Genomic DNA, 57,671 nt, shown 5'->3' with positions numbered 1-57,671 from the left:
CGAACAGTTCGGCCTGACATTGCAGCGGATCGGCTGGCCGCGCGCCATTGGCCGACCCGGTGAGGGCAAGCCGGTGTCCCCTCTGCACTGATGGACTTGGCGTCAACGGGATGGGGAGGCAGTCAACAGCATCCGCAACCCGGATGATGGTGGTCATGGGTGCGCACCGGCGGCGGGCCGGAGGTGCCGACTTCGGTCAGAACGGTCCGAAGCGCCCAGAGGATCATGTCCACATCCTCGGCTTCGATGGTCAGGGGCGGTCGAATCTTGAGGATGTTGTCCCTGGGCCCCTCGCTGCCGATCAGGATGCGGTAGTCGCGCATCCGGTTCTTGACGAAGTGGCAGATGTCGGTGGCTTCCGATCCGTCCGCGTTCACGAGCTCGACGCCGACGAACAGACCCATTCCGCGCACGTCGCCCACGCAGGCAAAGTCGCGTTCCAGGGCCCGCAGCCCGTCCAACAGGCGGTCGCCCATCCGGCGCGCGTTATCCTGCAATCCTTCGTCATCGACGATATCCAGTACCTCCTTCCCGATCCGGCACGACAAAGTCGAACCGCCGAAAGTCGAAAAGAACTCGATGCCGTTGTCAAAGCTATCGGCAATCACCCGTGTCGTGACGACCACGCCCAGGGGATGGCCGTTTCCGATGGGCTTGCCCAATACAACGATATCCGGCCGGGCTTCCTGATACTCGAACCCGAAGTAGTAGTGCCCCAGACGCCCGAGCCCGGTCTGCACCTCGTCGGCGATACAGACACCTCCGGCTGCCCGGATCTTTTCATAGACGGCGGGCAGGTACCCCTTGGGCGGGATGATCTGGCCGCCGACCGAAGGGAAGGTTTCGGCAATGAACCCGGCCACCCCATGCCCTCTTTCTCGCAGGTTGGCGATCGCCGCATCCGCAAGTGCGGCGAATTTCATCGCCCGGTCCGGATCGTCGCGCCTGAACCGGCCGCGATAGTCATCCGCGACATCGACCAGTTCCACCCAATCGGCCTGACCCGTCCCGCCCGGCTTTTTGAACTTGTAGGCGGAAATGTCGATCGCGCCGGTGGTGTTGCCGTGATAGCCGTGATCCGGCGTCACCATGCCCTTGGCACCGGTGTGGGCACGGGCCAGACGCAAGGCCAATTCGTTGGCTTCGGTGCCTGAATTGACGAAGAAACAGACGTCCAGATTGTCCGGCATCTTTGACAGAATCTTTTCGGCAAAGGCCGTCTGGGCCGGATGCAGGTAGCGGGTGTTGGAATTCAGCCGCTTCAACTGATCTGCCGTCACGGCCTGAATGCGCGGATGCGCATGGCCCACATGCGGAACGTTGTTGTAGGCGTCGAGATAGGGCCGCCCCCATTCGTCGAACAGATGATGCCGCCATCCGCGCACCGGCATGACCGGTTCGTCATAGGTCAGCGACAGGTTGCCGCCGAAATGCCTCTGCCGTGCGGCCAGAACCGCGGCCTTGTCGGTGGGGCGATAGAACACCTTGTCCTCGGGCAAGTTGAGCAGAGCCGCGGGGTTGGGGCAGACCGCGTGCCACAGGTCCAGATCGTCCGGATCGGCGACGCCGGGCCAATCCGTCTCCATGCCGTCCTTGGTCAGGGCGAGTTGGAAATGCACATGCGGCGCCCAGCCGCCATTCTGGCTGGCATCGCCCAGCCTGGCAAAGGCGAACCCCTGCGCCACCGGATCGCCCGGTTTCAATCGGTCGCAGATCTCGGGATCGAGGTGGCCGTAGAGCGTATAGAACGGATCGCCCTCGGGCGTGGCATGCTGCAGGATCACGACCCCGCCATAGTCCAGATGATTGTCGCGGTTCTCGACTGCCTCGACGCGGCCGCTGAGCGGTGCATAAAGCGTGCTGCCGGCCGGGGCAAAGACATCCACAGCGATATGGACCGTGCGGCGATCGCTTGCCTTCCAGGGCCCGTTGCGAAAGCCCGGTTCGGTGTAGATCAGGCGCGGCTCGTTGTAGAAACCCAGCCAGGGACCGTCCCCGAACTCCTCTCCCACACGGGCGGCCTCGTCCGGCGGCAGGTGGAACGGATCTCTCGGCCAGAGTGCGTTTTCCACTGACAGCGAACCCATCGGGGCATCTGTCAGCGATGTTCCGAGAAGGTCGGCAAAATCGCCCCGATGTGTGTCGAGATAGGTTCGCACACGCTCCGCCCCGTCGCTGACCGGAAGACCGCACGCAATACGCAGGCGCGCGGGAACCAGATCGCCGTTGATCGCCTCGTTTTCCAGAAACCGCCAGGCCGGGGCCTGGCTGATCGTCACATACCGGTCGTCGGGGCTTTCGGCGGCCATCAAGGTCGAGTTCACCACAGACACCGCCAGCCGCATCCTCAGCAGCGGCCAGATCAGATCCACCTCTTCCGCGCTCAAAGGATTGGCGGCGTGATACCCGCGCACCAGCGCCGCCAATGCCCGCTCGGGCCGGGGATGGTCCAGAACGACATACGCCCCCGCTATGGCGAGTTCGCATACTTTCGGAGCGGCGCACATGTCTCCGAAATCGATCAATCCCGAGATGCGTCGCGTTTCCGTCAGACCGCCTTCGACCAGGATGTTGTAGTCATTGGCATCGTTGTGGATGGCTTGGCTCGGCAGCGCCGCAAGCCGGTCGGAAACCGACGCGTAGGCGTCAATCACGTCCTGCAGAATTTTCCGGCGCGGTGGTTCCGGTATCGCTTCCAACTCCTCCGCGATCCAATCGGCGCGGGTCAGATCCCATTTGAACCCCGCGCGGTTCAGTCCTTCGTGTCGGAAGCTTTCGAGCGCCCGGTCCGTGGCCCCGAGAACGCGGCCGAGTTTCAGGATCAGGTCTTGGGATTTCGGTGCGGTCCTGGCCCAGGACGTGCCCGGCAACCTGCCCAACAGCCAGACCAGGCGCGGAGCCCCGCCTGGATCCGGGATTTCGGGCAAGATACCGCCCTCCAACGTCGGCACCACGGGCGGCAAAGGCAGGCCCGGTGCCGTATCCGCAAGGTGCCGGAGCGCGCGGATCTGAAGATCCACCAGGTCCGCGTCGCAGCCCGCACGCATCACCTTCAGGACATGGTCCTGGCCATTCGCGCCTTCGGCCAGAAAATTCAGGTCGAACTCCCCATCCAGGGCGGTGAGCCGGGCCGAGATGCCCCATTGCTGCCGCAGAGCATCCGTCCAGAACGCCAGTTCGTCACCCATCGCCACGCCCGTCTCTCCTTCAGACCGCCTGCTTGTGTTTCGAGATACCTCGCGCCAAAGGCGGTACAAGGGGCCGACACCCGATCGCGCGGGCGATCAATCCAGCGCCCGCAACCGTTTGATCAGCGAGGAAGTATCCCAGCGCCCGCCGCCCAGCCTTTGCACATCCTTGTAGAACTGGTCCACCAGAGCTGTCACCGGCAACGACGCGCCGATCTCGTTCGCCGCATCCAGGCATATTCCGAGATCCTTGCGCATCCAATCCACGGCAAAACCATAGTCGAAATGATCGTCCAGCATGGTTTCGTGGCGGTTCACCATCTGCCAACTGCCGGCCGCGCCCTGGCTGATGACCTCGACCACCGCGCGCCCGTCGAGACCGGCCTTTTCCGCGAAATGCAGCGCCTCGCTCAGCGCCTGCACGAGCCCGGCAATGGCGATCTGATTGCACATCTTGGTCATCTGGCCGGCGCCGCTGTCACCGATGCGCCGGCAGATCTTGGAATAGACCTGCATCACAGGCTCGGCCCTGTCATAGGCCGCCTGATCGCCGCCGCACATGATCGACAGCACGCCGTTCTCGGCCCCGGCCTGCCCGCCCGAGATCGGCGCGTCCACAAAGGCGATGCCTCGTTCCTTGCCGGCCGAATACAGTTCACGCGTGACCTTGTCGGACACCGTCGTGTGATCGACGAAAATCGCCCCTTCGGACATGCCCGAGAACGCACCCTCGGCCCCCGTACAGACCATGCGCAGATCGTCGTCGTTGCCGACGCAGGCCATGACGAACTCCGCGCCTTGGGCCGCGTCGGCGGGTGTCCGCACCATGGCTCCGCCATGCTCGGCGACCCAGGCTTCGGCCTTGGAAGCGGTGCGGTTGTAGACCGTGACATCGTGGCCAGCGGCCTGCAGGTGGCCGGCCATGGGATAACCCATGACTCCCAGACCAAGAAACGCGACTTTAGCCATCTGGCGATCCTCCCGGCTTCCCCGTCTTCCTGCACAATGCCGGGCGACCGGGGTGTTTGGCAGAGACAAAGCAAAGCTGACGGCAAAGGGCAACCCCGTGCATGTCCCCCTGGTCTGGCCCGGATCAGGGGCGCGGATCGTCGAGCCTGGTGTCGAATCGGCGCGGCATGAGCCCGGCCTGGAACCATTCGATCATGGACAGGATCGAATAGACCGGCAGGCCCGTGCGTGCGCGGATTTCGGCGGCGTAGGGAACCATGTTGGTGCATTCCAGCACGATGGCGCCCGCGTCCGGTTCATGCGCAATGATCTCATCCGCCGCGTCCAGCATGTCTTGCCGGCAGGCGTCGAAGTCTATCTCGGGCGCATCTCCCAGGATGTCGCGGGTAAAGGCGCGGCCGGCATCGGTGCCATAGATGGGGGTGCCGCCCGGTACACCGGCAGCGGTCAGATGCGCATCGGTCAAGGTGGCTTTCGAGATCGTGAGGATCACGGCCTTTCGACCGGGTGGAAGCATGGCCTGCACCATCGGCACCTGCATGAGCGAGGATGTCGCGACCGGCACCCCTAGGGCCGCGCGCAACTCTTCCTGCACCAGCGCCAGAAAGCCGCAATTGGTGGTGATGCCGTCGGCTCCGGTCGCCACCAGATCCTTTCCGGCCTCGATGAAGGCGTCCAGCAGTTCCTTTGGGTCGCCCCGCACCACCTTGTCCGGCGATGCGCCCCGCACCACGCGGTAGTGCACCGGGAACGGCCAGGTCGTCGCGTTGCCCATGTCACCGGGTATGCGGGGAAAGCGGGTTTCGAGCATGAGGATGCCGACTGCAGCGCCATAGACCGTTTTTCCACCGTTTTGTACCGACATGGGAACCTCAAAATTCCGGAACGTACAACTGGGCATAGGCATCGCGCACGGCCTGCGTTGCCCCTTCGCGGCGCCGTTCGACATGAGCCCGCATCTGGGCCGCGGCTTCGTCAGCGTTCCGACCGGCGATGGCGTCCAGAATGCGGCGATGGGCCGTGACAAAGGTCTTGCTGTCCGCCGCCGTCTCGCGCAGCCGCCGCAGATCCATCAGGCGGAGGAAGCGAATGCGGTCGTTGAGGTTTGCCAGCATCCGGCACAATTCGGCGTTGCCGGAAAGCTCGCACAAGCGGCGGTGAAAACGTTCATCCATCGCCAGCAGCGTTTCCGGGTCGGAGTCGGGTGCATAATTCGGTTCGACTTCGTCCAGTTCGCGGATCACGTCCGAAATTGCGCCATCCGAAGCGCGCGCGCAGGCCAGGCGCACCGCCTCGACCTCCACCGCGACGCGCGCTTCATAAAGGTCCATGACCAGTTCGGGCGACAGCGACCGGCAAAAAAAGCCGCGGCCGGACTGAAAGGTGAGAAACCCTTCGGCAACCAGGCGGTTGAGCGCCTCGCGGATCGGAGTGCGCGAGGCGTCGAGTTCGGCCGCAAGCGCGCTTTCGTTGATCCGGGCGTCCGGCTTGAAGGCGAAGTCCGCCGCCATGCGCCGCAGCGCCTCGTACAGCCGGTCCACATTGCTTTCTGATTTGCTCATCTTCCGCACCTCTTCGGTTGGGAGACTAGAACGGGATTGACATGTGCGCAAGATGTCATGCAGAACTGTATACAATTTTGAACGCAGTATGACGGAGCTTCACGATGAGCAATCAGATGAACGGCGCCGAGGCGATGGTGCGCATGCTCGAGGCGCAGGGGGTGCGGCACATCTTCGGTCTGTGCGGCGACACCACCCTGCCGTTCTATGACGCGATGCTGCGGCTGGATCATGACATCACCCACGTGCTGACCCGCGACGAACGCTGTGCGACATACATGGCCGATGGATATTCCCGAGTCACGGGGCGGGTGGGCGTAGCCGAGGGACCATCCGGCGGCGGCGCGACCTATATCCTGCCGGGATTGATCGAGGCGTCGGAAAGCTCCTATGCCGTTCTGGGCATCACTACCGACATCTCGGTGGCTTCCTACGGGAAGTACCCGCTGACCGAGGTCAACCAAGAGGCGCTGATGGCGCCGCTGACCAAGTGGAACACGGTGATCAAGCGGGCCGACCACATCCCGCGCATGGTTCGGGCGGCCTTCCGGGCGATGACCACGGGCTGTCCCGGCTCGGCCCATATCGGGCTGCCCTATGACGTGCAGTATGACACGGTGGACGCTGCGGATATCTGGGCCGACCGCGCCACAGCGACCTATCCAGCCTATCCACAAGCCCCGGTGCCGGGTGCGGCCGAAGCGGCGGTCGAGGCGATCCTGTCGGCAAAAAACCCGCTGATCGTTTGCGGCGGCGGCGTGGTGATCGCCGGTGCGTGGGACGAACTGGACCGGCTGGCGACCCGGCTGGACATTCCTGTGGCCACCTCGATCTCGGGGCAGGGGGCGCTGGCGGAAACGCACCCGAACTGCCTGGGGGTCGTCGGGTCGAACGGCGGCACAGACGAGACATGGGAAATGATGGAGGCCGCCGATCTGGTGGTGTTCATGGGGTGCCGTGCCGGATCCACGACCACCGCGCGGTGGGAGGCGCCCAAGCCAGGCACACGCATCGTGCATTTCGACAATGACCCGATGGTGATGAATGCAAACTACCAGACCGAAGTGGCCGTCGTCGGCGATCTGCGCCTGGCGCTTGCCGAGGTCAACGCGGTCTTGGATGCGCGCGGGCAGGGGGGCGACACCTTCGGCGGTGCCGCGGCGATCGCCGAGAAGAAACGGTGCAAGTTCGAGACTTTCGGGAAACTGGCGCGGTCCTCGCAGGCCCCGATCCGGCCCGAACGGGTGATTGCGGCGTTGATGCAGGTCTTGCCCGAGGACGCGACCGTGGTTTCCGATCCCGGCACCAGCTGCCCGTATTTCTCGGCCTATTACCAGTTGCCGAAACCGGGGCGCTATTTCATCACCAACCGGGCGCATGGGGCGCTGGGCTATTCCCTGTCGGCGGCGCTGGGCGCGTGGTTCGGGCGGCCGTCCTCCAAGACCGTGGCGCTGATGGGGGACGGGTCTTTCGGGTTCACCTGCGGCGAATTGGAAACCGTCTGCCGCGCCCGTGCGCCGATCACATTCGTCGTGTTCTCCAACTCGAACTTCGGCTGGATCAAGGCCAGCCAGTTCGCCGACAAGGAGGCACGCTATTACAACGTCGATTTCGGCAGCACCGATCAGGCCGCCGTGGCCGCGGCTTATGGCGTGAAGTCGTGGCGGGTTGAGAATCCCGACGATCTGGAGAAGGTGCTGGCCGAGGCGGTGGCCCATGACGGACCGACGCTGGTAGACGTGGTCTGCCAGCCGCTGGAGGAATGCAACGCCCCGGTTCGGCGCTGGATGGGGTGAGACGCGCCCGGAAATCGGACAGGTTGACCGATTTCAGCGCCGAGCGTGCGGAGCCCCGGGGACAAGGCGCGCCCGGAAATGGGTTCGGTGCGCGATCGCAAGAGCCCACTTGAAAAGAGCGCCCCGAAGGGCGCTCTTCTAGTTTGTCACGCGAAAGCTTTGCCTTCGGCCACGTGCTGTCTCAGGATCTCCGGGGGCTCGAAGCGCGGTCCGTATTTGGCCGCCAGTTCCTCGCAGCGTTGCATGAACCGCTCGGGGCCGTAGGTGTTGACGAACTGGATGTAGCCGCCCGTGTGCACCGGCGCGCCGATGCCCAGGATCGAGCCCACGTTGCCGTCGGCGACCGATCTCAGAACGCCCTCCTGCAAGCAGCGCAGGCTTTCAAGAACGGCACGGAACAGGATGCGGTCCTGAATGTCCTCGTCGCTGATGCGGGCGTCTTCCTTGCGCCACGCGGCAAGGCCGGGCCAGATTGTCTTGCCCTCTTCGGTGTAGTCGTAGAACCCCTTGCCGGTGGCGCGGCCGTGGCGGCCGTGCTGGCTGATCATCTCGGCCAGCATGGCGCGGGCGGCGGGGTTCTGCTCCTGCTCGGGGTCCAGAAGGCCCATCTCGACCTGCGTGTTGTAGATGTCGGTCACCAGCTTGATCTGCACCTCGTCGAGCAGCGACAGCATCCCCGTCGGCATGCCCGTCAGGCGCGACAGGTTGTCGACGCGCACCGGGTCGTGCCCCTCGGCCACCAGTTCCACCGCCTCGATGATCTTGGTGCCGATCGTGCGCGAGGTGTAGAAGCCGGTGCTGTCGCCCACGATGATCGGGGTCTTGCGGATCTGGCGGGCGAAATCGAAGGCGCGGGCCAGGGTCTCGTCCGAGGTCTTTTCGCCCGCGATGATCTCCAGAAGCGGCATCTTGTCCACCGGCGAAAAGAAGTGCAGGCCGACGAAGTTCTCGGGTTTCGCCGATCCGGTCGCCAGCCGGGTGATCGGCAGGGTCGAGGTGTTCGAGCCCCAGATGCCGTTCTCGGCCAGCAACGCCTCGTGCTCGGCCAGCACCGCGTCCTTGACGTCGATCTTTTCGAACACGGCCTCGATGATCAGGTCACAGCCTTTCAGGTCGTCGGACTTGTCGGTGGGCGTGATCAGGTCCAGAACCGCGTCGCGCTGATCGGGTGACATGCGGCCCTGCTTGACGCGCTTGTCGAGCAGCTTGGCGGTATAGCCCTTGCCGCGTTCGGCGGCCTCCAGGCTCATGTCCTTCAGAACCACCGGGATACCGGCCATCGCGGCCGAATAGGCGATGCCCTGTCCCATCATGCCGGCGCCCAGAACGCCCAGGCGTTCGACCCTTGACGGAGCGATGCCCTTGGGACGGCTGGCCCCGCCATTGACCTTGTTCATGCCGAAGAACAGGGTTTCGATCATGTTCTTGGTGGTCGCCAGCGGCGACAGCGACACGAATTTCCGGCTTTCATAGCGTTGCGCCGTGTCGAAATCGACCTTGCCCGCCGCCTCGGTCATGATGTCGAGGATCTTGACCGGCGCGGGCATCAGGCCGCGGGTCTTCTTGAAGAGCATCGCCGCCGCGCCCGCGATGCGGGTCATGTTCTTGGGAGAGGTCGAGGGTCCGCCCGGGATCTTGTAGCCCTTGGTGTCCCAGGGCTGGGTCACGGCAGCCTCGTCCCCCTGCACCGACAGGATCCATTCCCTGGCGCGGGCCAGCAGCCGGTCGGCGGGCACGACCTCGTGGATCAGCCCGGCCTTCAGCGCCTTGTCGGGCGAGACCTGACGGCCTTCGAGCAGGAAGGGCATCGCCGCCTCCAGTCCCAGCAGCCATGTCAGGCGCACCACGCCGCCGCCGCCGGGCAGCAGGCCAAGGGTCACTTCGGGCAGGCCGATCTTGGTTTTGGGATTGTCGGCCGCGATCCGGTGGTTGCAGGCCAGGCAGATTTCGTATCCGCCGCCCAGCGCCGCGCCGTTGATGGCCGCGACCACCGGAACCGGCAGTTTCTCCTGCCTGCGCATCACGGCCTTGGTGGCCTCGACCGAGTTGAACAGGTCTTCGACCTGGTCCGGCTCGATGCTCTTGAGCATGTTCAGGTCGCCGCCGGCAAAGAACGTGTCCTTGGCCGAGGTCCAGATCACGCCCTTGAGGTCTGTCTCGGCCTCGATCCGGTCCATGGTGTCGGAAAACAGCGGCCAGAACTGCGCGTTCATGGCGTTCACCGGGCCGTCCATGTCCATCGTGATCGTGACGATGCCGTCGGCGTCCTTTTCGTAGGCAAACTCACCCATGTCCGGCCTCCCTCACAGACGTTCGATCAGGGTCGAGATGCCCATGCCCCCGCCCACGCAGAGCGAGATCATGGCGCGCCTGGCGTTGCGGCGTTCCAATTCGTCCAGAACGGTGGACACCAGCATCCCGCCCGTGGCCCCCAGCGGGTGGCCCATGGCGATGGCGCCGCCGTTGACGTTGGTGATCTCGTGGTCGATGCCCAGATCCTTCATGTAGCGCAGCGCGACCGAGGCGAAGGCCTCGTTGATTTCCCAGATGTCGATGTCCGAGACCTTGAGACCGGCCTTGTCCAGGCATTTCCTGGCGGCAGGGCCGGGGCCTGCCAGCATGATCACCGGATCGGTCGAAATCACGGTGGCCGAAACGATCCGCGCGCGCGGTTCCAGCCCCAGATCCTTGCCGGACTTCTCCGAGCCGATCATCACGGCGGATGCGCCATCGACGATGCCCGACGAGTTGCCCGGGGTGTGGACGTGGTTGATCCGGCTCACCTGCGGGTATTTCGCCAGCGCCATGTCGTCATATCCGAACGCGCCCATCTGCGCGAAGGACGGGTTGAGCGCGCCCAGCTTCTGCATGTCGGTATCGGGTTTGATGTAGTCGTCGCGCTCGAGGATGGTGATGCCGTTCTCGTCCTTGACCGGCACCACCGAGCGGTCGAACCGGCCGCTGTCGCGGGCATGGGCTGCGCGTTTCTGGCTTTCCATCGCGAAGGCGTCCACATCCTCGCGGCTGTAGCCGTCGAGGGTGGCGATCAGGTCGGCGCCGATGCCCTGGGGGGCCGAGTTCTGGTCGATGACGAAGTCAGGATCGGTGAACATCGCGCCGCCCTGAGACAGCATCGGAATGCGGCTCATGGATTCGACGCCGCCCGCGACCACCAGATCCTCCTGATCCGAGCCGACCTTGGCGGCGGCCATGTTCACCGCTTCGAGCCCCGAGGCGCAGAACCGGTCAAGCTGCACCCCCGGCACCGCCTCGTCCCAGTGGGCGGCCTGCACGGCGGCCTTGGCGACGCAGGCGCCCTGATCGCCGACCGGCGCGGTGCAGCCGAGGATCACGTCGCCCACCTGCGCGGTGTCCAGATCGTGCCGCGACTGCAACTCGCGCAGCAGTCCGGTCGCCAGTTGAATGGGCTTCACCTCGTGCAGGGTGCCGTCCGCCTTGCCGCGTGAACGCGGTGTGCGCAGGGCGTCGAAGATGTATGCAGGGGTCGCCATCGTCTCTCCTCCCGAACCGACTGCCGGGAAGGTAGAGGCGAGCCGCCTCCCAAGACAACACCGCAGTTGCGACACTCGGCGCGTGACGTGGCGTAGCGGCGGCCCGCAGCGGTCCGACCGTCACGCGAGCGGTGCGGACAACAGCGGTTTGTCGTTCTTCAGGTGACGCGCGATCAACCGTTTCTGGAGCCTGCCGGGCGGAATGAGTCTGGCAGGCTCGGGCGCGTGGCCTGGGTCGGCGAGACCCGGGAATATCGCAAGGATCTCCTCTCGCGCCTCCGGGCTGACCGCCCCGAGCGCCTCGGGGCCGGTGAACAGGCTTTCCGTCGGCGCGCCTTCGGCAAAGAGGATCTCGTGCCGATCGAACAGCAGGTGAAAATACTCGACCCGATCCGCCGAAGCGTCGATCATCACGCCGGGCAGGGTCGTCAGCTTGATGGCGGGAACAAGCACCTGCGCGGCGCCGAACATCCGTTCGGCAATCCGGGATTGGACCAGTATCCGATGCTGGCGCGACACCCTGAGGTCGTTGCTTGGCAGCCCTGCGCCCAAGGCGCCGGCAACGATGTGAACGGGCCGCAATTTCGGATTCGCCGCCAAGTCACCTGCGCCGAACCTGCGGCTTCCGATCCAACGCAGGGGCCGCAGCCCGCCATCCTGCGTCACGATCATGTCGCCGGCGGTCAAGGTTTCCACCGGCTTTTCTCCGAGCGCGGTCCGGATCAGCGTGCCGCGCGTCAGGCACGGCGTATTGGGAAGATCGGCCGGATCCAGATCGTCCGCACCCTGATCCTTGTTCGAGGTGGTGAAGGTGACGCCGACCTCGGGGATCTCGGACATCGCGAAGAGGCGCAGGCCATTGTCCAGCTCGATCCGCCAGACCTCGATGACCTGCCCGTTCGTGCCGGTATAGGTGGCGGTCCATTCGACGTAGCAGGCATCCGTCGCGACCGGGTTTCCCAGCGAATCCGTGACGGTCGCGATCTGGTTTGCGTCGTCAGGGGTTTCGTTGGCAACCGTATCGCCGTCGATCAGGTTGTCATCGTCGTCGATCGAGACGTTCAGAAACTGGCCCGGATCGTCATCCGCCAACACGAACGGATCGTTGCCGCCGCCGGGCCGGTCGCTGAAGGCGGTGATCGGGATGGCCTTGAAGGTGGCGATGACGGCCATGGTATCCGCTGTTGGTCACATGGAGGCTTGCGATGGCCTACAGTTACGCGAAACCGCCCGATCTTGTCACGCATCAACCCGATGAAGCCGGGACGAGTGTGTCATTGCCCCGCCAGCCCCATCTGCCGAACCGCCAGGTCGCGCATGATTTCTTCGGAACCGCCCCCGATCGCCATCACCTTGACCTCGCGCCAGACCCGTTCCACCGGATTGCCGGTCAGATAGCCCGCGCCGCCGAAGATCTGCATCGCCTCGGACGCCACGAATTCAAGTGCCTTGGTCGCCTGGACCTTGGCCTTGGCGATCTCGGCCGCCGGCATCAGGCCCTGGTTGATGGCCCAGCAGATGCGTTCCAGATAGGCCTCGATCATGTCGATCCGGGCGGACATGTCCGCAAACTTGTGCGCGATGACCTGGTGTTCGATCAGGCGCTGGCCAAAGGTCTTTCTGGTGCGCGCCCAGTCCAGTGCCGCGTCGTGACACAGCCGCATCATGCCGAGGCTGCCCGCGACCATCGCCAGACGTTCGAAGTTGAAATTGTTCATGATCGCGATGAAACCCTTGTTCTCCGGCCCGATCAGGGCGCTTTCCGGCACCTCGCAATCGTCGAAATGGAGCATGGCCTGTTCCGAACAGTGCCAGCCCATCTTGCCGCCCAGAGGAGTGCGCGTGAAACCGGGGGTTTCGGCCTCGATCAGAAACAGCGATATGCCGGCGATCCCCGGCCCGCCGGTGCGGGCGCCGACCACGAACCACTGGGAGTCCATGCCGCCCGTGATGTAGGCCTTGGCGCCGTTCAGAACCCATCCCTTGGTCGTGCGGTCCGCCTTGGTGGTCAGATTCGCCACGTCCGAGCCGCCGCCCGGCTCGGTGATCGCCAGCGACGAGTTCATCCGGCCCGCAACGATTTCCGGCAGGATTCTGCGCTTGAAGCCCTCGTCGGCGAATTTGACGATGGGTCCGAGCGAGATCATGCGCCCGCCGACAGCGGCGGCCACGCCGGACGCGCCGCAGCCAAAGGCAAGTTCGGCGTAGTCGGCGCGCATGAACGCGTCGTCAAAGCCCAGCCCACCGTATTCCTCGGGTATGCCGAAGCCAAAGACGCCCAGTTCTCCCAGCTTCTGGTGCAACTCCCACGGCACCGCGCGCCGAGCCTCCCAATCCTCGATATGCGGTTTCACTTCGCTGTCGAAGAACCGGGAGAGATTGTCGCGATAGGCCGCGCGCTCGGGCGTCATGAAGGGGGAAGGGCAGGTCATGTCGTCTCCTTCTGCGCCGGTCCGAACCGTCGCCGGGCGGATGTTCCGTGGCGTCGCTTGCCGGTCAAACCCGTTGACCGGTGATGTGCATGGCGGCAACCTAAAAACAGAACGGGTGATCTGTAAAGTGCAGGCCCGGGGAATGGACGTGGAACGTCACGTGACCGGAAATCGGGCAGGCGTTCCGGACGAGGAGGCCGCAATGGAATTCGTCAGCCGGATTGATCGGGACAGCGAGGCCTTTGCCCGGAACCGCGCCGACATGCTGCAGCTTGTCGACCGGCTGCGCGCGCTGGAGGCCCGCCCCGCGGCCATGTCCGAGCAGCGGCGCGCGCGGATGGAGGCGCGTGGACAGCTCACGCCACGCGACCGTCTGGCCGCCTTGCTGGACCCCGGAATGCCGTTTCTTCAGCTGCATGGGCTGGCCAGGTATCTCGTGGACAGCGACGACCCGGAAACATCGGTCCCCGGCGCCTCGGTGATCATCGGAATCGGGTTCGTCTCAGGCGTCCGGTGCATGATCGTGGTCGATGACAGCGGCATCAAGGCGGGCGCGATGGTCGAGATGTCGGGCGCGGCTTTCCTGTCGGCGCAGGAGATCGCGTTGCGGCAGAAGCTGCCCTTCGTGCACCTGGTGGAAAGCGCGGGCGCAAACCTCATGGAGTACCGCGTGGAGTTGTGGGCCAATGGCGGCAAGCTGTTCCGCAACCTCGCACGGCTCTCGGCGGCCGGCTTGCCGAATGTGGCGGTGCTGCACGGGCCTTCGACGGCGGGCGGGGCCTATATGCCGGGTCTCGCGGACTACGTGATCGGGGTGAAAAAGAACGGCATGGCGGCGCTGGCGGGGGCGGCGCTGGTGCATGCGGCGACCGGAGAAAAGGCGAATGACCGCGATCTCGGCGGGTCGGAAATGCATGCCGAAACCAGCGGTCTGGTCGAATACCTTGCCGAGGACGACGCGCACGGGATCGAGATCGCACGCGACGTGATAGCGCGGCTGGACTGGAACAAGTCGCTGCCGCGCCGGCCTGCTCGGGCCGTGGCGGACCCGATTCACGAAACCGAAGACCTCGCGGGTCTCGTGCCGATTGACTATCGGATCCCCTATGACGTGCGCGAGGTGGTGTCGCGGATCGTCGATGGATCGGATTTCGAGGATTTCAAACCGCTCTACGGCGCTTCGACCGTTTGCGTGCAGGCCGCGATCACCGGCATCGCGGTCGGGATCATCGGAAACAACGGCCCCATCGATCCGGCCGGCGCGACCAAGGCGGCGCAGTTCATCCAGCTGTGCGGACAGGCGGACCTCCCGCTGATCTTTCTCAACAACACGACCGGGTACATGGTCGGTACGCAGTACGAGCAGGCCGGCATGATCAAGCACGGGGCCAAGATGATCCAGGCCGTGACCTCGGTCGATGTGCCGCGCATCACGCTCTATATCGGGGCGAGCTTCGGGGCCGGGAACTATGGCATGTCCGGCTATGCCTACGAGCCGGACTTTCTGTTCGCCTGGCCCAACGCCACAACCGGCGTCATGGGAGGCGAGCAGGCGGCCGGAACCATGGCCATGGTGGCGCGGGCCGGAGCAAAGCGGAAGGGCGAGGAGATCGACGAGGACCGGCTGGCGCGGCAGAGCGCCCTGATCGCCGCGCATTTCGACCGGCAGGCCGGGGCCTTCTACACATCGGGCCGATGCCTCGATCATGGCGTGATCGACCCGCGCGATACGCGGCGCGTATTGGGCTTTTGCCTGCAAACCTGTCTTGAGGGCCGGCTGCGAAAGGTCAAACCCGGCTCCTACGGCGTGGCGAGATTCTGATGTTGCCGCAATCCGATCACCTCGTGCTTGAGCGAGACGGGCACTGGCTGACGGTCTGGTTCAACGAGCCCGAGCGTCGAAATCCCCTGACCTCCGGGCGAGTCGAGGCCTTGATCCGCCTGTGCCAAGCCCTGCGGGACAGCGATCTTCGCGGAGTCATCTTTCGGGGACAAGGCGGTGTTTTCTGCGCCGGTGGCGATCTGGACGCGTTCCGCAAGGTGATCTCCGAGGGCGCAGACCCCGCCGCCGTCATCGAACTCAGCCTGCAGGCCGCCGATCTGTTCGACGCGGTGTCTGAACTGCCGCAATTCACGGTCATGGCCGTCGAAGGGACCGCGATGGCCGGTGGGCTCGGACTGGCCTGTTGCGGCGACTACGTGATTGCCGATCAGCAGGCGCGGTTTGTGCTGAGCGAGGTTCGCCTCGGGCTGACTCCGGCGCAGATCGCGCCTTTGGTCCTGAGCCGTCTGGGGCCAGGACCGGGACGCCGATTGATGCTGACCGGGGAAACCCTGAACGCGATGGCGGCGCAGGACATCGGTCTGGCCGATGAAGTGGTTCCAAGCGGTGCAATGGGCGATGCCCTGGCGGAGTTGCGACGGAAAATGGCGGGCGTCGCGCCGAAGGCGCTGGCGGCGATCAAGCGTCAGATTGCGGCCGTGCCAGACCAGTCCCGCGCGCAACAACGGCAGGCGGCGGCGGAGAGTTTCGCTGTGGTCCTTCAGTCAGAAGAGGCCCGCGAAGGCGTCGCGTCCTTTCTGGGCCGGCGAAAACCCAAATGGGCGGAGATCTGACGATGGCGTTCAACTCGATCCTGATTGCCAACCGGGGCGAAATCGCCGCTCGGATCATTCGCACGGCGCGTGATCAGGGGCTGCGCACGGTTGCGGTTCACACGACTGCGGACGCCAAGTCTCCGCATGTCGCGCTCGCGGATGAATCGGTCTGGATCGGGGAAGGCCCGGTCGCCGACAGCTATCTGAATGCGGAACGGCTGTTGGGTGCGGCCGAACGGACCGGTGCGCAGGCGATCCATCCCGGCTATGGGTTTCTGTCCGAAAATGCCGCGTTTGCCGATGCGGTCGCCAAGGCGGGACTGACGTTCATCGGGCCGGAACCGGAAGCGATCCGCGCCATGGGCAACAAGACCGAGGCAAAGCGTCTGATGATCGCTGCCGGCGTCCCTTGCGTGCCGGGATACGCTGGCGAGGATCAGTCCGACCAAGCGATGATGCGGGCCGCCGATGAGATCGGCTTTCCGCTGATGGTCAAGGCCGCGGCAGGCGGTGGCGGGCGGGGGATGCGCCTGGTTCAATCCCCCTCGGACCTGGCCAGGGCGCTGGAACTGGCGCGTTCCGAGGCCGGGAATGCGTTCGGCTCGGGTGAGTTGATCCTCGAAAAGGCGATCGTCCGGCCGCGGCATGTCGAAGTCCAGGTCTTTGCCGACAACCATGGCAATATCATTCATCTGGGCGAACGGGACTGTTCCGTTCAGCGCCGCCATCAGAAGGTGGTGGAAGAAGCGCCCTGCCCGGTCATGACGCCGGATCTTCGCGCCCGGATGGGCTCGGCCGCGGTCGAGGCGGCGCGCGCAGTGCAGTATCGCGGTGCGGGCACCGTTGAATTTCTGCTCGATGCGTCGGGGGCATTCTACTTTCTGGAGATGAACACACGGTTGCAGGTCGAACATCCCGTCACGGAAATGATCACCGGGCTGGATCTCGTGGCGATGCAGATCGCCGTTGCGCAGGGTGCGCCTTTGCCGCTGTCGCAGGACGATCTGCGCCTTGACGGGCACGCCATCGAAGTCCGTCTGTATGCCGAAGATCCGGCCAACGGCTATCTGCCCGCGACGGGGCCGGTGGATTTGTGGCGGCCGGCTTCGGGTGTGGGACTCCGGGTGGATGCGGGGATCGCGGAAGGTCAGGAGATCTCACCGTTCTATGACCCGATGCTGGCCAAGATCATCGCACACGGCCCAACGCGGGAGGTCGCGCGAGCGCGGCTGTTGCGCGCGGTCGGGGAAACGGTCCTGCTTGGAACGGTGACGAACAGCGCCTTTCTTGCCGGTATTCTCGATCACCCTGAATTCGCGGCGGGCGAGGCCACGACCGACATGCTGGATCGGGCCTATCCGGACGGTTTCAAAGGCGCGATGCCGGCATCCGACCATGTGGCGCTGGCGACTGCGATTCTGATGCAGGCGGATCGCGCGGCGGCGTTGTCGAAATCCGGGCCATTGCCCAAGGACCAGCTTGGGTGGTCCAGCGCACCGCTGCCGCCCCGCCGGCTCACCATCCTGCATGGGGATGCGCGCTCTGCCGTTTCCGTTCTTGCCACGCGTCACGGATGGCGGGTGCGGACGGAGGAGGCCGAGCACGACATCGCGTTGGAAATGTCCGGCGCAACCGTCAGGGCCGACATGGACGGGGCGAGAGTCGATGCGGTGGCGCATGTCGCGGGCGACCGGGTGCAGCTTGCGATCGGTGCGGACCGTTTCACGTTTCGCCGGCTGCGGGCCGGTCGGCAAGACCGGCGCGAGGACCAGAGCGGCATCGTTGCCGCTCCGATGCCCGGTCTCGTCGTGTCGGTGGCCAAGGCGCCGGGCGATTCTGTCACGAAGGGCGACGTGCTCGCCGTTCTGGAGGCGATGAAGATGCAGCATCAGATGACCGCGCCCGTGACCGGTGTCGTCAAGGCTGTACATGTATCAAAGGGTTCCCAGGTGACTTCCGGCGCCTTGATGGTGGAAATCGAAGAGGAGCAGGCCGATGCGCTCTGACCTCTGCCGCCAACTGGGCATCGAGTTTCCGCTTTTCGCCTTCAGCCACTGCCGCGATGTCGTGGCCGCGGTCAGCCGGGCGGGTGGCATGGGCGTGTTCGGAGCCGTGATGTACACGCCCGAACAGCTGAGGACGGAACTGGAGTGGATCGACGCGCATTGCGGAGGAAAGCCCTATGGGGTCGATCTGATCGTGCCGACTTCGATCCAACGACAGCAGAGCGAGCCTTCCGACGCGCAACTCCTGTCCAGCCTTCCGAAGGCGCATCTGGACTTCGTGGAAGCGGTGCTGGCCAGCAAGGGGGTGACGGCCGGGGATCTGGATGACCGACGCAAGGCGCTTCTGCACTTCTCGCACAATCTGAACAGCGCCGGGGCGGAGGAGATGCTGGACGTGGCGTTGTCCTTTCCTGTCCGGCTTATCGCGAACGCGCTGGGCACGCCGCCGCAGCTCATGCTGGACCGCGCCCGCAAGGCAGGTGTGCCGGTGGCGGCGCTGGTCGGGTCGAAGAAACATGCCGAGCGGCAGATCGCCGCCGGGGTGGACATTCTGGTGGCCGCCGGTGGCGAGGCCGGCGGGCATTGCGGCGAGGTTTCGACGATGGTGCTGGTGCCCGAGGTGGTCTCGGTCGCGGGCGATACCCCGGTTCTTGCGGCGGGCGGCATCGTTACGGGCCGCCAGATGGCCGCGGCGATGGCGATGGGCGCCGCGGGGGCCTGGTGCGGATCGGTCTGGCTGACCACCGCCGAGGGCGAACCCAGCCAACGGATCAAGGACAAGATGCTGGCGGCGTCGTCTTCGGACACGGTCCGGTCCCGGTCGCGCACCGGAAAGACCTCGCGCCAGTTGCGGTCCGACTGGACCGAAGCGTGGGACCGACAAGGCCCGGACCCACTGCCGATGCCGTTCCAGTCCCTGATCGCCGAACCCGCGCTCGCCAAGATCGAGAAACTGGCCGAGAGTGGGCACGAAGGTGCGGCCGAATTGGCGACATACTGGGTCGGGCAGGGTGTCGGGCTGATGAACCGCATGACCTCGGCGGGTGCGGTCGTGCAGGAGTTCAAGCAGGACTATCTGGCCGCCGTCGAACGATTGGCGGCGACATTGGAGGAGTGAGGATGCAACAGGCAAGGGACTTTCTGGAGGAAAGCGAGGCGCTTCACCAGGTGCTGGCGGATGTGAAGGGCGCGGCCTGGGACACGGTCACGCAGTTCAAGGGCTGGACGCTCAATGACGTGCTTGTGCACCTGCATTTCTGGAACCAGATGGCGGAACTGTCTCTGGAGGACGAGGCGGCCTTCCAAGCCCGCGTGGCCCAGGCTTTTGCTGGCATCCAGTCCAACGGTTTTCGCGCGACCGAAAATGCGATGATCTCGGAGCGGGGCGACGACCTGCGCGCGGCCTGGCGCGAGCTGTTTGTCGCGATGGGCGCGCGATGGGCAACGCTCGACCCCAAGCGCCGCGTGAAATGGGTGGGGCCGGACATGTCGGTGCGCTCCTCGATCACCGCGCGGCAGATGGAGACCTGGGCGCATGGGCAGGAAGTGTTCGACATCCTCGGGGTGGAACGGCAGGAGACGGACCGGATCCGGAACATCGTGGTGCTGGGCGTGAACACGTTCGGCTGGTCCTTCAAGGTGCATGGTCGTGCAGTTCCCGAAGCGATGCCGCGTTTGGAACTGACCGCACCGTCTGGTGCCACCTGGGTCCATGGTGAGCCGGGCGACAACCGGATCACTGGTTCGGCCGTGGAATTCGCACAGGTGGTGACGCAGACCCGCAATATCGCCGATACCCGGCTGCAGGTCGAAGGCCCGATTTCCGAAGAATGGATGTCCATCGCCCAGTGCTTTGCCGGCGGACCGGAAACGCCGCCGGCCAAGGGCGAGCGCCACAGACTCGCCGGCTGAAATCAAAGGACGTTGCGTTGCACCGCGGCGACGCCGCGTCATGCCGATTGGATTGAAACGGCGGCCACTGTAGCCTGCGGGCAAGTTGCAATCGGAGAAACGGACATGTCCCTTTTCACCACGACCGCATCCTGGGTCACGGACGAGCATCGCATGTTTGCCGAAATGGCAGGCCGCTTCATGGATGACGAGCTTGTTCCGAACATCGAGAACTGGGTCGACAACGGAGTCGTCGATCGCGGCTTCTGGCGCAAGGCCGGGGAAACCGGGCTCATGGCCGGTTCGATCCCCGAGGAATATGGCGGCGTCGGTGGCGGGATGGGGTTCGACTCGGTCACCATCTACGAACAGACCTCGCGCGGGGATGCGGGGTGGGGCTATGGCATCCAGTCGATCGTGACGCATTACATCACCGCCTATGGCAGCGAGGACCAGAAACGGAATTGGCTGCCCAAGCTGGCCTCGGGAGAAATGGTCGGCGCGATTGCCATGACCGAGCCGGGCACCGGATCGGACCTGCAGGCGGTGCGTACCACTGCCGAAAAGGACGGTAACTCCTACCGCATCAACGGCTCGAAGATCTTCATCACCAATGGACAGACCGCCGACCTGGTGATCGTGGTGGCCAAGACCGACAAATCCCAGGGTGCCAAGGGCGTCTCGCTGATCGCGGTCGAGACCGAGGGGGCCGAGGGCTTCCGCCGCGGACGCAACCTCAAGAAGCTGGGCATGAAGGCCAATGACACGGCCGAGCTGTTCTTCGAGGACGTCAAGGTGCCGATGACCAACCTGCTTGGCCCGGAAGAGGGGCAGGGCTTCTACCAGCTGATGAAGCAACTGCCGTGGGAACGCCTGACCATCGGCATCATGGCGCTGGGCGCGATCGACTTCGCCATCGCCGAGACGGTGAAATACGTGCAGGAGCGCAAGGCGTTCGGCCAGCGGGTGATGGATTTCCAGAACACCCGGTTCAAGCTGGCCGAGTGCAAGACCAAGGCCGAGGTGCTGCGCAGTTTCGTCAATGACTGCATCGCCAAGCTCGAGGCCGGGCAGCTGGACGCGGCCACCGCCTCGATGGTGAAATACTGGGGTTCCGAGGTGCAGAACGAGATCATGCACGAATGCCTGCAGTTGTTCGGCGGCTATGGCTTCATGATGGAATACCCGATCGCGCGGCTCTATGCCGATGCGCGGGTGCAGATGATCTATGGCGGCACCAACGAGGTGATGAAGGAACTGATCGCGCGGTCGCTGGACGTCTGACCGGGCGCTCCCGCCCGTCGTCAACGGCCCTTGCGGGCCGTCTCCTCCGGTTGGGCCCGGCCGCGCCCGAGCGGGGCTCGGGCGCGGCGGAGGCGCAATATGTCGTGCTGTTGCCGGATGTCCACCGGCCTGCCAGACTGATCGGTGTGGCATGACCGCCACCCGGAAGGAGGCCCCGTGACCGCATCGAACAAGGACCGGATCCGCGCATTGCTGAAAAGCATAGAAACCGGCGACCCGGCACCGGTCGCGGTGGTCAACGAGGCGAAATACATCCAGCACAACCCGCAGACCCACGAGGGCAGCGAGGGGCTGGTTGTTCTGTTTCAGCGTCTGTCCCGGACCTCTCCGCGGGTGAACGTGGTGCGGGCCTTCGAGGACGGGGAGTTCGTGTTCGCTCACACGGAATATGATTTCTCGCGCCGCAACATCGGGTTCGAGCTGTTCCGCTTTGAAGATGGTCGTGCGGTCGAGCATTGGGACAACATCCAGCCGCGGCAGCGGCCCAACCTGTCCGGGCATAGCATGGTGGACGGACCCACCGAGGCCAGCGATCTTGAGGGGACCGAGGCCAACCGGGCCTTGGTTCGCGCGTTTGTCGAGCGTGTCCTGGTGGGTGGCGATCTGGACGAACTGGAGGAGTTCCTGGATGTCGGATCCTTCACCGAACACAATCCGCGACTGAGCGACGACGTCACTCTGTTGCGGGCGGCGCTGGCAGAGACTCGCGACGGTGCGCGCCGGATCGATTATCTTCGCCTGCACCGCGTGCTGGCACAGGGTGATTTCGTTCTGACCCAGTGCGAAGGCGAGTTCGACGGCGATCCCAGCGCCTTTTACGATCTGTTCCGCGTTGCGGGTGGCAAGATCGTCGAACACTGGGACACGACCGAAAAGATCGCACCGAAGAGCGAATGGAAGAACGACAACGGCAAGTTCTGAGCGGCGGAAGGCTCAGGCCGGTGGCGCCGTCAACTGCCCCTCCAGCCACGCGCGGAACGAGACCAGCGGGGCGGGTTCCGTGCGGTCCTTCGGCCAGACAAGGTAGTAGTCGCCCAGGCTGACCGGCGGGGCGGCGCAGGCCGGAACCAACCGGCCGGCCTCCAACTCGGCCGCGATCAGATAGCTTGGCAGCAACGCCACCCCCAAACCATGGATCGTGGCCTGGATCATGGTCGAGAACTGGTCGAACAGCATACCCTTGATGCCTTCGGCGGGTACGTCTTGCGCGGCGAACCAGCGCTCCCAGGCGTCGGGGCGGGTATCCAGATGCAGCAGCGGCGCCTCGCGCAGCCAATCAATGTCTCGGGCTTTGGCTGGCAGCAGGGCTGGCGCGCAGACCGGCAGAACCTCTTCACGCATGATCCGCAGATAGTTCACCCCGGTCCACTCGCGCTGGCCGAAATGAATGGCCGCATCGAAGGGTTCGGTGCCGAAGTCGAAAGGCTTGAGTCGTGTGCTGAGGTTCATCGTCACTTCGGGGTGGCGCTGCGCGAAATCCTGCAGCCGGGGCGCCAGCCAGTGCATACCGAAGGCGGGCAGGATCGACAGATGCAAAGATCCGCCGGAAGGGTTGGCCTTCAGCTTCAGCGACGCCTGCGCCAGTTGCTGCAGCGCCGCGCGGGCGGCTTCCACGTATTCCTTGCCGGCGGGTGTGAGCTGCAGGCGCATCTGGCTGCGCTGGATCAGCTCGACGCCCAGCTGTTCCTCGACAGCCTTCAATTGGCGGCTGACCGCGCTTTGGGTCAGCGACAGCTCCTCGGCTGCTGCCGAGGCGCTTCCCAGGCGGTCCACGGCTTCGAGCGCGAGCAGGGAGGAGATTGAAGGTAAAAATCGGCGTGGCGCCAGCATATGACCTTTCCTCATATCTTGTGGAGGGAATATCACTGGCATTTTTTCTGCGCCAGATGGAAAAGGGCGAAAACGGCTGCGGGCGTGTGGTGGGTATAATATGACTATTCAGAACAGTTTGAGCGAATTCCGGAGGGCAGGGCGACTCGACGGGATCGAGTTGTCCGAGATCGTCCAGATCTCGGAACGTGCCGCGCAGTTGCGGGCACAGGGCGTGGACGTGATCGCGCTCAGCACCGGCGAGCCCGACTTTCCCACGCCGCCGCATGTGGTCGAGGCCGCGCACAGGGCGGCGCTGGAGGGTCAGACCCGATACACCGCCACGGCGGGAACCCCGGCTCTGCGCGCGGCCATCGCGGTACAGGCCGAGGTCGAGCCTGCGCAGGTCATCGTTTCGACCGGGGCCAAGCAGGTGCTGGCCGGCGCGTTCCTCGCGACGCTCGATCCGGGCGACGAGGTCATCACCACAGCGCCCTTCTGGACCAGCTATGCCGACATGGTGAAACTGGCAGGCGGCGTGCCCATCGTGCTGGATTGCCCGCGCGAACAGAGCTTCAAGCTGACGCCCGAACAGCTTGAGGCCGCGATCACCCCGCGCACCCGCTGGCTGCTGCTGAACACCCCGTCGAACCCGACCGGGGCGGTCTACACCGAGGCAGAACTGCAGGCGCTGGGCGACGTGCTGGAGCGGCACCCGCAGGTCTGGGTGATCTCGGACGAGATCTATCAGCACCTGTCCTATGTGCCCTTCACTCCGTTCGGTCAGGCGGTTCCGGCGCTGGCAGGCCGCACCCTGACGGTGAACGGCGTGTCCAAGGCCTATTCGATGACCGGCTGGCGCATCGGCTGGGGCATCGGCCCCGCGCCGCTGATCAAGGCGATGGCGGCGGTGCAGGGGCAGATCACCTCGGGCGCCTGTTCCATCGCGCAGGCGGCGGCGCTGGCCGCGCTGACCGGCCCGCAAGACCTGCTGGCCGAGCGTCGCGAGGCCATGCGCGGGCGCCGTGATCTGGTTGTGGCGGGCCTGAACGCGGCCGGATTGGACTGCGCAGTGCCCCACGGCGCCTTCTACGTCTTTCCGGAGACGCCCGCCGCGATGCCGTCGGACGCGGAATTCTGCCGTCACCTGCTGGATCATGCGGGCGTTGCGGTGGTGCCGGGGCGGGCCTTTGGCATGCCGGGGCATTTTCGGCTTTCCTTCGCCTATGACACCGATAGCCTGACCGAAGGCTTGCGCCGGATCGCCGACGCAACCGCCAAGATTTGACCTGACCGGGGAAACCAGATGGACCGCGCCCAGATCGTTCACGAAAACTTCCTGACCCGCGTCGCCAATCGCGACCTGCCCGCAGGCGCGCCTCCGCGCCCGGGCCTCAGCGCGCCCGAGGCAGTGTCGCTGTTCCGCGCGCAGGTGCTCAGCCGCGCGCTGGACCGCACCAGCCGCGCGATGCAGAAGGCGGGGCAGGGGTTCTACACTATCGGCTCGTCGGGGCACGAAGGCATGGCCGCCGTGGCTCATGCCCTGCGCCCGACCGACATCGCCTTTCTGCACTACCGCGACGCGGCGTTTCAGATCGCCCGGGCCGAACAGGTGCCTGGTCAGCAGATCGCCTGGGACATGCTGCTGAGCTTTGCCTGCTCCAAAGAAGACCCGACTTCGGGCGGGCGGCACAAGGTGCTGGGCTCCAAGGCGCTGATGATCCCGCCGCAGACCTCGACCATCGCCAGCCACCTGCCCAAGGCGGTGGGCGCGGCCTATGGCCTGGGCGCGGCACGGCGTCACGACCCCGAGCACCGGCAACTGCCCGAGGATGGCATCGCCATGTGTTCCTTCGGGGATGCGTCCGCGAACCACTCCACCGCGCAGGGGGCGATCAACACCGCCGGATGGACCAGCGTGCAGTCGATCCCGCTGCCGCTGCTGTTCGTGTGCGAGGACAACGGCATCGGCATCTCGGTCAAGACGCCCAAGGGCTGGATTCAGGCCTCGATGGAGCATCGCCCGGGCATCAGGTATTTCCAGGCCAACGGGCTGGACATCTATCAAACCTTCGCGGTGGCGCAGCAGGCGGCCGAATACGTCCGCACCCGGCGCAAACCGGCCTTCTTGCACCTGAAAACCGTGCGCCTTTACGGCCATGCGGGGGCGGATGTGCCCACCACCTATCTCAGCCGCGCCGAAGTCGAGGCCGACGAGGCCAATGACCCGCTGCTGCATTCGGTGCGTCTGCTGGATCAGGCCGGGGCGCTGTCGCCCGGTCAGGCGCTGAAGATCTATGAACAGACCTGCGCCCGCACAGACCGCATCGCGGCCGAGGCCGCCACGCGCCCGCATCTGGCGAACGCCGCCGAAGTCGCGGCCAGCCTGATCCCGCCCAAGCGCCCCTGCAAACCCACCAACGGCCCCAGCGCCGAGGACCGCGCGGCCGCCTTCGGCAGCGACCTGCGCGCGATGGACGACCCGCAGCCGATGGCGCGTCTGATCAACTGGGCGCTGACCGACCTGATGCTGGAACATGGCGAGCTCGTCTGCATGGGTGAGGACGTGGGCCGCAAGGGCGGCGTCTATGGCGTGACGCAGAAGCTGCAGGCGCGCTTCGGCCCCGACCGGGTGATCGACACGCTGCTGGACGAACAGTCCATCCTTGGCCTTGCCATCGGCATGGCCCACAACGGCTTTGTCCCGATCCCCGAGATCCAGTTCCTTGCCTATCTGCACAATGCCGAGGACCAGATCCGGGGCGAGGCCGCCACGCTGCCCTTCTTCTCGAACGGGCAGTTCACCAACCCGATGGTCGTGCGGATCGCAGGGCTGGGGTACCAGAAGGGCTTTGGCGGCCATTTCCACAATGACAACTCGCTGGCCGTGCTGCGCGACATTCCGGGCGTCATCATCGCCTGCCCCTCGACCGGGGCGGATGCGGCGCGGATGCTGCGCGAATGCGTGCGGCTTGCGCGCGAGGAACAGCGGGTGGTGGTGTTCCTCGAGCCCATCGCGCTCTACCCGATGCGCGACCTGCTCGAGGCGCAAGACGGTGCGTGGATGACCCGCTATCCCGCCCCCGGTGAACGGATCGCGCTGGGCGAGGTGGGCGTGCATGGCGACGGCACCGATCTGGCGATCGTGACCTATGGCAATGGCCACTACCTGTCGAAACAGGCGCTGCCCGAGTTGCAGGCCGCCGGGTTGAGTACCCGCATCATCGACCTGCGCTGGCTGGCGCCGCTGCCGGAACAGGCGCTGCTGGACGTCACCAAGAACTGCAAGCACGTCCTGATCGTCGATGAATGCCGCCGCACCGGCAGCCAGTCCGAGGCGCTGATGACGCTTTTTGCCGAACGGACCGATCTGCCCACCGCCCGCGTGGTGGCCGAGGATTGCTTCATCGCCACCGGCCCCGCCTACGCCGCGCCGCTGCCCTCGCGCGAGGGGATCGTGGCCGCCGCCCTGACCCTGACCGGAGCCAAGAAATGACCCGCACCGCCGTCGTGATCTGCCCCGGCCGGGGCACCTACAACAAGCCCGAGTTGGGCTATCTGCACCGCCACCACGCGGGCCGCATGGATCTGTTCCGCGAATTCGACGCCATCCGCGCCGAAACGGACCAAGAGGCGGTGACAGCGCTGGACGGTGCGTCGCGCTTCTCGGTTGCCAAGTATTCCCGCGGCGACGTGGCCTCGCCCCTGATCTATGCCGCGTCGCTGGCCGATGCGCAGGCGCGGGCCGGGGATATCGAGGTGGTGGCTGTCACCGGAAACTCGATGGGCTGGTATATCGCGCTGGCCGCCTCGGGGGCGCTGTCGCCGGAAAACGGGTTCCGGGTAGTCAACACCATGGGCACGCTGATGCAGACCCACCTGATCGGCGGGCAGCTGGTCTATCCCTTCACCGGCGACGACTGGCGCGACGACCCGGCCCGCAAGGCCGAGCTTCTGGCCGAGGTGGCGCGTATCGACGCCCTGCCGGAGCATGACCTCGCCCTGTCGATCGACCTGGGCGGGATGCTGGTACTGGCCGGCAACGAGGCCGGGCTGAGGGCGTTCGAGGCCGCGCAGCCCGTGGTGCAGGAGCGGTTCCCGATGCGGCTGGCCAATCACGCGGCCTTTCACACCTCCCTTCAGGCCCCCGTGGCGCAGGAGGGCCGCCGCCAACTGCCTGCTACGCTGTTCACCCAGCCCGATCTGCCGATGATCGACGGGCGCGGCAAGATCTGGTGGCCGGGGGCCACCGACACGGGCGCGCTGTGGGATTACACGCTGGGCCATCAGGTGATCGAGACCTACGACTTCACCCGCGCGGTGCAGACTGCCGCCCGCGAATTCGCGCCCGACCTGTTCATCGTGACCGGCCCGGGTGCCACGCTGGGCGGTGCGGTGGCGCAGTCGCTGGTGCTGGCCAACTGGCGCGGCATGTCCGACAAGGAGAGCTTTCAGGCCCTGCAGGCCCAGGACCCCTTCCTGATCGCGCTGGGGCGCGAGGATCAAAGACATCTTGCCATCGGCTGAGCCCTCGGGAAATCTGCGCGCGCATTCAAGGACATCCCGCCCATGACCACCGACCCGGAAATCAGCCTGTGGACCAAGACCAGCCGCGAGCGGGTGGATGCCCCGCCCCTGACCGGGTCTGCCACGGTGGACCTTGCCGTGATCGGCGGCGGTTATACGGGCTGTTCGGCGGCGCTGCACGCGGCGCAGGCGGGGGCCTCGGTCTGCCTGCTCGAGGCGTTTGAGGTCGGCCATGGCGGGTCGGGCCGCAATGTCGGGCTGGCCAATGCCGGGCTGTGGCTGCCTCCGGACGAGATCCGCGCCCATCTGGGCCGCGAGGCCGGCGACCGCCTGATCGCCCTGCTGGCGCAGGCCCCGGCCGAGGTGTTCCGGCTGATCCACGACCACGCCATCGGTTGCGAGCCGGTGCAGGCCGGAACCCTGCACCTGGCTCATTCGCCCATGGGGCTTCGCGACCTGCAGACCCGCCACCAACAACTGTCGGCCGATGGCGCTCCGGTCGAGCTGTTGTCCGCGCAGGAAACCGCCCGGCGCACCGGCAGCACCGCCTTTCACGGCGCCATTTTCGACCCGCGCGCCGGAACGATCCAGCCGCTGGCCTATGTGCAGGGTCTCGCCCGCGCGGCGCAGAAGGCCGGGGCTGCGATCCACGCCAACAGCCCGGTGCAGGCCCTGCACCACGATGGCGACGTCTGGCATCTGGGCACTCCGCAGGGTTCGGTGCGCGCCAAGGCGCTGATCCAGGCCACCAACGCCTATCACGCGGGGCTGCCCGACACCCGACAGGCCTATGTGCCGGTCTACTACTTTCAATACGCCACCGACCCGCTGCCCGAGGCCATCCGCGCCACCCTGCTGCCGGGGGGCGAGGGGTGCTGGGATACCGGGCTGATCATGACCTCGTTCCGCATGGATCAGACCGGGCGACTGGTGATCGGGGCGATGGGCGATCTGGGCCACGCGGGCAGTTTCGCCCATCGCGGCTGGATCACGCGGAAACTGGGGCAGATCTTCCCTGCGCTGGCCGAACAACCGCTGAAGGACGGCTGGCACGGGCGCATCGCCATGACCTCGGACCATATCCCGAAGCTGGTGCAGATCGGGCCGAACGCGCTGTCGGCGCATGGCTATTCCGGGCGCGGGATCGGGCCGGGCACGGTGTTCGGCCGTATGATGGCCGACAGCCTGCTGTCGGGCGACCCCGCCCGCCTGCCGCTGCCGCCGGTGCAGGCCCATAGCGAAAGCTGGACAGGCCTGCGCCGCGCCTTCTTTGAAACCGGCGCGGCGCTGACGCATCTGGTCAAGGCGCGGGTCTGACCGGTCAGACCGAGCGGGTGATGCCGCCATCCACCCGGATGTTCTGCCCGGTGACATACCCGCCGCCTTCGGAGGCCAGGAACGCGATGACCGAGGCGATCTCGTCATAGCTGCGCCCGTAGCGGCCCATGGGGATTTTGGCCTTGAACTCTTCCTTTTCCGGCAGGCTGTCGATGAAGCCGGGCAGGACGTTGTTCATGCGGATGTTCTCGGCGGCATACCTGTCGGCGAACAGCTTGGTGAACGCCGCCAGCCCGGCCCGGAACACGCCCGAGGTCGGAAAGACCGGGTCCGGCTCGAAGGCCGCGAAGGTCGAGATGTTGATGATCGACCCGCCGCCCTGCGCCTGCATGATCGGTGTGACCAGCCGGGTGGGGCGTACGGCGTTCAGGAAATAGACCTCCATCCCCTGATGCCAGTCCTCGTCGGTCAGCTCCAGCACCGGTGCGCGGGGGCCGTGGCCGGCCGAGTTCACCAGCACGTCGATCCGCCCCCAATGCGCCATCGCCGCATCCACCAGCCTCTGCAGGTCGTCATTCGACTGGTTCGAGCCGGTCACGCCCACGCCGCCCAGCTCGGCCGCCAGCGCCTCGCCCTTGCCGGACGAGGACAGGATGCCCACCTGGAACCCGTCCGCCGCCAGCCGCCGCGCCGCGTCCGCGCCCATGCCGCTGCCGCCGGCGGTGATCAGAGCCACTTTGTTGGTCATCGCGAGCCTCCCTGCAAACTGACCCAGTCAGATTTGATCGGAAAGAACACCGTGATCAATCGGAATTCGGAAGCACCGTGTCGCTCGGTACGGCAGCGGCAATCGCCGCGATCCGCCCGCGCAGCCAGCGATGGGCGGGATCGTTGGCGAACCGCTGGTGCCAGACCATGTAGATCGACACCGGCTGACAATCGAAGGGCAAGGGCGCACAGTCCAGCGCCGCCAAAGGCCCTTGTTTCATCAGCGCCGTGTCGGTCGAGATCAGGTCGCTGCCCTTCACGAAGGCCGGGATCGCGTCGAAATGCGGCAGGGTCACGGTAGGCGGGCGGATCTGGCTCTGATCCACGCCGCGCATCACCGCCCGTGCGTTGCGCCCATCGGGAAACCGCACCTCGACATGGTCCGAGGCGCAATAGGCGGCCCAGTCGGCGGGCGGGTCGCGCCGCTCGGCATCGTAGAACACCATCAGGGGGCTGCTCACCAGCCGCTTCTGAAGGATGTCGGGGCCGTCCGGGGGCAGCGGAGTCAGCATCAACTGGCACCGGTCGCTGCGCAGCAGGTCCGGGTGCGGCACTCCCGACGGGATGAACTCGAACCGCAACCGTACGCCTTCGGCCCGCGCCGCGCGCAGCAGGTCGGGAAAGATCAACTCGCGCGGCATGTCGTTGGCCGCGATGCGGATGTTCATGTCCTCGGACAGCGGGTCGAACGGGCGCTCCTCGGTCAGCGCACGCAGCCCATCAAGGACGGCCTGAACCGGGTCTTTCAGCGACAGGGCGCGTTCGGTCGGAGTCAGCCCCTGACCCGCGCGCACGAACAGCGGGTCGCCCAGCACCTGCCGCAGCTTGGCCAGCGTGTGGCTGATGGCCGATTGCGTGACGCCCAGCCGGTCGGCGGCCTTCGAGACCGAGTTTTCCTCGAGGATCGTCAGGAAGGTGCGCAGAACCTTGCCGTCCAGATCGGTGAAATCGATTTTCTTCATACCGTTTATGATCTGCCATGAATGGTATTGCTGTTCATGCCGCGCTAGGGGAAGCTTGGCAACAGGAGGCACGCGATGGGCATCCGCTTTTTCTCGGACAGGAACCGGCCCGTTCACATGGGCCCTTACCCGCTCGAGCGGCTGCGGCGGCAGGATGCGCTGCCCGATCTGGCGGCGCTGGCGCCGATGCCGGAGCTGAGTTTCGACCGCCCCGAGCAGCCGCACAGCATCGTCAACGCGATGGGTGAGTTTCAGGCGATGCTGGACACCATCCGCGATGGCTTCGTCAATCCGGCCCGAGCCGAGATGCCCCCGGACCCGGTCGAACGGGCCAACCACCTGAAGGCGTTCGGCTATTTCAACGATGCCTCGATGATGGGCTGCGGACCTCTGCCGTCGCAGGCGCTGCTGGATCAGCCCCGGCGCAACCCCGATATCGACCGCCTGGCCCATGCGCTGCAGACCCGGCAGACGAAGACCCTCGCCTCGGGGATCGACGTGATCATGGCCGATTTGCGCGACAGCGTGGCCGCCCAGCCGGGGCCGATCACCGCCCACCGCCATGCCATCGTGTTCCTGTACGAACATCACCGTGACCCTGACCCGGCCGAGCCCGGCGCCGAATGGATCATGGATGCGCAGGACCACCGCGCCTGCCTGCTGGCCACCGAAAACGCGGTGGTGATCGCCAACTACATCCGGCTTCTGGGGTTCGATGCGCGGGCGCATTCGGTGATGTCCTCGGACGTGGACCTGCCGCGCCTTGCTGCCGCCGCCGGGCTGGTCTGGGCCGAGGATGGCACCGCCGTGGCCCCCTGGCTGGGGCGTCGGTTCGGTCTGGCCGCCGTGACCACCGAGATGGAAATCGCCCATGATCGCCCGCTGGCCCCGCGCGACCGGCAGCCGTGGTTCAGAACCCAGGGCCCCGCATGGTGGCTGGGCGCGGGCTTTGCCAAAAGCGCGCTGAACCGCGACCCTTTCGCCCGCCGCCGCTATGTCGATGGCGCGCACCCGTTCGAGACGCTCAAACGCGTGGACAGCCCGACCACCTATATCGACGAGGCGAACGTGGCCCGCGTGCCCAAACGCGCCGACATGTTCGCGCGGGCGCAGTTCGGCGACATGGGCAAGACGCTGCAGGATGCGGCGAAAGGCGGGCATTACGTCCGAAAATCCGCGCCCAGCTTTGCGCAACGGCGCGCGCTGGGGGCGTTCGTCCTGCTGCAGGACGGCGACAGCACCGAAGTCGCCAGACCCACCGATGCCGAGCGCAACGCGGCGAACATCAAGGCGGCCAGTTATTTCCTGGGCGTCGATGCCGTGGGTCTCAGCCGGTGCCCGGATTGGACGTGGTATTCCCATGACGCCGCCGGGCACGAGATCGACCCGCCGCACGATCAGGCGATCAGCATGATCATCGACCAGGGCTATGAGACGATGGAGGGCGCCTCGGGCGATGACTGGATCAGCGTCGCCCAGTCGATGCGCGCCTATCTGCGGTTCTCGCTGCTGGGCGGGGTGCTGGCCCGTCAGATCCGCAACCTGGGCTACAAGGCCAAGGCGCATACGGTGATGGATGGCGAGGTGCTGCAGCCGCCGCTTCTGCTGCTGTCGGGTCTGGGCGAGGTGAGCCGCATCGGCGAGGTGATCCTGAACCCGTTCCTTGGCCCGCGCCTGAAATCCGGCGTTGTGACCACCGACATGCCCATGACCCATGACAAGCCGATTGATTTTGGCCTGCAGCGGTTCTGCGAGGCCTGCAACAAATGCGCCCGCGAATGCCCGTCGGGGGCGATCACCGCCGGGCCCAAGCTGATGTTCAACGGCTACGAGATCTGGAAATCCGACAGCCAGAAATGCGCCACCTACCGGATCACCACGCCGGGCGGGGCGATGTGCGGGCGCTGCATGAAGACCTGCCCCTGGAACCTGGAGGGCCTGTTCGCCGAACGCCCGTTCCGCTGGGCCGCGATGACCATTCCCGCTGCTGCGCCTGCACTGGCGAAACTGGACGATGCGCTGGGCAATGGCGGGCTGAACGACACCAAGAAATGGTGGTGGGATCTGGAGCTGCAGCCCGACGGCGCCTATCGGCCCACCGTGCACCCGCTGAACCGGCGCGGCCTGCAAAAGGATCTGAACCTGAAATACGAGGATCAGACGCTGGCCGTCTATCCCGCCCCGCTTGCGCCGCATCCGTGGCCCTATCCCTTTGCGATGGACCGCGAGGCCGGGATCGCCGCCTATCAGGCCATGGTCACGGCCAAGGAATACAAGGCCCGGCTGGCCGCGGGGGACATGTCTGTCATCCACCGCTATCAGGTCGCGGGCGATGCGCCGGTGATGCAGTTGGTGCTGTCCAAGGTCGAGAAGATGACGGCGGATGTCGCCAAGTACGAGTTTTCCGCCCCGGACGGAGCGCCCCTGCCGGACTGGACGGCCGGCGCGCATCTGGATGTGCTGGTGGCGCCGGAATTCCTGCGGCAATACTCGATGTCCGGCGATCCGGCCGACCGCATGACCTATCAGATCGGGGTCTTGCGCGAGGATCAGGGCCGTGGCGGATCGGCCCTGCTGCACCGGATCTTCACGCCGGGCCGCAAGGTGTTCGTGTCAAAGCCGATCAACCATTTCGAACTGGACGAGACCGCCACCCGCACCCTGCTGATGGGCGGCGGCATCGGCATCACCCCGATGATCGCCTTCGCCCATCGCCTGCACGCGCTGGGTCGCGATTTCGATCTGCACTATTCCGTCCCGTCACGGGAAAAGGCCGGGTATCTGGCCGATCTGGCCGCCGCGCCCTGGGCGGACCGGGTGCATCTGCATGTCTCGGACGAAGGCACCCGCGCCGATCTGGACGCGATCCTGGCGGGCTATCTCGACGGCTGGCATGTCTATACCTGTGGCCCGGACCGTTACATGGAGGCGGTGATGCAGGCGGCCGAACGTCAGGGCTGGCCCGAAGAGGCCCGGCATCTGGAGTATTTCTCGGTCCCCGAGCAGCCCGAATACGAAAACCACCCGTTCACCCTGCGGCTGGCGCGGTCGGGGCGTGACCTGCTGGTGCCCGCCGACAAGGACGCGGCGCAGGTGCTGAATGCCGCCGGTATCCATGTGGACGTGAAATGCGCCGACGGCTTCTGCGGCGTGTGCAAATGCGGGCTGATCGCGGGCGAGGTCGAGCATCGCGATTTCGTTCTGTCGCGCAAGCAACGGGAATCGGCGCTGATTCTGTGCCAGAGCCGCGCGACTGAGTCGGGCGGGGTGATAGAGATCGACCTCTGATCCCGGTCGGAAAGCGACATTTTCGGGTGGAAAAATAGGTCGCGCGGGTCATGGACGCCGCCGCGCGGCTGCACTAACGTCGCCCCGAACCCAGTGAACCCTGACCAACAGGCGCGAGGTGCAATCATGCAATATCACCGCCCCGCCAGCTTTCCCGAAGCCTCGGCGCTGGCTGCAAACGCAACGGGCATCACGCGGTTTCTGGCCGGCGGCACCGACGTTCTGGTGCAGTTGCGGTCCGAGATCGTGACCCCCGACACCCTGATCGACATCAAGGCCATCGACGGCGTCCGCGCCATCACCCGCAATGCCGATGGCGGCTGGACGCTGGGCGTGGCCGTCACCGGTGCCGAGATGAGCGAGCACCCCGAGCTGGGCTGCGACTGGCCCGGCGTGGTCGAGGCGATGGACCTGATCGGCTCGACCCAGATCCAGGGCCGCGCCACGCTGACGGGCAACCTGTGCAACGGCTCGCCCGCCGCCGATTCCGTTCCGGCCATGGTGGCTGCGGGCGTGACGGCAACAGTGACCGGCCCCACAGGCGATCGGGTCGTGGCGGTCGAGGACATCCCGACCGGCCCCGGCAAGACGTCGCTGGCGCAGGGAGAGCTGATCTCGGCCCTGCATATCCCGGCGCGCGGCGAGAATGGCGGCGACGCCTATCTGCGCTTCATTCCGCGCACCGAGATGGACATCGCCGTGGTCGGCGTGGGCGTGAACCTGCGCGTCGATGGCGATACGATCACCGAGGCCCGCGTTGCGCTGGGGGCCGTGGCCCCGACCGTCCTGCTGGTCCAGGACTGCGCCAAGGCGCTGATCGGCACCACGCTGGACGATGCCGCGCTGGCGGCGCTGGCCGCTGCGGCCTCGGCCGCCTGCAAACCCATCGACGACAAGCGCGGCACGATCGAATTCCGCACCGAAGTGGCGGGCGTTCTGGCCAGACGCGCCGCAAAGATCGCCTATGCCCGCGCCAAGGGAGAAGCCGCATGAGCAAGCATCACGTCACCACCACCGTCAACGGCGACACGGTCGAATACCTGTGCGACGCGCGCGAAACCCTTCTGGACTGTCTGCGCGACAAGCTGAATCTGACAGGGGCCAAGGAAGGCTGCGGCACCGGCGATTGCGGGGCCTGTTCGGTCACGCTGGACGGGCGCCTGGTCTGCTCCTGCCTGGTTCTGGGGGTCGAGGCAGAGGGCAGGCAGATCGAAACCATCGAAGGCATGGCCGAGGGAGAAACCCTGCACCCGTTGCAGCGCAAGTTCATCGACCATGCCGCGCTGCAATGCGGGGTCTGCACACCGGGCGTTCTGGTCGCGGCCAAGGCGCTGCTGGAAAAGAACCCCGACCCGACCGAGGAAGAGGCCCGCTATTGGCTGGCCGGCAACCTGTGCCGCTGCACGGGCTATGACAAGATCATCCGCGCCGTCCTGGATACGGCCGCCGAGCTGCGGGAGGCTTCGTAATGGCACTCGACGATCGCAAGTCGCATTTCACCTTCGTGGGCACCCGCCCGAACCGCCCCGACGGGCTGGACAAGGTCACAGGCCGTGCCCGGTTCGGGGCTGACGTGACCGCGCCGGGCATGCTGTTCGGCGCCATCCTGCGCTCGCCCCACGCCCATGCGCGGATCGTCCGGATCGACACCTCGAAGGCCGAGACGCTCAAGGACGTTAAGGCCGTGGTCACTCGCGCCGATTTCGCCGATGTCCCGTTCAAGCCGGGGCTTGAGGGCGAGTTCTGGAACGTTCTGGAAAACGTCATGGCCGGGGAAAAGGCGCTCTATGACGGGCATGCGGTGGCGGCGGTTGCGGCCAGTTCGGCGCTGGCGGCGCGGGATGCGCTCAAGCTGATCGAGGTTGAATACGAGGTGCTGCCCCATGTCACCGACGTGGACAAGGCGATGGCGCCTGACGCGCCGGTGATCCGCGAGGGCGCGGCCGATTATTCGGTGCCCGAGGGGATGCACCCCAACGTGGTGCGCTATCACGAAAGCGGGCATGGCGATGTCGAGGCGGGCTTTGCCGAGGCCGATCTGGTGATCGAGGATCACTTCGTCACCGAGGCCACCCACCAGGGATATATCGAGCCGCACGCCTGCCTTGCCTCGCTGGGCGCTGACGGCAAGGGCGATCTGTGGTGCTGCACTCAGGGCCACTGGATCGTGCAGAAGACCTGCGCCGCGCTGCTGGGGATCGAAACCGCGCAGCTGCGCGTGACCGCATCCGAGATTGGCGGCGGGTTCGGCGGCAAGACCACCGTGTTCATCGAACCGGTGGCACTGGCGCTGTCGCGCAAGGCCAACCGTCCGGTCAAGATCGTGATGTCCCGGTCCGAGGTTCTGCGGGCCACCGGGCCGACCGCCTCGGCCTCGATGGACGTCAAGATCGGCATGAAGAAGGACGGCACCATCACCGCGGCCCAGGGCGTGTTCCGCCTGCAGGGCGGTGCCTTTCCGGGTGCACCGGGCGACATGACGGCGATGTGCGCCTTTGCGCCCTACAACCTGACCAACGTGCGCCAGGTGGGGTATGACGTGATGTCCAACCGCCCGAAACAGGCCGCCTATCGCGCGCCGGGCGCGCCGATGGGGGCGTTTGCGGTGGAGTCCGTCATCGACGAGCTGTGCAAGACGCTGGGCCTCGACCCGATCGAGGTGCGCCTGAAAAACGCCGCACGCGAGGGCACCAAGGCCAGCTATGGCCCCACCTATGACCGGATCGGCCTGGTCGAGACGCTCGAGGCCGCCAAGGCCCACCCGCACTATTCCGCGCCGCTGAAGCCGGGGCAGGGGCGGGGCATCGCCTGCGGGTTCTGGTTCAACCACGGGGGCGAAACGTCGGTGTCGCTGGCCCTGTCCGAGGACGGCTCGGCCCAGCTGATGGTCGGCACGCCCGATATCGGCGGCTCGCGCGCGTCGATGGCGCTGATGGCGGCCGAGGTGCTGGGCATCCCGTACGAGAACATCCGCGTGACCATCGCCGACACCGCCACGCTGGGCTACAACGACGTGTCGCACGGCTCGCGCGTGACCTATGCCAGCGGTCTGGCCACGATCAAGGCGGCGCAGCACGCGGTCGAGAAACTGTGCGAACGCGCGGCGGCCAAATGGGGCATCCCGGTGGACGCGGTGAAATGGGAAAACGGCTGCGCGGTGCCATCCGGCCCCAACGCGGGCGATTTCGACTCGCTGCCGCTGGCCGAGATCACCGCCGACATGGGGCGCACCGGAGGCCCGATCTCGGGCCATTTCGAGGCCACGCCCGAGGGCGCCGGTGTGTCCTTTGGCACCCATATCGTCGATGCCGAGGTCGATCCCGAAACCGGCAGGACGACCATCACCCGCTATACGGTCATCCAGGACGCGGGCAAGGCGATCCATCCTGCTTATGTCGAGGGCCAGTACCAGGGCGGTGCGGCGCAGGGCATCGGCTGGGCGCTGAACGAGGAATACATCTATGGCGAGGACGGCCGGCTGCAGAACCCGGTGTTCCTCGACTATCGCATCCCGGTGGCCAGCGACCTGCCGATGATCGACACGGTGATCGTCGAGGTGCCCAACCCCGGCCACCCGTTCGGCGTGCGCGGTGTGGGCGAAACCGGCATCGTGCCGCCGCTGGCGGCGATTGCAAACGCGGTGTCCAATGCGGCGGGAGTCAGGTTGCGGCAATTGCCGATGTCGCCGCCGCGCGTTCTGGCGGCGTTGAAGGACAATGGTTGAGGTCCATCTCTGGTCCGGCCTCCGGTCGCTGACCGGGGGCCGGCAGGTGGTTGAAGTCGAGGCTTCAACCACAGGCGAATTGTTAAAGGCTCTTGTCCGCGCCTATCCCGAACTGCAGGGCCCCATCGACGCCGGCGTTTCCATAGCAATCGACGGGCGGATCATTGCCAGTGGGCTTACGGAACCCGTTCCCGAGGGCAGCGAAGTCTATCTGATGCAAAGGCTTCGAGGCGGCTGACTCTGTACCTTCGGGGTCTTGGTACTGGAGGAGGGCCTCGAACCAGCGACGCACGGTCCATGAGTGTCCCTCAGATGGTCGGAGCGAAGCCCTCGGACTCTCATTTGCATCGTTGCCAAGACTGTTCGGGTGGCGCCGATGCGGCGTTGTTCCGGCGCTGCCGAAAGCCTGTGTGGGTTCAGGGTTGGCGGCGCGAACGCCCTACGGTGTCCGGCCCGTGGCCGCGTCTTGCATCGTTTCGAAAACGCCCCGGCGTTTCACCTGTCCATCGCTTGACCGAGCGGGTCAGGGCGGCTTGGTGTGAATAGCCCAGTTCCTTCGCCAGTTCTTTCAGAACCGGCGCGTCTTGGCTGCGCAGGCGGGCGATTGCCCATTCCGCCCGCGTTCGGTCGACGATTTCCGAGAGCGTTGTGCCCTCGTCCTTCAGGCGTCGTCGCAGGGTGCGGGCGCTCACTCCGGCGGCGTTCGCGATCCGCTCGATCGAGGCGGATGTGAAGGGCAGCATGCTCGTAACGAGTGCGCCGATGCTTTCGGACAGCGTTTCTCCGGCCCGGATCGGCTTCCAATCCGTATCGGCTTCGTGATCTTCGATGCCTCCAGTTGCAATGGACATGATCCGATCCGCAACTTCATCGGGAATATCGACCTGCAATGGCTGCCCGGATGCCGCAATCAGCTTGTCGCCAAGCCACGGTCTGAGATGGGAAAGCCCGGCCTCGGGATGCGCGCTCATGACGACTCTGCTCAGAGTCCGGTTCGACGCGCCGGATGCTTGGCAGATCCCTTCGACGAGGGCTGCGACATATTGCTGGACGTGGTGGCGCGCCTCGGGATCTCCGATGCTCATTGCCCAGCCATCCCCGACCCGCACGAAGCCGTCGCAATCGCGCACGATAAAGATCTCGTGGGTGCAATGGCGTGACATGTTTCGGGCAATGCTGTAAAGCCCCGCGCGCACCGTCGGGCCGGCAAGGCCCAAGCGTCCAATCGGACCGATTTCATAGATGCCCCGCTCACTGGCGATCCGGAGCGGAGCATCCGGCCCCACGGCCCGCGCGATCTCGACCAGAAGGCGCACGGCCCCGCGAAGCGGGATCAGCAGAAGCGGCCGGTGTTCCGGCACCCATTCCAACCCCGCGCGTTCGAGAAACGGACTTGGGTCGATACCCATTTGGGACAACCATCGCCGCATTGGCGCAATGGCCGCTGCACGGATAAGGGGAACTGTGCGCGAGACTGGCATGCTCTGAGCCTAACCGAAGCCCACGGTGGCCCCAAATGTTAAATCCGGCCTTCTGAATTGATCTGAATCAAGCGACCAGCATCAAAGAAACGCGAGGCTTCCTACATTTCCCATGTATGGCGTCGGGATGCGCATGTTGGGCGTCCATACGCGGCACTTGGGCCATGGGCCATTGCTCAAGAGGAGGTGTTCAATGCAGCCGATACTTCATACTGTCACGGCCATCGTAGTGGGAGGTGTCCTGTCATTGCCTCTGGCGGTGGGTGCCCTGGCAGAAACGGCCAAGGGTGCGCCCGGGGCCACTACGACGATCGATGGGCGGCAATTGCCCCCGCCGCCACCGCCCTTTGGCGGATTGATCGAGCGGCAGGCGACCAAATCCACGCCGTGGTGGCCGCCACAGGTTGTGCCGCCTGAAGGCGCGCCGAACGTTTTGTTGATCATCACCGACGATGCGGGCTTTGGGGTGCCGAGCACCTTCGGCGGGGTGATACCGACCAGGACCATGGACAAGCTTGCGGCAGAGGGTCTGCGGTTCACCTCCATCCATTCAACCGCACTCTGCTCGCCCACCCGCGCCGCGCTCATCACCGGGCGGAACCACCACTCAGTGGGCTTCGGCGTGATCTCTGAACAGTCAACGGGGTTCCCAGGGTACAATTCGATCATTACCGAGGACATGGCTACCATCGGGCGGATTCTGCGCGACAATGGTTACAACACATCGTGGTTCGGCAAGAATCACAACGTACCGGCCTTTCAGGCCAGCCAATCCGGGCCGTTCAACCAATGGCCGACGGGGCTTGGCTTCGAGTATTTCTACGGCTTCGTCGGCGGTGACGCCAACCAGTGGCAGCCGAACTTGTTCCGCAACACCACCCAGATCTACCCGTTCGACGGTGATCCCGATTGGAACCTGATCACAGGAACGGCCGACGACGCCATCGCCTGGATCACCGACATGCACCAGATTGCGCCGGACAAGCCCTTCTTCGTCAAATACGCGCCGGGCGCGACCCATGCACCGCACCACCCGACAAGGGAATGGGTCGAGAAGATCGAGGCGATGAACCTCTTCGACGGCGGCTATGAGGCGCTGCGCGAGACCATATTCGAGAATCAGAAGAAACTCGGTCTGGTGCCCGAAGACGCCACGCTTACGCCCTGGCCAGAAGACAAGATCAGGAAGTGGGAGCAACTGTCGGACGACGAGAAGAAGCTGTTCATCCGGCAGGTCGAGGTCTTTGCCGCATATGCCGCCTACAGCGATCACGAAATCGGCCGGGTGATCGACGCAATCGACGCGCTCGGCGAACTCGACGACACGCTGGTGATCTACATCAACGGCGACAACGGCACTTCGGCCGAGGGCGGCCCCGTCGGCACGCCGAACGAAGTGGCGTGGTTCAACGGCGTCGCCGAGATGCCGATTGAGACCCAGATGAACTGGTACGATGTCTGGGGCACCGAGGAGACCTACAACCACATGTCCGCCGGATGGTCCTGGGCCTTCGACACGCCGTTCGACTATTTCAAGCAGAACGCCAACCGCCTGGGCGGTGTGCGTCAAAACATGGTCGTCGCCTGGCCGAACGGCATCACCGACAAGGGCGGCAAGCGCGACCAGTTCCTGCACGTGATCGACGTGGTGCCCACGATCCTCGACGTGGCCGGCATCGATGCGCCCTTGGAGGTCGACGGCATCCTGCAGCATCCGATCGAGGGGGCAAGTTTCGCTTACCTCTTTGACAAGGCCAACGCGGATGCGCCAGCGCCGCGTGATACCCAGTACTTCGAGATGATGGGCCAGTGGGCGCTCTACCACGACGGCTGGATGCTGGCGACCAAGGTGAATCGCATGCCGTGGGAAACCCCCGGCACACCGAACCCCGATCCGCTCAACAACCAGGTTCTGGAACTTTATGACCTGACGACGGACATGAACCAGCAAAAGAACGTGGCAGCGGACAATCCCGACAAGGTCGAGGAACTCAAGGAGCTTTTCATTGCGGAAGCAACGAAATACCAAGTGTTCCCGTTGGATGCGTCCGTGACGTCCCGCCTCGCACAGCCGCGGCCCAACATCACGGCAGGCCGCACCGAGTTCGTCTATACCCGTCCGATGACCGGGCTTCCACAGGGTGACTCACCGAGTATCCTGAACTCGTCCTACACCTTCACGGCCGAGATCGAGGTGCCCGAGGGCGGGGCAGAGGGTATGATCGTGACGTCGGGCGGGCGGTTTGCCGGTTACGGGTTTTATTTGAAGAACGGCATACCAGTCTTCACCTGGAACATGCTGAATCTGGAGCGGATCCGGTGGGAAGGTTCCGATGCGCTTCCGCCCGGAAAGCACACCATCGAGTTCGACTTCCAGTACGACGGGCTCGGGGCCGGTACCCTTGCCTATGGCAGCACCAGCGGTCTTGGCCGGGGCGGCACCGGCACGCTGAAAGTCAACGGCCAAGTAATCGACACCAAGGAGATGAAGAACACGATCCCGACAATCCTGCAATGGGACGAGAGCTTTGACATCGGCTCCGACACGCTCACAGGCGTCTACGACACCGACTACAAGCCCCCGTTCCCCCTGACCGCCACGCTCGAAAGGCTGACGATCAAAGTCGATCGACCGCAGCTCGGTGAAGCGGACATCAGGAAGCTGGAAGCTGCGCGGCAAAGTGCAAGCGACTAGGCAAACGCCGGGCAAAGGATGAGGTCTTTTGTCCGGTTCATGGCCATCAATCCGGCAAGTCTCTACGGGCAGCAACGGTAGGCGAACGAGATGAACCTGGTTCGTGTCAGTGGACGTGGTGCAATTCCATCGACGCTGCCAGTGCAATCCGGGTAGCCGTCGAGGTGTATGGTCGAGGTTCAGGACCGCTTGAGCGCCTTGGTTTCGGAGCGTTCAAAGAAGTTGGGGGTTGGTGGTAGCGGAGGAGGGACTTGAACCCCCGACACGCGGATTATGATTCCGCTGCTCTAACCAACTGAGCTACTCCGCCACGAGTGAGAGGCGATTTAAGGGAGGGGGCAGGGAGGGTCAAGAGGGAAAAGCACGAACACGGCGGGGAATGCGCGTGCCGGAATTCGGCGCGCCAGGGGGCCTTTGCGCGGGTTCAAGCCGTGGCCGGAAGCGCGGCGACACGACGGATGAAATCGGCGCATTCCTCGGGCGCGGTGATCGGAACCATGTGGCCTCGTGCATCGAGTTGTTCGTAGGACAGGCCATGCGTCACCATCGGCGCGCCGTGGTCCAGAGGGGACAGGATCGCGTCGTCCGCCCCGAACAGCACCCCGCCGGGAACCCGCAATTGGCCATAGCGCGCAGACAGTTCTCCGATGCTGGCATTGGCGCCAACCATGTCCTGCGATGCCGTGACGAAGGCCGACGGGCGCAGGCCAAGCGCGCCCCCGGCCTTTTCCAGAAAATCGCCGGGTACCGGTTCGGGCGCGAAGACATGGGTCAGCGCCTGGGCGGCGGTGCGCCGCGCGATGGGGACGGCCAGCGTCTGGCCGATCAGGTGGCGCAGCCATTCGGAACGGATCTCGAGCGGCTTGAAGACCGCAGGGGTGTCTGGAACCGCATGGGTCAGCGGGCACAACAACGCCAGTCCGGCCGTCTTGGCGGGTTCGTCCAGCGCCATGGCCAGAGCGACGGCGCCACCCAGCGAATGCCCAACGAGAAGAGGATCGGTGATGCCCTGCTTGTCGAGAAACTCCCGGATCATGGCGGCTTGCCGCGGGAGGGCCGCCAGGTCGGCGGAGTCGCGGGTGGAATAGCCGCAGCCGGGCCGGTCGAGTGCGATGACGTGAAAGTCCTTCGCCAGATCGTCCATCATGGCATAGGTGAAATGCTGAAGCTGCCCGGAGAGGCCGTGGATCAGGATCACCGAGGGGCGACCCCGCTCTCCCGCCTCGACGAAATGGATGCTGCCTCCGGCCACAGGCACGACCCGGCCGAGTTGGGGGACGAGCACCGCTCCCTGCCTCGCAAGCCTGCGGGTCAGCAGGTGAAATCCGAACAGAATGGCGGCAATGAGCAGGGCCAGGGCGGCAAGGATGCTCAGGAAGGCGGACATGTCATGGCTCTCCGGCTGCTGGTTCGATTTCGACGTACTGCTCCAGTCCCGCACGCCGCATTCGGGTTTCGTATTCCGATACGGTACCGGGCCAAAGGGTCGTGTTGCGCCCTTCACCATCCTGATACCACGAGGTGCAGCCGCCGGCCTGCCAGACGCTGTCGGCATGCCGGTCCCGCATCTCCTGTTCGAACGCAGCCTGGTGTCCGGGATTTGCGGTGACGACGGAGGTGCCGCGCTCCCTCATCTGTTTCAGCACCTGCCCGATATGCCGGACTTGCGCCTCGATCATCAGAACCACCGAATTGTGCCCCAGCCCCGTATGCGGACCAAGCAGGATGAACAGGTTGGGAAAGCCGGAAACCGCCGTGCCCAGATGCGCCTGCATCCCGTCGGCCCAGGCCGTACGCAGCTGCAAGCCGTTCTGGCCCGAGATGTCCAGCCGGTCCATCGCGTCGGTGACGTGGAACCCGGTTCCCCAGATCAGCACGTCGGCCTCGACCTCGGTGCCATCGGCCGCCACGATCCTGTTCTGCACGATCCGTTCGACACCGTGGGGAACGACCGACACGTTGCTGCGGGCCAGCGTGGGATACCAGTCGTTGGAACTGAGCACCCGTTTGCAGCCGATGCGATAATCGGGGGTCAGGTGTTGTCGCAGTTCGGGGTCGGCAATGGCGCGCTCCATCCCCCGCTGCCACATTTTCATCGCCAGACTCACCGCCCGTTTCTCGCCCCGAAACACGCGGTGACGGAATTCGTACAAGTGGTAAATCAGCCGGCGGCGCAGACGGGCCAGCATCGGAAGGCGCCGATAGAGCCTGCGAACCCAGGGCCGGATCGGGCCGCCGGGGCGCGGCAGAACGTAGGGAGGCGAGCGCTGGAAAACCGTCACATGCCCCGTGGTTCTCGCGATCTCCGGTACGAACTGGATGGCAGAGGCCCCGGTGCCGACCACCGCGACCCGTTTGCCGGAAAGGTCGGTTGAATGATCCCATTCCGCCGAATGAAAGCGGGGTCCGGGAAAGCTTTCCGCACCGGGAATCTCCGGCACCGAGGGAACGTGCAGAGCCCCGACCGCCAGGATCAGAAAGCCCGCCGACCACCGCTGACCTGCATCGGTCTCCACCTGCCACCGCGCACCGTCCCACCGGGCAGATTTCAGAGCCTGAAAGAAATGGCAGAGCTCATAGAGGTTTTCGGATCGCGCGACGTCTTGCAGGTAGGACTGGATCTCGGCCCCGCCTGCATAGCTGGCGCTCCAGTCTGGATTGGGATGGGTGGCCATGGAGTAGAGATGCGAGGGGATGTCGCAGGCCACGCCGGGATAGGTGTTCTCGCGCCAGGTGCCGCCGATGTCACCCGCTTTCTCCAGGATCGCAATGTCCTTGATACCGCAGCGGCGTGCCTCCATCGCCATGATGAGGCCGGAAAACCCCGCGCCCACGATGAGCATGTCCGTCCGCTGTACCATCCGCGTTCGACCCCTTTCCGCCAGACAGGGTGGCCGTGCATCGCCACAGTAGAGGCTTGGCGGCAGTTGTGAATAGCGTGTCGTGGGGTCAATCCCCGATGTTGATCGCTGAAAGATCGGGCTGTGGCAGCGTGTCGAGCAGCCGGAACACCTCGGCCCGGCAGGATTTCCCGACCCAATCGGCGGGAAAGAACACCTCCGGCAGGTCGGGATGGCGCAGCACCACCCGCCGCCAGCGATGCACGATCAGGGTTCGCAACGTGGCGGTTTGAAGGGGGCCGGGAATCCAGCCCTTCGGACGCGTCTCAAAAGTGTGACGGGCGGCATCGCGCAGGCTGCGGCAGGCTTCACGCAGATCGGGCGGGCAAAGGCGGGTCTTGAGCCAATCGGGCGCGGCCCGGGCCGTCACTTCGAAGGCGACGAGATCTTCGCAATTCTTGGGCGGCGGACCGGCCCCGAGCGCAACGTTGCGCCCGATCGCGGTATAGTCCCGCGTCAGCATCAGATCGTCCAACGTGTGAATGCCCGGGCCTTCCTCGGCAATCAGCAGATGCCACTGGCCGGGGGTTTCCGGGTCACGGGCATAGATCCGCGGCGTGACCCTTGCCGACTGGGTGCGGCCGTAGCTTGTCAGAAAATGCCGGGATTCCCGCCCGCTGCGCGCGCTTTCGATCCAGCCGTCCTTGCGCAGCCGGTGCAGGGCGACCCTGATCGCTTCGGGCTTGATCCCCATCGGTTCGATGATCCGGGTCAGTGCCCCGCCCGATATCTGCGCGCCCCGGTCCTGAGCGAGATCGCCGAACAGCGATACGATCACTGACCAGACCCTCAGAGTCTGAGGGTCGGCCAAAGCAGCCACCGATGTGTCGAACCAAGTCGTTTCGCGCGCCATGCAGACAGTCTAAGCGCGCGAACCGGATTAGAAAATCGGTTTCCGCACATGCGGTGAAGCCGGAAACCAGGCCGCGCGCATGGATCAGTAGGCGTTCATTGTCAGCAACTCGTACTCGGCCACCAGTTCGTCGTCCTGGTTGGTCAGGGTGACGTGCCAGCGCACTTCGCCATATTCGTCGGTCCGGCGGGTCTTTTTCTTGACCGTCAGGCGCACCTTGATGCTGTCGCCCGCGCTGACCGGTTTCATGAAGCGCAACCCGTCCAGGCCGGTATTGGCCAGCACCGGGCCTTCGTTCGGCTCGACGAACAGCCCGGCCGCAAACGAGAGCAGCAGGTAGCCATGCGCCACGCGCCCCGGGAAGAAGGGGTTTCGCTTGGCGGCGTCCTCGTCCATATGGGCATAGAAGGTGTCGCCGGTGAATTGGGCGAAATGCTCGATATCGTCCATCGTGACCGTGCGCGAGGCGGTGTGCAGGGTTTCCCCGATCTCCAACTCGCCAAAGCGGCGGGTGAAGGGGTGGGCGGGGCCTTGGATCTCGGTGGCACCCGGCACCCATTTCTCGCCGATCCGCGCCAGCATGTCCGGCGAGCCCTGAACGGCGGTGCGTTGCATGTAGTGCTTTACACCACGCACGCCGCCCATCTCCTCTCCGCCACCGGCGCGGCCGGGGCCGCCGTGGACCATGTGCGGCAGGGGCGAACCGTGACCGGTCGATTCCTTCATCGAGTCGCGGTTGTTGAGATAAATCCGTCCGTGCCAGGCGCCTGCGCCCATCACCACCTCGCGCGCAACCGTAGGGTCGTGGGTGATGACCGAGGTCACAAGCGAGCCCTGGCCGCGATTGGCGATGGCGACCGCGTGGTCCAGATCGCGGTAGCCCATGACCGTCGAGACCGGGCCGAAGGCCTCGGTGTCATGCACGCGCTGGGCCTTGTCCGGGTCGGCACAGTGGAACAGCATCGGCGGCACGAAGGCACCCTTGCCCGCGTCGGCGCCCTGCACCTCGAAGGCGTCCGGGTCGCCAAAGACCCGCTCGGCCTCTTGCCCGATGATCTCGGCCTTTGCCAGAACATCGGCCTTTTGCCCGTTGGACACCAGCGCGCCCATGCGGGTGGTTTCCAGCCGCGGGTCGCCGATCACGGTCTTGGACAGGCGGGCGGTCAGCGCCTCGATCACCGCGTCCACCTGCGTCTGGGGTGCGATGATCCGGCGGATGGCGGTGCATTTCTGCCCCGCCTTGGTGGTCATTTCGCGGCTGACTTCCTTGATGAACAGGTCGAATTCCGGCGTGCCCGGCTGGGCGTCGGGGCCGAGGATCGAGGCGTTGAGGCTGTCCTGCTCGGCCACGAAACGCACCGAATTTTGCAGGATCACAGGGTTCTGCCGCAGCTTCAGGGCGGTGTCGGCCGAACCGGTAAAGCTGACCACATCCTGACAGGTCAGGCGGTCGAGCATGTCGCCCAGCCCGCCCGAGACCAGTTGCAGCGCGCCTGCGGGCAGGATGCCGCTGTCGAGCATGATCTTCACCGCCAGTTCGGTGACATAGCAGCTGTTGGTGGCCGGTTTCACGATGGCCGGAACGCCTGCCAGCAGGGTAGGGGCCAGTTTTTCCAGCATCCCCCAGACCGGGAAGTTGAAGGCGTTGATATGCACGGCGACGCCCTGCAACGGGGTGCAGACGTGCTGGCCGAGGAAGGTGCCGCCCCGCGACAGTTGCTCCACGTCGCCGTCCAGATAGACATGGCCATCGGGCATCTCGCGACGGCCTTTCGAGGCAAAGACGAACATGGTGCCGATGCCGCCGTCGATGTCGATGAGGTGATCGTTCTGGGTTGCTCCGGTATTGAAGCTGAGGTCGTACAGCGCCTGTTTCTGCGCGTTCAATGCCTGCGCCAGCGCCTTGAGCATCCTGGCGCGGTCATGGAAGGTCATCTTGCGCAGGGCCGGGCCGCCCGTGGTGCGGGCATAGTCCAGCATGGCCTGCACATCCAGCGTGCCGTTGCCCGCGGTCGCAAAGGGCTCACCGGTGATGGCCGATGCGATGGTGCGGGCGTCCTTGCCGGGCGCGATCCATTCACCGGCGGCAAAGCTGGAGATCTCAAGAAGGCTCATGTCGGTCCCTTTCCGGTTCGGTTGAGGGTGGTGCTGCGCGTCAGTGGCCCAGAGCGCCCATCTGTTGTGGCAGATAGAGTACCACGATGGGAACCAGCACGATGAGGGCCAGGCGGAAGATGTCGGCGACCCAGAACGGAGTCACGCCGCGAAAGATCGTACCGGTCGAGACATCCCCGACCACGCCTTTCAGGATGAACACGTTCAGGCCCACGGGCGGGGTGATCAGCGAAATCTCGGTCACCACCACGACCACGATGCCGAACCAGATCGGATCATAGCCCAGCGACGTGACGAGCGGGAAAAAGATCGGCACGGTCAAAAGCAGCATAGAAAGCGATTCAAAGACGCAGCCAAGGATGATGTAGATGCCGAGGATCATCAGGATCACCGCAAAGGGCGACACCTCATAGGCCGTGACCAGCGCGATCAGGGCTTCAGGAAGTCCGGCGAGGTTGATGAAGTTCGAAAAGATCTGCGCGCCGATCAGCACCGAGAACAGCGCCGCAGAGGTAAAGCTCGTCTCTTTCAGCACTTCGAAGGTCGAACCCACGGTCAGCCCACCCCGGAACAGCGCGATCAGGAAGGCTCCCGCCGCCCCCATCCCCGCGGCTTCCGTGGGCGAAAAGGTCAGGTTCAGCGGGTGGAAATCGAACGCGCCATAAAGGCCGCCGATCACGAGGAAGAACAGCAGCAGCACGGCCCAGACTGAGCCCAGCGCCCGGAACCGCTCGCCCCAGTCCGCGCGTTCGCCGGCCGGGCCGGCCTCGGGGTTGCGCCAGACGGTCCAGCGCACGGCGAACAGGTAGAACAGGATGCCCAGCAGGCCGGGAATGATGCCGGCCATGAACAGCTTGCCGATCGAGGTTTCGGTCAGCAGCCCGTAGATGACCAGAATGACCGACGGCGGGATCAGGATGCCCAGCGTGCCGCCCGCCGCGATCGAGGCGGTGGACAGTTCGTCGGAATAGCCATAGCGGCGCATCTGCGGCATGGCGACCTTGGACATGGTGGCCGCAGTCGCCAGCGACGAGCCGCAGATGGCCGAGAACCCGCCGCAGGCGGCAACGGTTGCCATGGCGATGCCGCCGCGCATGTGGCCCAGGAAGGCGTTCGATACGGCGTAGAGTTCCCGCGCCATGCCGCCCTTGTTGACGAACAGGCCCATCAGGATGAACAGCGGCACGACCGACAGGCCGTAATCCTGCGCCGTATCCATGATCTGACGGCCTACCATCGACATGGCGGCCTTGAGCCCGCGCTCGTCGAAGATCGAGCCGCCGCGCTCATAGGCGAAACCAAGCGTGCCCACGAGACCCATGGCAAAGACGATGGGCAGGCGGACCAGCACCAGAACCAGGACGAGGGCGAATCCGATCAGTGCGGCAGTCATTGGGTCTGCTCCGACAGGTATTGAGGTGCGAACAGGTGCAGAAGGCCGGTGATGATCATGATGATCGCCGTGACGGCGACCGAGATCGCGATGAACCAGCCCACGACATAGGTGGGGATCGAAAGGTATTCGGTGACGTCCCCGTATTCGCGGGCACGTTCCGCCAGCACCCAGACGCGCTGGACCGGCCAAAACAGCATCCCGCCGCTGACCAGATAGATGACCCCGTCGCGGACGCGGTCCAGCCGCAGGCGATGAAACAGGTTGTCGGTCAGGTCAACCGCGATCTGACCGTTCGTGACGGAAATGATGGGGAGCACCGAAAACACCAGAACCGCCATCAGGATGCGGGTGAGTTCCGTCGCGGCTTCGATGGGTGCGTTGAAGACCGAACGCAGGATCACGTCGCAAAAGGTCATCACCATCAGGATGAACAGGGCGATGCAGGCCACCAGCACCGGAACGAAGCTGGCCTTGCGAACCAAGTGAATGAGGGATGTCATGGGGCTCCTCCCGGGGCGAAGGGGGCGGCGACGGGCCGCCCCCGATGCTGGCTCAGTTTCCGGACAGCTCCGAATGGATCATGTCGTACGCCGCCTGCGCATCGACGCCGGCTTCGGTGACTTCGGCGATGACCTTGGCCCGGATGTCGGCGGCGATCGCCGCGAACTTCTCCAGGTCGGCCTCGGATGCGGCGTTGATGGCGTTGCCTTCGGCCGCTTCGGTCTCGGCGCGTCCGATGGCGTCGATTTCGTCCCAGATCTTGCCGATCTCGCGGCTCAGCGGTTCGCCGAACACCTTCTCTTCCAGCGCCTGCTGGATGTCCTCGGGCAGGTCGGCAAAGGTGTCTTCGTTCATGATGAAGGCGAAGGAACCACGATACAGCCCGCCCGGCATCTCATAGACGTTCTGCGCCACTTCAGTCAGCTTGAAGCCTTTGCGTGACTCGAGCGGCATGACGACGCCATCGGCGGCCTTGGAGGCCAGTGTCTCGTACACCTTGGGCGCGGGCACCTGAATGCCGGTCGCGCCGAGGGCCGAGCCCACGTCACCGCCGACACCGCCGGGGATACGCACCTTGAGCCCCGAGATCTGATCCAGCCCGGTCACGGATTCGCTGGAATGCAACTGCGCGGGACCGTGGGTGTGCAAGGCGACGACCTTGACGCCGCGGTGCTCGTCGGCCTCCTTGAGATACTTTTCGTATGCGCGCCAATAGGCGACCGAGGCTTCCTCGGCCGTGCCTTCATAGCCCGGAAGCTCGATCAGCTTGGTGGTCACGAAACGGCCCGGCTGGTAGCCGTGGAAGATGATCGACGCGTCGGCCGCGCCGTCCATGATCAGGTCCATCTGGGCCGGCGGCGGCGCGATGCCCAGTTTCAGTTCCGCCGTCACCTGGCCGTCGGTCGCTTCTTCGATCATCTCGACGAATTTGGGCCACATCTTGGCGTTGATGCCATGGGTCGGCGGCGCCCAGCTCGAGATGGTGAGCGTATAATCCGCGGCCATCGCCACGGTGCCGGAAACCGCCAGCGCGACGGATGCCAACAGGGTGGTCAGTTTGGTGAGTTTCATGACTGGATCTCCTCCTCCTAAATGTGAGTCGTGAATGCGTTAATGGTCCTTTTTGTAACCATCAACAGGGTACCATTGTCTGGACTTCGTTCGCGATCCGCCAGGAGTTCGGGCTCTCATCGGCGACCAAGCGCATGGTTTTTCGTGTCTTTTCCCAACCGCGGGTGCGCGCCAAATGCATCGGCCCGCCGCGCCAGCGCGGAAACCCGTAGCCGTGGATCTGAACCATGTCCACGTCTTCGGGGCGCTCTGCGATTCCCTCCTGCACGATCAGCGCGCCCTCGTTGGCGAGCACGGCCAGCAGCCGGTCGGATATGTCCGTTTGGCTGAAGGCGCGCCGCGTGATGCCTCGCTCCGCCGCGTAGTTGCGGATCAAATCTTCGACTTCGGGATCGCGTTCCGGCCTGCGGCTGCCGTCAGTGTATGTGTACCACCCCTTGCCGCTGCGCTGGCCAAGCCGGCCCATCTCGCACAGCGCGTCGGCGATCCGTTCGTACCGCTCTTTCGGATCCCGCGTCGCGGCCTGCCTCTTGCGGTTCGCCCATGCGATCTGAAGACCGGTGAGATCCTGCAGCTCGAACGGTCCCATCGGAAGGCCCTCGGCCCGCATCGCTGCATCGATCTCGTGCGGCAGGGCGCCGTCGGCCAGCAGATACTCGGCCTCGCGCCGATAGGCTGCCAGCATCCGGTTCCCGATGAATCCGTCACAGATGCCGGACAGGACCGAGACCTTCCCGAGCCGCTTGCCCAGCGCGAATCCGGTGGCCAGCACCTCGGGTGATGTGTCGGGCGTTCTGACGATTTCCAGCAGCTTCATCACATGCGCCGGGCTGAAGAAATGCAGGCCCAGGCAGCGCGATGGGTTGTCGATGCCGTCGAAGATTTGCCTCGGGTCCAGATAGGAGGTGTTCGTCGCAAGAATCGCGTCCCGCGCCATGGTTGCCGAGAGCCGGGCGAACACGCTCCTTTTGACGTCCAGATCCTCAAAGACCGCCTCCATCGCGAGATCGGCCGAGGCCGCATCGGCGTAGTCCTCGGTGGTCGTCAGCCCGTCCAGCATGGCGCACTTCTGGGTGTCGCTGATCTTGCCGCGCTTGACACCGCCTTCGATGAGTCCGGCGATCCTGTCTCGGGCATCCGATGCGGCATCGGCGTTGCGCTCGACCAGCACGACGGACAGCCCGCCGCTCAGACAGGCCATGGCGATGCCGGCCCCCATCAGGCCACCGCCGACGATTGCGATACGGTTCAGATCGCGCGGCCGGATCGTGTCGATCGCCTTCGGCTTGCTGGCAGTCCGCTCGGCAAAGAAGGCATAGCGCAGCGCCTTGCTCTCGTCGGACCGGCGCAATTCAAGATGCAGCGCGCGTTCGTTCGGCTGGCCCTCGTCAAAGGGCAAGGCCGCCCATTGCAGGGCCTCCAGATTGAAGAGGGGCGATTTCTGCCCCTTGGCGCGTTTCGCGAGTTCCTCGGCAATTCCCGCGAGAGACTCGCTGTCCAGCGGTTCAGCGATGCGGTCGCGGACCTTCCGGGGCCGCGGCGGCAGGTCTTGCACGAAGTCTCGTGCAGCCGCCCTCAGGTCACCGGAACAGATCCGGTCGATCCCGCCCAGTTCCGCCAGTTCCCTCGCATCGAACAGCCGGCCGGAACATGCCATGTCGATTGCCGCCCGCATCCCCAGCAAGCGCGGCGCACGCTGCGTCCCGCCGGCGCCGGGGATCAGGCCGACATTGACTTCGGGCAGGCCGAACTGGGTGCCGTCAAGGGCGATCCGCCAGGCACATCCCAAGGCGATTTCAAGACCGCCACCCAGAACGCTGCCATGCATGGCGGCCACGAAAGGCGTTTCGCTGTCCTCAATCAGTTGCACGACATCGGGCAAATGCGGTTCTTCGGGCGGGCGGTCGAATTCCGACATGTCTCCACCGGCGACGAAGGTCCGGCCCGCGCAGATCAGGATGGCCACGCGCGCGCCTTGCACCTCGGCGACCGCTCGGGCCAGGCCCGCGCGCACCGCCGTGGACGTGGCGTTGACGGGTGGATTGTCGATCTCCACCCAGGCGATGTCGCCTTCTCGCGCAACGGAAACGACCGAATGATCAGCCATGTCTTCGCCTCTGAAATACGGGAATCAGTTCTTACTTATTTATTGACCAACCGTTCGGTTTATGCAACAACATTGTCGTAACTTTCGCAAAGCGGACATGAGATGAGCGACACGATTCTTGCGCAAAGCCATGGGAATTGGGTTGAAATCACCCTCAACCGCCCGGACCGGCTGAACAGTTTCACGGATGAAATGCACCATGCGCTGCGCGCGGCCCTGGAACAGGCGCGTGACGATGGCGCACGCGCGGTTCTGCTGACGGGCGCGGGCCGCGGTTTCTGCGCAGGGCAGGATCTGGGGGACCGCGACCCGTCGAAGATGGATGGCCCACCCGATCTGGGCAAGACCGTTCGCACGTTCTATGCGCCGCTTGTGCGCCTCATCCGGTCTTTGGAGTTTCCGGTCATCTGCGCGGTCAACGGTGTCGCCGCCGGGGCCGGCGCTAACATTGCTCTGGCCTGCGACATCGTGCTGGCGGCGGAGTCGGCCAAGTTCATCCAGTCCTTCGCCAAGGTCGGCCTGATCCCCGATACCGGCGGCAGTTGGCTCCTGCCGCGCCTTCTGGGCGAGGCCCGCGCCAAGGGTCTGGCACTGACGGCGCAACCGCTGCCGGCAAGGCAGGCCGAGGAATGGGGCCTGATCTGGAAGGCGCTGCCCGACGACAGGCTGATGGACGAGGCCCGCGCCATGGCCGAGCAGTTCGCGAATGGTCCGACGCTGGGTCTTGGGCTGACCAAGCAAGCGATTCAGGCAGCGGCGGTGAACACGCTGACCGATCATCTTGAACTGGAAGCGGACGCCATGAAGACCTGCGGCGAGAGCGCGGACTACGCCGAAGGTGTCACCGCCTTTCTGGACAAACGTGCCCCCAGGTTTCAGGGAAAGTGAAAATGACGCCGAGACAACGCGCGGAAAAGGCTGCGGCGGCCATGTGGTCCGAGGACGACGCCTCGAAATGGGCCGGGATGGAGATCACCCATATCGACGAAGGCACCGCGACGCTCGAAATGACGGTCGAGCCGCATCACTGCAACGGGCACAAGATCTGCCATGGCGGCGTGACCTTCATGCTGGCCGACAGCGCCTTTGCCTTTGCCTGCAACAGCCGCAACCAGTCCACGGTCGCGCAGCACAACGTGATCAGCTACATCGCTCCGGGCCGGCTGGGCGACCGGCTGATCGCAAAGGCCACCGAACTGAGCCTGAGCGGTCGCAGCGGAATCTACGATGTCACCGTGACCAATCAGCATGGCCAGAAGATCGCCGAGTTTCGCGGGTTTTCCCGCGCGATCAACGGCACCCTTTTTGACGAGAAATGAGGCGAGGAGGACGCCATGAAGGATCTGACCCCGAACAAAGCCGATCTGGATCCGATCGAGATTGCGTCGATCGACGAGATCCGAAGCCTGCAACTGCAGCGGCTGAAATGGTCGGTGCGCCACGCCTATGACAATGTACCGATGTACAGGCAGCGGTTCGACGACGCCGGCGTGCATCCCGACGATCTGCGGTCGCTGGGCGATCTGGCCAGGTTCCCGTTCACCTACAAGAACGATCTGCGCGACAATTATCCGTTCGGCCTGTTCGCGGTGCCGCGCGACCGGATCATCCGCCTGCACGCCTCGTCGGGCACAACCGGCAAACCGACCGTCGTGGGCTACACGCAGGCGGATATCGACAACTGGGCCGATCTGGTGGCGCGTTCGCTGAGGGCTTCGGGGCTGCGCAGCGGCGACATGATCCACAACGCTTACGGCTACGGTCTCTTCACGGGCGGTCTGGGCGCGCATTACGGGATCGAGCGACTCGGCGCGACGGTGGTGCCGATGTCGGGCGGCCAGACCGAGAAACAAGTTGGCCTCATCACCGACTTCAAGCCGGACGGGATCATGGTAACGCCGTCCTACATGCTCAACATCCTCGAACAGTATCACAAGGTGGGTCTCGACCCCCGTCAAAGTTCGCTGTCGGTTGGTGTGTTCGGCGCCGAGCCCTGGACCGACGCCATGCGCAAGGAGGTCGAGCAGGCCTTCGACATGCACGCCGTCGACATCTACGGCCTGTCCGAGATCATGGGGCCGGGCGTTGCCAACGAGTGTGTGGAAACCAAGGACGGTCCGGTGATCTGGGAGGATCACTTCTACCCCGAGATCATCGACCCGCAGTCCGGCGAGGTTCTGCCGGACGGCGAGATGGGGGAGCTGGTCTTCACCACGTTAACCAAGGAGGGCCTGCCGATGATCCGGTACCGCACCCGCGATCTGACGCGGCTCTTGCCGGGCACTGCGCGGTCGATGCGGCGGATGGAGAAGATCACCGGCCGCAGCGACGACATGATCATCCTGCGCGGCGTCAACGTCTTCCCCAGCCAGGTCGAGGAACAGGTGATGGCCACCGGCGGCATCGCTCCGCACTATCAGATCGAGCTTTACAAATCCGGCCGGATGGATGCCATGCGGGTCTATGTCGAGGCGCTGCCGGACGCGGCCGACGAACTCAGCAAGACGGCCGCCGCGCGCATGTTGACCAAGCGGATCAAGGACATCGTTGGTGTTTCCACCGAGATTGTAGTAGGGGAACCCGGCGATGTCGAACGCAGCCAGGGCAAGGCCAAGCGCGTTGTCGACAACCGAGACAAGGAGTGAGGCTTGGCCCGTACCATCGCCAAAGACCATGACCAGAAGCGCGCGCAGATCCTGAAATCCGCCGCGCGCGTCTTTGCCCGCGAGGGGTTCGACCGGGCATCCATGACCCAGCTCGCCCGCGAATGCGGGATCTCCAAGGCCAACATCTACCACTACTACGACAGCAAGGACGCGATCCTGTTCGACATCCTCGAGACCTATCTGCGCGAATTGCGCGACCTGATCTGCGGCATCGAGATGGACGGCCTGGACGCACCCGCCCGGTTGCACAAGGTCGTGGCCGAGATTCTGCTGGCCTATCAGGGCGTCGATGACGAACATCGCGTGCAGACCAGCGGCATGTCCGCACTCCCCGAGGAACAGCAGAAGCTTTTGCGCAGCTATCAGCGCGACATGGTCGAATTTCTCAGCGGGATCATTGCCGAGAACGCGCCTGAGGTCTTCAACGGAAATGCGGCCAAGCTGCGATCTACCACGATGTCGGTCTTTGGCATGCTCAACTGGTACTATATGTGGAATTCCGGCGCCGACGGCGCGGCGCGACGGGACTATGCCAGACTCGTCAGCGACATGACGCTGCACGGACTGCGCGGGCTCTGAGCGGTCTTACAATCTGCTGACCGGCTTCGCGGAACGCTGGAAGCCGAACGCGATTCCTGCTTCACTGGGTGCAGGAGGGCGAACATGCAGACGCCGGAAAGCTTCGAGAAGTTCTATTTTACCAAGGTCGGGCTCGGCGAAGCCTGCGGCTGCGCCGAGAAGATCATCGACGTGTACGAGTTCAATCGGCGGGGTGGGACACCGGGAAAGCCAGCCGCCCCGGCCCGCACGACGCGGCGTCGGTCCCTGCGGTCGCTGGCATTGAAATACGGCTTGATCGGCCGTCCGCGCGGCTAGCCGAGCGGGCGGCATCCTGGGCAGGGTTCGGGCAACGGTCGGAGCCGGCCCGCTCAGGGCTTCCTGAGACCCAGCTTTTCGACGGCGCTGCCGGCTTCGGCTTCCCAGCGGGTTCGCAGTTCCGCATTCGTGGATTTCCGCAACCCCATCGCCCGCAGGCTGTCCGCCTTTTGCGAACTGCCGCTGCCGAAGCTTGCGGATACCCGCGGCCACCAGTAGGCGACCGAGTCCTGCATTTCGGCGGCCTTGCCCTGCTCGATCAGCTTCGCCGCGCCCTCCAGCGCCAACTCGCCATGATGCGCCTCGATGGGCGCGATGACGCGGAACGCCTCGGCCAGCGGCTGATAGGAGATCAGGGAAAACTCGGCCAGCTGAACCGCCACGGCCCGGCTCATCAGCAGGTTCATCGTCACCGCATCCACCCAGCCTTCGATCGGATAGTTGAACACGGCAAGGCGCATGTCGTGCTCGGATCGGGTCGCACCGATATCGGCGTTGCGGTCAAGGCGGGCGGTCCAGGGGTGGTGGTTCACGTATCGTTCGGTATTTGCACCGAATTCGCCCATGATACGCAATACCCTGTCGGCGTTGTCGGTCTTTTCCAGGACGATCTTCGCCGCCGCGATCCGTTCCTTGATCCCCGGACCTTCGTTGATGATGTCGGCGAACCCCGCCGCACCGGCCAGTTCGCTGTCCACGAAGGTCGCCATCAGCTTCATCAGCTCGCCGCGATAGCGCGGCGGCACGTTCGTGGGGTTGGTCAGAACGCCGCCTGCCGCCAGGTAGCTTTCGATCGTCATGTCTTCGGCCATGGTTCCTCTCCCTTACTGGTCGTAATCGACCACGACGGTGTCGGTCAGCGGGAAGGCCTGGCAGCTCAGCACATAACCCTTCTCGACTTCGTAATCCTCAAGCGCGTGGTTTGCGACCATCTCGACCTCGCCCTCGATCACCCGGCACCGGCAGGTCGAGCAGACCCCGGCCTTGCAGGCAAAGGGCGCGTCCATCGCATTCTCCAGCGCCGCGTCGAGGATCGAAAGATCCTTGGGCATGGTGATCGATTGTGTCGCGCCGTCCAGCGTGATCGAGGCTTTGGTCTGGTTCGCGCTGGTGGCCGCATCCGCGGACACCACCTTGCGTTTGGCGCGCCCCGGCTGGGCGCTGGCGAATAGCTCGAACTTGATCTGGCTGTCGTTCAGCCCGTGCGCGCGCAGCGCCGCCGCGATGCCCAGCATCATCGGCTCCGGACCGCAGATGAACGCCGTGTCCACGTTCTCGATGTCGATCCAGTGTTCGAAAAGCTCGGCGCATTTCTCTTGCGTCACCAGTCCGGTGAACAGGTCGATTTCCTGCGCGTCCGTCTCCAGAATGTGGATCACGTTCAGCCGGCCCATAT

The 57,671-nt window shown here is 65.1% G+C and carries 46 protein-coding genes and 1 tRNA gene (1 of these 47 running past the window's edge); 24 read left to right on the top strand and 23 right to left on the bottom strand.

What is annotated here, in order from left to right; all coding sequences use genetic code 11:
- On the top strand, nt 1-91 hold the 3' end of the coding sequence (locus tag AC2FNJ_RS06740; protein ID WP_496763428.1) for a hypothetical protein. It extends 368 nt beyond the left edge of the window; 91 of the gene's 459 nt are visible here — the last part of the coding sequence; its start codon lies off the left edge, out of view; its stop codon occupies nt 89-91.
- Between the two features lie 31 nt (nt 92-122).
- On the opposite strand, the gene AC2FNJ_RS06735 is transcribed toward AC2FNJ_RS06740, so the two are convergent.
- From AC2FNJ_RS06735 to AC2FNJ_RS06720, 4 genes are all read right to left on the bottom strand, one after another.
- Complete coding sequence (locus AC2FNJ_RS06735) at nt 123-3,188, bottom strand: aminotransferase class III-fold pyridoxal phosphate-dependent enzyme (RefSeq protein WP_496763503.1); 3,066 nt, start codon at nt 3,186-3,188, stop codon at nt 123-125.
- Nucleotides 3,189-3,284: 96 nt separating this feature from the next.
- Nucleotides 3,285-4,157, bottom strand: coding sequence for an NAD(P)-dependent oxidoreductase (locus AC2FNJ_RS06730; RefSeq protein ID WP_496763427.1), 873 nt, complete (start codon nt 4,155-4,157; stop codon nt 3,285-3,287).
- A gap of 124 nt (nt 4,158-4,281) precedes the next feature.
- Nucleotides 4,282-5,022: an aspartate/glutamate racemase family protein gene (locus AC2FNJ_RS06725; protein ID WP_496763425.1), complete on the bottom strand. Its 741-nt coding sequence runs from the start codon at nt 5,020-5,022 to the stop codon at nt 4,282-4,284.
- A gap of 7 nt (nt 5,023-5,029) precedes the next feature.
- Nucleotides 5,030-5,719: a GntR family transcriptional regulator gene (locus AC2FNJ_RS06720; RefSeq protein WP_496763424.1), complete on the bottom strand. Its 690-nt coding sequence runs from the start codon at nt 5,717-5,719 to the stop codon at nt 5,030-5,032.
- A 104-nt stretch (nt 5,720-5,823) separates the two neighbouring features.
- On the opposite strand from AC2FNJ_RS06720, the gene AC2FNJ_RS06715 reads away from it, so the two are divergent.
- On the top strand, nt 5,824-7,515 hold the full coding sequence (locus AC2FNJ_RS06715) for a thiamine pyrophosphate-binding protein (RefSeq protein ID WP_496763423.1): 1,692 nt from the start codon (nt 5,824-5,826) through the stop codon (nt 7,513-7,515).
- Nucleotides 7,516-7,661: 146 nt separating this feature from the next.
- Here AC2FNJ_RS06715 and AC2FNJ_RS06710 read toward each other — a convergent pair whose 3' ends face one another.
- The 4 genes from AC2FNJ_RS06710 to AC2FNJ_RS06695 all read right to left on the bottom strand — a co-directional run bounded on the left by AC2FNJ_RS06710 (nt 7,662) and on the right by AC2FNJ_RS06695 (nt 13,459).
- Nucleotides 7,662-9,806 (bottom strand): 3-hydroxyacyl-CoA dehydrogenase NAD-binding domain-containing protein, encoded by a 2,145-nt coding sequence (locus AC2FNJ_RS06710; protein ID WP_496763422.1) that lies wholly within the window; start codon nt 9,804-9,806, stop codon nt 7,662-7,664.
- A gap of 12 nt (nt 9,807-9,818) precedes the next feature.
- A complete protein-coding gene (locus tag AC2FNJ_RS06705) occupies nt 9,819-11,027 on the bottom strand; it encodes an acetyl-CoA C-acetyltransferase (RefSeq protein ID WP_496763421.1) in 1,209 nt (402 codons plus the stop codon).
- Between the two features lie 120 nt (nt 11,028-11,147).
- Nucleotides 11,148-12,200: a Hint domain-containing protein gene (locus tag AC2FNJ_RS06700; protein WP_496763419.1), complete on the bottom strand. Its 1,053-nt coding sequence runs from the start codon at nt 12,198-12,200 to the stop codon at nt 11,148-11,150.
- 101 nt (nt 12,201-12,301) lie between these two features.
- Nucleotides 12,302-13,459, bottom strand: coding sequence for an acyl-CoA dehydrogenase family protein (locus tag AC2FNJ_RS06695; RefSeq protein WP_496763417.1), 1,158 nt, complete (start codon nt 13,457-13,459; stop codon nt 12,302-12,304).
- Between the two features lie 202 nt (nt 13,460-13,661).
- Between AC2FNJ_RS06695 and AC2FNJ_RS06690 the strand changes: the two genes are divergently transcribed.
- The 7 genes from AC2FNJ_RS06690 to AC2FNJ_RS06660 all read left to right on the top strand — a co-directional run bounded on the left by AC2FNJ_RS06690 (nt 13,662) and on the right by AC2FNJ_RS06660 (nt 22,179).
- On the top strand, nt 13,662-15,281 hold the full coding sequence (locus AC2FNJ_RS06690) for an acyl-CoA carboxylase subunit beta (protein WP_496763415.1): 1,620 nt from the start codon (nt 13,662-13,664) through the stop codon (nt 15,279-15,281).
- Complete coding sequence (locus AC2FNJ_RS06685; protein WP_496763414.1) at nt 15,281-16,075, top strand: enoyl-CoA hydratase/isomerase family protein; 795 nt, start codon at nt 15,281-15,283, stop codon at nt 16,073-16,075. Before AC2FNJ_RS06690 ends, AC2FNJ_RS06685 begins: the two co-directional genes overlap by 1 nt.
- On the top strand, nt 16,060-18,063 hold the full coding sequence (locus tag AC2FNJ_RS06680; protein WP_496763413.1) for an acetyl/propionyl/methylcrotonyl-CoA carboxylase subunit alpha: 2,004 nt from the start codon (nt 16,060-16,062) through the stop codon (nt 18,061-18,063). Before AC2FNJ_RS06685 ends, AC2FNJ_RS06680 begins: the two co-directional genes overlap by 16 nt.
- Nucleotides 18,053-19,180 (top strand): NAD(P)H-dependent flavin oxidoreductase, encoded by a 1,128-nt coding sequence (locus AC2FNJ_RS06675; RefSeq protein WP_496763411.1) that lies wholly within the window; start codon nt 18,053-18,055, stop codon nt 19,178-19,180. Before AC2FNJ_RS06680 ends, AC2FNJ_RS06675 begins: the two co-directional genes overlap by 11 nt.
- A 2-nt stretch (nt 19,181-19,182) precedes the next feature.
- Nucleotides 19,183-19,974, top strand: a complete 792-nt coding sequence (locus AC2FNJ_RS06670; RefSeq protein ID WP_496763410.1) for a TIGR03084 family metal-binding protein — start codon at nt 19,183-19,185, stop codon at nt 19,972-19,974.
- Between the two features lie 105 nt (nt 19,975-20,079).
- On the top strand, nt 20,080-21,237 hold the full coding sequence (locus AC2FNJ_RS06665) for an acyl-CoA dehydrogenase family protein (RefSeq protein WP_496763409.1): 1,158 nt from the start codon (nt 20,080-20,082) through the stop codon (nt 21,235-21,237).
- Between the two features lie 177 nt (nt 21,238-21,414).
- Nucleotides 21,415-22,179, top strand: a complete 765-nt coding sequence (locus tag AC2FNJ_RS06660) for a nuclear transport factor 2 family protein (RefSeq protein WP_496763407.1) — start codon at nt 21,415-21,417, stop codon at nt 22,177-22,179.
- Nucleotides 22,180-22,191: 12 nt separating this feature from the next.
- On the opposite strand, the gene AC2FNJ_RS06655 is transcribed toward AC2FNJ_RS06660, so the two are convergent.
- Nucleotides 22,192-23,088: a LysR family transcriptional regulator gene (locus tag AC2FNJ_RS06655; protein ID WP_496763406.1), complete on the bottom strand. Its 897-nt coding sequence runs from the start codon at nt 23,086-23,088 to the stop codon at nt 22,192-22,194.
- A gap of 100 nt (nt 23,089-23,188) precedes the next feature.
- Here AC2FNJ_RS06655 and AC2FNJ_RS06650 point away from each other — a divergent pair, with 100 nt between their 5' ends.
- From AC2FNJ_RS06650 to AC2FNJ_RS06635, 4 genes are read left to right on the top strand one after another with little or no spacing between them, the layout of a single operon-like run.
- Complete coding sequence (locus AC2FNJ_RS06650) at nt 23,189-24,355, top strand: pyridoxal phosphate-dependent aminotransferase (protein WP_496763404.1); 1,167 nt, start codon at nt 23,189-23,191, stop codon at nt 24,353-24,355.
- An 18-nt stretch (nt 24,356-24,373) separates the two neighbouring features.
- The gene (locus AC2FNJ_RS06645; protein WP_496763402.1) at nt 24,374-26,563 is read left to right on the top strand and encodes a dehydrogenase E1 component subunit alpha/beta; all 2,190 of its coding nucleotides are present in this window, start codon (nt 24,374-24,376) and stop codon (nt 26,561-26,563) included.
- Nucleotides 26,560-27,594, top strand: a complete 1,035-nt coding sequence (locus AC2FNJ_RS06640) for an ACP S-malonyltransferase (protein ID WP_496763401.1) — start codon at nt 26,560-26,562, stop codon at nt 27,592-27,594. The genes AC2FNJ_RS06645 and AC2FNJ_RS06640 overlap by 4 nt, the downstream gene beginning before the upstream one ends.
- A gap of 42 nt (nt 27,595-27,636) precedes the next feature.
- The gene (locus AC2FNJ_RS06635) at nt 27,637-28,911 is read left to right on the top strand and encodes an NAD(P)/FAD-dependent oxidoreductase (RefSeq protein WP_496763399.1); all 1,275 of its coding nucleotides are present in this window, start codon (nt 27,637-27,639) and stop codon (nt 28,909-28,911) included.
- 4 nt (nt 28,912-28,915) lie between these two features.
- On the opposite strand, the gene AC2FNJ_RS06630 is transcribed toward AC2FNJ_RS06635, so the two are convergent.
- A complete protein-coding gene (locus AC2FNJ_RS06630) occupies nt 28,916-29,620 on the bottom strand; it encodes an SDR family oxidoreductase (RefSeq protein ID WP_496763398.1) in 705 nt (234 codons plus the stop codon).
- Between the two features lie 55 nt (nt 29,621-29,675).
- Complete coding sequence (locus AC2FNJ_RS06625; RefSeq protein ID WP_496763396.1) at nt 29,676-30,602, bottom strand: LysR family transcriptional regulator; 927 nt, start codon at nt 30,600-30,602, stop codon at nt 29,676-29,678.
- Between the two features lie 75 nt (nt 30,603-30,677).
- On the opposite strand from AC2FNJ_RS06625, the gene AC2FNJ_RS06620 reads away from it, so the two are divergent.
- From AC2FNJ_RS06620 to AC2FNJ_RS06600, 5 genes are all read left to right on the top strand, one after another.
- Nucleotides 30,678-33,890, top strand: coding sequence for a reductive dehalogenase (locus AC2FNJ_RS06620; protein ID WP_496763395.1), 3,213 nt, complete (start codon nt 30,678-30,680; stop codon nt 33,888-33,890).
- Between the two features lie 126 nt (nt 33,891-34,016).
- Nucleotides 34,017-34,883 (top strand): FAD binding domain-containing protein, encoded by an 867-nt coding sequence (locus AC2FNJ_RS06615; protein ID WP_496763394.1) that lies wholly within the window; start codon nt 34,017-34,019, stop codon nt 34,881-34,883.
- Complete coding sequence (locus AC2FNJ_RS06610) at nt 34,880-35,359, top strand: (2Fe-2S)-binding protein (protein WP_496763393.1); 480 nt, start codon at nt 34,880-34,882, stop codon at nt 35,357-35,359. The genes AC2FNJ_RS06615 and AC2FNJ_RS06610 overlap by 4 nt, the downstream gene beginning before the upstream one ends.
- Complete coding sequence (locus AC2FNJ_RS06605) at nt 35,359-37,614, top strand: xanthine dehydrogenase family protein molybdopterin-binding subunit (protein ID WP_496763392.1); 2,256 nt, start codon at nt 35,359-35,361, stop codon at nt 37,612-37,614. Before AC2FNJ_RS06610 ends, AC2FNJ_RS06605 begins: the two co-directional genes overlap by 1 nt.
- Nucleotides 37,607-37,852: a MoaD/ThiS family protein gene (locus AC2FNJ_RS06600; RefSeq protein ID WP_496763390.1), complete on the top strand. Its 246-nt coding sequence runs from the start codon at nt 37,607-37,609 to the stop codon at nt 37,850-37,852. The genes AC2FNJ_RS06605 and AC2FNJ_RS06600 overlap by 8 nt, the downstream gene beginning before the upstream one ends.
- A gap of 178 nt (nt 37,853-38,030) precedes the next feature.
- Here the strand turns inward: AC2FNJ_RS06600 and AC2FNJ_RS06595 are convergent, their stop codons facing one another.
- Nucleotides 38,031-39,023, bottom strand: a complete 993-nt coding sequence (locus AC2FNJ_RS06595) for a helix-turn-helix domain-containing protein (protein WP_496763388.1) — start codon at nt 39,021-39,023, stop codon at nt 38,031-38,033.
- Between the two features lie 265 nt (nt 39,024-39,288).
- Between AC2FNJ_RS06595 and AC2FNJ_RS06590 the strand changes: the two genes are divergently transcribed.
- Nucleotides 39,289-41,790 carry an arylsulfatase gene (locus AC2FNJ_RS06590; RefSeq protein WP_496763386.1) on the top strand — a complete coding sequence of 834 codons (2,502 nt, stop codon included), beginning with the start codon at nt 39,289-39,291 and terminating at the stop codon, nt 41,788-41,790.
- A gap of 233 nt (nt 41,791-42,023) precedes the next feature.
- On the opposite strand, the gene AC2FNJ_RS06585 is transcribed toward AC2FNJ_RS06590, so the two are convergent.
- The 9 genes from AC2FNJ_RS06585 to AC2FNJ_RS06545 form a co-directional block, all read right to left on the bottom strand.
- Nucleotides 42,024-42,100 (bottom strand) — tRNA-Met (locus AC2FNJ_RS06585).
- 114 nt (nt 42,101-42,214) lie between these two features.
- Nucleotides 42,215-43,177 carry an alpha/beta fold hydrolase gene (locus tag AC2FNJ_RS06580; protein WP_496763384.1) on the bottom strand — a complete coding sequence of 321 codons (963 nt, stop codon included), beginning with the start codon at nt 43,175-43,177 and terminating at the stop codon, nt 42,215-42,217.
- A gap of 1 nt (nt 43,178) precedes the next feature.
- The gene (locus AC2FNJ_RS06575; protein WP_496763383.1) at nt 43,179-44,651 is read right to left on the bottom strand and encodes a flavin-containing monooxygenase; all 1,473 of its coding nucleotides are present in this window, start codon (nt 44,649-44,651) and stop codon (nt 43,179-43,181) included.
- Between the two features lie 88 nt (nt 44,652-44,739).
- Nucleotides 44,740-45,543, bottom strand: a complete 804-nt coding sequence (locus tag AC2FNJ_RS06570; RefSeq protein WP_496763381.1) for a PaaX family transcriptional regulator C-terminal domain-containing protein — start codon at nt 45,541-45,543, stop codon at nt 44,740-44,742.
- An 84-nt stretch (nt 45,544-45,627) separates the two neighbouring features.
- Complete coding sequence (paaZ, locus tag AC2FNJ_RS06565; RefSeq protein ID WP_496763379.1) at nt 45,628-47,658, bottom strand: phenylacetic acid degradation bifunctional protein PaaZ; 2,031 nt, start codon at nt 47,656-47,658, stop codon at nt 45,628-45,630.
- A 40-nt stretch (nt 47,659-47,698) separates the two neighbouring features.
- Nucleotides 47,699-49,051: a TRAP transporter large permease gene (locus AC2FNJ_RS06560; protein WP_496763378.1), complete on the bottom strand. Its 1,353-nt coding sequence runs from the start codon at nt 49,049-49,051 to the stop codon at nt 47,699-47,701.
- Entirely contained in the window at nt 49,048-49,554 is a 507-nt protein-coding gene (locus tag AC2FNJ_RS06555) for a TRAP transporter small permease (protein ID WP_496763376.1), read from the bottom strand. The genes AC2FNJ_RS06560 and AC2FNJ_RS06555 overlap by 4 nt, the downstream gene beginning before the upstream one ends.
- A gap of 52 nt (nt 49,555-49,606) precedes the next feature.
- A complete protein-coding gene (locus tag AC2FNJ_RS06550; RefSeq protein WP_496763375.1) occupies nt 49,607-50,626 on the bottom strand; it encodes a TRAP transporter substrate-binding protein in 1,020 nt (339 codons plus the stop codon).
- Nucleotides 50,627-50,687: 61 nt separating this feature from the next.
- On the bottom strand, nt 50,688-52,733 hold the full coding sequence (locus tag AC2FNJ_RS06545) for an FAD-dependent oxidoreductase (RefSeq protein WP_496763374.1): 2,046 nt from the start codon (nt 52,731-52,733) through the stop codon (nt 50,688-50,690).
- A 102-nt stretch (nt 52,734-52,835) separates the two neighbouring features.
- Here AC2FNJ_RS06545 and paaG point away from each other — a divergent pair, with 102 nt between their 5' ends.
- From paaG to AC2FNJ_RS06520, 5 genes are all read left to right on the top strand, one after another.
- The gene (gene paaG, locus AC2FNJ_RS06540) at nt 52,836-53,621 is read left to right on the top strand and encodes a 2-(1,2-epoxy-1,2-dihydrophenyl)acetyl-CoA isomerase PaaG (RefSeq protein ID WP_496763372.1); all 786 of its coding nucleotides are present in this window, start codon (nt 52,836-52,838) and stop codon (nt 53,619-53,621) included.
- A gap of 2 nt (nt 53,622-53,623) precedes the next feature.
- Nucleotides 53,624-54,052, top strand: a complete 429-nt coding sequence (gene paaI / locus AC2FNJ_RS06535) for a hydroxyphenylacetyl-CoA thioesterase PaaI (RefSeq protein WP_496763371.1) — start codon at nt 53,624-53,626, stop codon at nt 54,050-54,052.
- Between the two features lie 15 nt (nt 54,053-54,067).
- Nucleotides 54,068-55,378: a phenylacetate--CoA ligase PaaK gene (gene paaK, locus AC2FNJ_RS06530; protein WP_496763370.1), complete on the top strand. Its 1,311-nt coding sequence runs from the start codon at nt 54,068-54,070 to the stop codon at nt 55,376-55,378.
- 3 nt (nt 55,379-55,381) lie between these two features.
- On the top strand, nt 55,382-55,978 hold the full coding sequence (locus AC2FNJ_RS06525; protein ID WP_496763368.1) for a TetR/AcrR family transcriptional regulator: 597 nt from the start codon (nt 55,382-55,384) through the stop codon (nt 55,976-55,978).
- 84 nt (nt 55,979-56,062) lie between these two features.
- Nucleotides 56,063-56,275: a hypothetical protein gene (locus AC2FNJ_RS06520; protein ID WP_496763366.1), complete on the top strand. Its 213-nt coding sequence runs from the start codon at nt 56,063-56,065 to the stop codon at nt 56,273-56,275.
- A gap of 53 nt (nt 56,276-56,328) precedes the next feature.
- Here AC2FNJ_RS06520 and AC2FNJ_RS06515 read toward each other — a convergent pair whose 3' ends face one another.
- Together AC2FNJ_RS06515 and AC2FNJ_RS06510 are read right to left on the bottom strand one after the other, a co-directional pair.
- Nucleotides 56,329-57,087 (bottom strand): Phenylacetic acid catabolic protein, encoded by a 759-nt coding sequence (locus AC2FNJ_RS06515; protein ID WP_496763365.1) that lies wholly within the window; start codon nt 57,085-57,087, stop codon nt 56,329-56,331.
- Nucleotides 57,088-57,099: 12 nt separating this feature from the next.
- The coding region (locus tag AC2FNJ_RS06510; RefSeq protein ID WP_496763364.1) for a 2Fe-2S iron-sulfur cluster-binding protein at nt 57,100-57,671 on the bottom strand (572 nt) is incomplete at its 5' end.

The organism is Ruegeria sp. BHSB196, from assembly GCF_059613135.1.
This window is presented reverse-complemented; position numbering and strand designations above follow the sequence as displayed.

What these genes read in the sequence shown, in the direction of transcription:
- AC2FNJ_RS06735 (WP_496763503.1), bottom strand. Translation starts at nt 3,188, where the DNA reads ATGGGTGACGAACTGGCGTTCTGGACGGATGCTCTGCGGCAGCAATGG.
- AC2FNJ_RS06730 (WP_496763427.1), bottom strand. Translation starts at nt 4,157, where the DNA reads ATGGCTAAAGTCGCGTTTCTTGGTCTGGGAGTCATGGGTTATCCCATG.
- AC2FNJ_RS06725 (WP_496763425.1), bottom strand. Translation starts at nt 5,022, where the DNA reads ATGTCGGTACAAAACGGTGGAAAAACGGTCTATGGCGCTGCAGTCGGC.
- AC2FNJ_RS06720 (WP_496763424.1), bottom strand. Translation starts at nt 5,719, where the DNA reads ATGAGCAAATCAGAAAGCAATGTGGACCGGCTGTACGAGGCGCTGCGG.
- AC2FNJ_RS06715 (WP_496763423.1), top strand. Translation starts at nt 5,824, where the DNA reads ATGAGCAATCAGATGAACGGCGCCGAGGCGATGGTGCGCATGCTCGAG.
- AC2FNJ_RS06710 (WP_496763422.1), bottom strand. Translation starts at nt 9,806, where the DNA reads ATGGGTGAGTTTGCCTACGAAAAGGACGCCGACGGCATCGTCACGATC.
- AC2FNJ_RS06705 (WP_496763421.1), bottom strand. Translation starts at nt 11,027, where the DNA reads ATGGCGACCCCTGCATACATCTTCGACGCCCTGCGCACACCGCGTTCA.
- AC2FNJ_RS06700 (WP_496763419.1), bottom strand. Translation starts at nt 12,200, where the DNA reads ATGGCCGTCATCGCCACCTTCAAGGCCATCCCGATCACCGCCTTCAGC.
- AC2FNJ_RS06695 (WP_496763417.1), bottom strand. Translation starts at nt 13,459, where the DNA reads ATGACCTGCCCTTCCCCCTTCATGACGCCCGAGCGCGCGGCCTATCGC.
- AC2FNJ_RS06690 (WP_496763415.1), top strand. Translation starts at nt 13,662, where the DNA reads ATGGAATTCGTCAGCCGGATTGATCGGGACAGCGAGGCCTTTGCCCGG.
- AC2FNJ_RS06685 (WP_496763414.1), top strand. Translation starts at nt 15,281, where the DNA reads ATGTTGCCGCAATCCGATCACCTCGTGCTTGAGCGAGACGGGCACTGG.
- AC2FNJ_RS06680 (WP_496763413.1), top strand. Translation starts at nt 16,060, where the DNA reads ATGGGCGGAGATCTGACGATGGCGTTCAACTCGATCCTGATTGCCAAC.
- AC2FNJ_RS06675 (WP_496763411.1), top strand. Translation starts at nt 18,053, where the DNA reads ATGCGCTCTGACCTCTGCCGCCAACTGGGCATCGAGTTTCCGCTTTTC.
- AC2FNJ_RS06670 (WP_496763410.1), top strand. Translation starts at nt 19,183, where the DNA reads ATGCAACAGGCAAGGGACTTTCTGGAGGAAAGCGAGGCGCTTCACCAG.
- AC2FNJ_RS06665 (WP_496763409.1), top strand. Translation starts at nt 20,080, where the DNA reads ATGTCCCTTTTCACCACGACCGCATCCTGGGTCACGGACGAGCATCGC.
- AC2FNJ_RS06655 (WP_496763406.1), bottom strand. Translation starts at nt 23,088, where the DNA reads ATGCTGGCGCCACGCCGATTTTTACCTTCAATCTCCTCCCTGCTCGCG.
- AC2FNJ_RS06650 (WP_496763404.1), top strand. Translation starts at nt 23,189, where the DNA reads ATGACTATTCAGAACAGTTTGAGCGAATTCCGGAGGGCAGGGCGACTC.
- AC2FNJ_RS06645 (WP_496763402.1), top strand. Translation starts at nt 24,374, where the DNA reads ATGGACCGCGCCCAGATCGTTCACGAAAACTTCCTGACCCGCGTCGCC.
- AC2FNJ_RS06640 (WP_496763401.1), top strand. Translation starts at nt 26,560, where the DNA reads ATGACCCGCACCGCCGTCGTGATCTGCCCCGGCCGGGGCACCTACAAC.
- AC2FNJ_RS06635 (WP_496763399.1), top strand. Translation starts at nt 27,637, where the DNA reads ATGACCACCGACCCGGAAATCAGCCTGTGGACCAAGACCAGCCGCGAG.
- AC2FNJ_RS06630 (WP_496763398.1), bottom strand. Translation starts at nt 29,620, where the DNA reads ATGACCAACAAAGTGGCTCTGATCACCGCCGGCGGCAGCGGCATGGGC.
- AC2FNJ_RS06625 (WP_496763396.1), bottom strand. Translation starts at nt 30,602, where the DNA reads ATGAAGAAAATCGATTTCACCGATCTGGACGGCAAGGTTCTGCGCACC.
- AC2FNJ_RS06620 (WP_496763395.1), top strand. Translation starts at nt 30,678, where the DNA reads ATGGGCATCCGCTTTTTCTCGGACAGGAACCGGCCCGTTCACATGGGC.
- AC2FNJ_RS06615 (WP_496763394.1), top strand. Translation starts at nt 34,017, where the DNA reads ATGCAATATCACCGCCCCGCCAGCTTTCCCGAAGCCTCGGCGCTGGCT.
- AC2FNJ_RS06610 (WP_496763393.1), top strand. Translation starts at nt 34,880, where the DNA reads ATGAGCAAGCATCACGTCACCACCACCGTCAACGGCGACACGGTCGAA.
- AC2FNJ_RS06605 (WP_496763392.1), top strand. Translation starts at nt 35,359, where the DNA reads ATGGCACTCGACGATCGCAAGTCGCATTTCACCTTCGTGGGCACCCGC.
- AC2FNJ_RS06600 (WP_496763390.1), top strand. Translation starts at nt 37,607, where the DNA reads ATGGTTGAGGTCCATCTCTGGTCCGGCCTCCGGTCGCTGACCGGGGGC.
- AC2FNJ_RS06595 (WP_496763388.1), bottom strand. Translation starts at nt 39,023, where the DNA reads ATGGGTATCGACCCAAGTCCGTTTCTCGAACGCGCGGGGTTGGAATGG.
- AC2FNJ_RS06590 (WP_496763386.1), top strand. Translation starts at nt 39,289, where the DNA reads ATGCAGCCGATACTTCATACTGTCACGGCCATCGTAGTGGGAGGTGTC.
- AC2FNJ_RS06580 (WP_496763384.1), bottom strand. Translation starts at nt 43,177, where the DNA reads ATGTCCGCCTTCCTGAGCATCCTTGCCGCCCTGGCCCTGCTCATTGCC.
- AC2FNJ_RS06575 (WP_496763383.1), bottom strand. Translation starts at nt 44,651, where the DNA reads ATGGTACAGCGGACGGACATGCTCATCGTGGGCGCGGGGTTTTCCGGC.
- AC2FNJ_RS06570 (WP_496763381.1), bottom strand. Translation starts at nt 45,543, where the DNA reads ATGGCGCGCGAAACGACTTGGTTCGACACATCGGTGGCTGCTTTGGCC.
- paaZ (WP_496763379.1), bottom strand. Translation starts at nt 47,658, where the DNA reads ATGAGCCTTCTTGAGATCTCCAGCTTTGCCGCCGGTGAATGGATCGCG.
- AC2FNJ_RS06560 (WP_496763378.1), bottom strand. Translation starts at nt 49,051, where the DNA reads ATGACTGCCGCACTGATCGGATTCGCCCTCGTCCTGGTTCTGGTGCTG.
- AC2FNJ_RS06555 (WP_496763376.1), bottom strand. Translation starts at nt 49,554, where the DNA reads ATGACATCCCTCATTCACTTGGTTCGCAAGGCCAGCTTCGTTCCGGTG.
- AC2FNJ_RS06550 (WP_496763375.1), bottom strand. Translation starts at nt 50,626, where the DNA reads ATGAAACTCACCAAACTGACCACCCTGTTGGCATCCGTCGCGCTGGCG.
- AC2FNJ_RS06545 (WP_496763374.1), bottom strand. Translation starts at nt 52,733, where the DNA reads ATGGCTGATCATTCGGTCGTTTCCGTTGCGCGAGAAGGCGACATCGCC.
- paaG (WP_496763372.1), top strand. Translation starts at nt 52,836, where the DNA reads ATGAGCGACACGATTCTTGCGCAAAGCCATGGGAATTGGGTTGAAATC.
- paaI (WP_496763371.1), top strand. Translation starts at nt 53,624, where the DNA reads ATGACGCCGAGACAACGCGCGGAAAAGGCTGCGGCGGCCATGTGGTCC.
- paaK (WP_496763370.1), top strand. Translation starts at nt 54,068, where the DNA reads ATGAAGGATCTGACCCCGAACAAAGCCGATCTGGATCCGATCGAGATT.
- AC2FNJ_RS06520 (WP_496763366.1), top strand. Translation starts at nt 56,063, where the DNA reads ATGCAGACGCCGGAAAGCTTCGAGAAGTTCTATTTTACCAAGGTCGGG.
- AC2FNJ_RS06515 (WP_496763365.1), bottom strand. Translation starts at nt 57,087, where the DNA reads ATGGCCGAAGACATGACGATCGAAAGCTACCTGGCGGCAGGCGGCGTT.